The organism is Pseudomonas sp. PGPR40 (genome assembly GCF_022014505.1).
GTDB lineage: Bacteria > Pseudomonadota > Gammaproteobacteria > Pseudomonadales > Pseudomonadaceae > Aquipseudomonas.
In genome coordinates, this window is sequence record NZ_JAKLSP010000013.1 from 115,343 (window position 1) to 156,834 (window position 41,492).

At 58.8% G+C, this 41,492-nt stretch carries 35 protein-coding genes and 1 pseudogene (1 of these 36 cut by a window edge); 14 read left to right on the top strand and 22 right to left on the bottom strand.

What is annotated here, in order from left to right; all coding sequences use genetic code 11:
* On the top strand, positions 1-91 hold the final stretch of the coding sequence (locus MEB48_RS13370; RefSeq protein WP_237884685.1) for an acyltransferase. 797 nt of this gene lie to the left of the window's left edge; only the last 91 of its 888 coding nucleotides appear in the window; its start codon lies off the left edge, out of view; the stop codon is at positions 89-91.
* On the opposite strand, the gene MEB48_RS13375 is transcribed toward MEB48_RS13370, so the two are convergent.
* Complete coding sequence (locus MEB48_RS13375) at positions 92-661, bottom strand: DUF2780 domain-containing protein (protein WP_237884686.1); 570 nt, start codon at positions 659-661, stop codon at positions 92-94.
* Positions 662-864: 203 nt separating this feature from the next.
* On the opposite strand from MEB48_RS13375, the gene MEB48_RS13380 reads away from it, so the two are divergent.
* The gene (locus MEB48_RS13380) at positions 865-1,998 is read left to right on the top strand and encodes an RHS repeat-associated core domain-containing protein (protein WP_237884687.1); all 1,134 of its coding nucleotides are present in this window, start codon (positions 865-867) and stop codon (positions 1,996-1,998) included.
* A gap of 6 nt (positions 1,999-2,004) precedes the next feature.
* Here MEB48_RS13380 and MEB48_RS13385 read toward each other — a convergent pair.
* Positions 2,005-2,121: pseudogene (locus MEB48_RS13385) on the bottom strand (hypothetical protein); the annotation flags it as partial.
* Between the two features lie 124 nt (positions 2,122-2,245).
* On the opposite strand from MEB48_RS13385, the gene MEB48_RS13390 reads away from it, so the two are divergent.
* Positions 2,246-3,322 carry an RHS repeat-associated core domain-containing protein gene (locus tag MEB48_RS13390; protein ID WP_237884688.1) on the top strand — a complete coding sequence of 359 codons (1,077 nt, stop codon included), beginning with the start codon at positions 2,246-2,248 and terminating at the stop codon, positions 3,320-3,322.
* A 99-nt stretch (positions 3,323-3,421) separates the two neighbouring features.
* Here MEB48_RS13390 and fdhA read toward each other — a convergent pair whose 3' ends face one another.
* From fdhA to MEB48_RS13435, 8 genes are all read right to left on the bottom strand, one after another.
* Positions 3,422-4,621, bottom strand: a complete 1,200-nt coding sequence (gene fdhA / locus MEB48_RS13395) for a formaldehyde dehydrogenase, glutathione-independent (protein WP_237884689.1) — start codon at positions 4,619-4,621, stop codon at positions 3,422-3,424.
* A 210-nt stretch (positions 4,622-4,831) separates the two neighbouring features.
* On the bottom strand, positions 4,832-5,689 hold the full coding sequence (gene purU / locus MEB48_RS13400; protein ID WP_237884690.1) for a formyltetrahydrofolate deformylase: 858 nt from the start codon (positions 5,687-5,689) through the stop codon (positions 4,832-4,834).
* 151 nt (positions 5,690-5,840) lie between these two features.
* Entirely contained in the window at positions 5,841-6,473 is a 633-nt protein-coding gene (locus tag MEB48_RS13405) for a sarcosine oxidase subunit gamma (RefSeq protein ID WP_237884691.1), read from the bottom strand.
* A gap of 141 nt (positions 6,474-6,614) precedes the next feature.
* Entirely contained in the window at positions 6,615-9,632 is a 3,018-nt protein-coding gene (locus tag MEB48_RS13410) for a sarcosine oxidase subunit alpha (RefSeq protein WP_237884692.1), read from the bottom strand.
* A complete protein-coding gene (locus MEB48_RS13415; RefSeq protein WP_007907563.1) occupies positions 9,629-9,958 on the bottom strand; it encodes a sarcosine oxidase subunit delta in 330 nt (109 codons plus the stop codon). The genes MEB48_RS13410 and MEB48_RS13415 overlap by 4 nt, the downstream gene beginning before the upstream one ends.
* 14 nt (positions 9,959-9,972) lie before the next feature.
* Positions 9,973-11,223, bottom strand: coding sequence for a sarcosine oxidase subunit beta (locus MEB48_RS13420; protein ID WP_007947735.1), 1,251 nt, complete (start codon positions 11,221-11,223; stop codon positions 9,973-9,975).
* A 23-nt stretch (positions 11,224-11,246) separates the two neighbouring features.
* Entirely contained in the window at positions 11,247-12,500 is a 1,254-nt protein-coding gene (gene glyA / locus MEB48_RS13425; protein WP_237884693.1) for a serine hydroxymethyltransferase, read from the bottom strand.
* A gap of 261 nt (positions 12,501-12,761) precedes the next feature.
* Positions 12,762-13,478 carry a TraX family protein gene (locus MEB48_RS13435; protein WP_237884694.1) on the bottom strand — a complete coding sequence of 239 codons (717 nt, stop codon included), beginning with the start codon at positions 13,476-13,478 and terminating at the stop codon, positions 12,762-12,764.
* 127 nt (positions 13,479-13,605) lie between these two features.
* Here MEB48_RS13435 and MEB48_RS13440 point away from each other — a divergent pair, with 127 nt between their 5' ends.
* From MEB48_RS13440 to MEB48_RS13465, 6 genes are all read left to right on the top strand, one after another.
* Positions 13,606-14,646 carry a threonine aldolase family protein gene (locus MEB48_RS13440; protein WP_237884695.1) on the top strand — a complete coding sequence of 347 codons (1,041 nt, stop codon included), beginning with the start codon at positions 13,606-13,608 and terminating at the stop codon, positions 14,644-14,646.
* A 646-nt stretch (positions 14,647-15,292) separates the two neighbouring features.
* A complete protein-coding gene (locus MEB48_RS13445; protein WP_237884696.1) occupies positions 15,293-15,826 on the top strand; it encodes an REP-associated tyrosine transposase in 534 nt (177 codons plus the stop codon).
* Between the two features lie 229 nt (positions 15,827-16,055).
* Positions 16,056-16,880: an SDR family oxidoreductase gene (locus MEB48_RS13450; RefSeq protein ID WP_237884697.1), complete on the top strand. Its 825-nt coding sequence runs from the start codon at positions 16,056-16,058 to the stop codon at positions 16,878-16,880.
* A gap of 169 nt (positions 16,881-17,049) precedes the next feature.
* Positions 17,050-17,535, top strand: a complete 486-nt coding sequence (locus MEB48_RS13455; RefSeq protein ID WP_237884698.1) for an Hcp family type VI secretion system effector — start codon at positions 17,050-17,052, stop codon at positions 17,533-17,535.
* Entirely contained in the window at positions 17,532-18,995 is a 1,464-nt protein-coding gene (locus MEB48_RS13460; protein ID WP_237884699.1) for a hypothetical protein, read from the top strand. The genes MEB48_RS13455 and MEB48_RS13460 overlap by 4 nt, the downstream gene beginning before the upstream one ends.
* Positions 18,992-19,378, top strand: coding sequence for a hypothetical protein (locus MEB48_RS13465; protein WP_095052607.1), 387 nt, complete (start codon positions 18,992-18,994; stop codon positions 19,376-19,378). The genes MEB48_RS13460 and MEB48_RS13465 overlap by 4 nt, the downstream gene beginning before the upstream one ends.
* Positions 19,379-19,444: 66 nt before the next feature.
* Here the strand turns inward: MEB48_RS13465 and gbcB are convergent, their stop codons facing one another.
* Positions 19,445-20,545 carry a glycine-betaine demethylase subunit GbcB gene (gene gbcB, locus MEB48_RS13470; protein ID WP_237884700.1) on the bottom strand — a complete coding sequence of 367 codons (1,101 nt, stop codon included), beginning with the start codon at positions 20,543-20,545 and terminating at the stop codon, positions 19,445-19,447.
* Positions 20,546-20,827: 282 nt separating this feature from the next.
* Between gbcB and gbcA the strand changes: the two genes are divergently transcribed.
* Positions 20,828-22,123, top strand: a complete 1,296-nt coding sequence (gene gbcA, locus MEB48_RS13475; protein ID WP_237884701.1) for a glycine-betaine demethylase subunit GbcA — start codon at positions 20,828-20,830, stop codon at positions 22,121-22,123.
* A 130-nt stretch (positions 22,124-22,253) separates the two neighbouring features.
* Here the strand turns inward: gbcA and MEB48_RS13480 are convergent, their stop codons facing one another.
* The 11 genes from MEB48_RS13480 to MEB48_RS13530 all read right to left on the bottom strand — a co-directional run bounded on the left by MEB48_RS13480 (position 22,254) and on the right by MEB48_RS13530 (position 39,482).
* A complete protein-coding gene (locus MEB48_RS13480) occupies positions 22,254-23,501 on the bottom strand; it encodes a metallophosphoesterase (protein ID WP_237884702.1) in 1,248 nt (415 codons plus the stop codon).
* A 26-nt stretch (positions 23,502-23,527) separates the two neighbouring features.
* Positions 23,528-25,396 carry a hypothetical protein gene (locus MEB48_RS13485; protein ID WP_237884703.1) on the bottom strand — a complete coding sequence of 623 codons (1,869 nt, stop codon included), beginning with the start codon at positions 25,394-25,396 and terminating at the stop codon, positions 23,528-23,530.
* Positions 25,397-25,526: 130 nt separating this feature from the next.
* Positions 25,527-28,985: an alpha/beta fold hydrolase gene (locus MEB48_RS13490; RefSeq protein WP_237884704.1), complete on the bottom strand. Its 3,459-nt coding sequence runs from the start codon at positions 28,983-28,985 to the stop codon at positions 25,527-25,529.
* A gap of 1,003 nt (positions 28,986-29,988) precedes the next feature.
* Positions 29,989-30,852 carry an RHS repeat-associated core domain-containing protein gene (locus MEB48_RS13495; RefSeq protein ID WP_237884705.1) on the bottom strand — a complete coding sequence of 288 codons (864 nt, stop codon included), beginning with the start codon at positions 30,850-30,852 and terminating at the stop codon, positions 29,989-29,991.
* Between the two features lie 131 nt (positions 30,853-30,983).
* The gene (locus tag MEB48_RS13500) at positions 30,984-31,550 is read right to left on the bottom strand and encodes a GNAT family N-acetyltransferase (RefSeq protein WP_237884706.1); all 567 of its coding nucleotides are present in this window, start codon (positions 31,548-31,550) and stop codon (positions 30,984-30,986) included.
* A 163-nt stretch (positions 31,551-31,713) separates the two neighbouring features.
* A complete protein-coding gene (gene etfB / locus MEB48_RS13505) occupies positions 31,714-32,490 on the bottom strand; it encodes an electron transfer flavoprotein subunit beta (RefSeq protein ID WP_237884707.1) in 777 nt (258 codons plus the stop codon).
* 15 nt (positions 32,491-32,505) lie between these two features.
* Positions 32,506-33,726, bottom strand: coding sequence for an electron transfer flavoprotein subunit alpha (etfA, locus tag MEB48_RS13510; RefSeq protein WP_237884708.1), 1,221 nt, complete (start codon positions 33,724-33,726; stop codon positions 32,506-32,508).
* Complete coding sequence (dgcB, locus tag MEB48_RS13515; RefSeq protein ID WP_237884709.1) at positions 33,726-35,675, bottom strand: dimethylglycine demethylation protein DgcB; 1,950 nt, start codon at positions 35,673-35,675, stop codon at positions 33,726-33,728. Before dgcB ends, etfA begins: the two co-directional genes overlap by 1 nt.
* A 144-nt stretch (positions 35,676-35,819) precedes the next feature.
* Positions 35,820-37,880, bottom strand: coding sequence for a dimethylglycine demethylation protein DgcA (gene dgcA / locus MEB48_RS13520; RefSeq protein ID WP_095052597.1), 2,061 nt, complete (start codon positions 37,878-37,880; stop codon positions 35,820-35,822).
* 15 nt (positions 37,881-37,895) lie between these two features.
* The gene (locus tag MEB48_RS13525; RefSeq protein ID WP_237884710.1) at positions 37,896-38,426 is read right to left on the bottom strand and encodes a DUF5943 domain-containing protein; all 531 of its coding nucleotides are present in this window, start codon (positions 38,424-38,426) and stop codon (positions 37,896-37,898) included.
* Between the two features lie 78 nt (positions 38,427-38,504).
* Entirely contained in the window at positions 38,505-39,482 is a 978-nt protein-coding gene (locus MEB48_RS13530; RefSeq protein WP_007907542.1) for a dipeptidase, read from the bottom strand.
* 247 nt (positions 39,483-39,729) lie between these two features.
* On the opposite strand from MEB48_RS13530, the gene MEB48_RS13535 reads away from it, so the two are divergent.
* The 4 genes from MEB48_RS13535 (at position 39,730) to MEB48_RS13550 (ending at position 41,352) form a co-directional block, all read left to right on the top strand.
* The gene (locus MEB48_RS13535) at positions 39,730-40,131 is read left to right on the top strand and encodes a lysozyme inhibitor LprI family protein (RefSeq protein WP_052967364.1); all 402 of its coding nucleotides are present in this window, start codon (positions 39,730-39,732) and stop codon (positions 40,129-40,131) included.
* Positions 40,132-40,341: 210 nt separating this feature from the next.
* On the top strand, positions 40,342-40,596 hold the full coding sequence (locus MEB48_RS13540; protein ID WP_123497261.1) for a type II toxin-antitoxin system RelE family toxin: 255 nt from the start codon (positions 40,342-40,344) through the stop codon (positions 40,594-40,596).
* Positions 40,580-40,903: a helix-turn-helix domain-containing protein gene (locus tag MEB48_RS13545; protein WP_123719627.1), complete on the top strand. Its 324-nt coding sequence runs from the start codon at positions 40,580-40,582 to the stop codon at positions 40,901-40,903. The genes MEB48_RS13540 and MEB48_RS13545 overlap by 17 nt, the downstream gene beginning before the upstream one ends.
* Positions 40,904-40,935: 32 nt before the next feature.
* Positions 40,936-41,352, top strand: coding sequence for a DUF3010 family protein (locus MEB48_RS13550; protein WP_237884711.1), 417 nt, complete (start codon positions 40,936-40,938; stop codon positions 41,350-41,352).
* Positions 41,353-41,492: the final 140 nt, after the last annotated feature.

Sequence of the window (41,492 nt, forward strand, 5' to 3'; positions counted from 1 at the left end):
GCTGTTTCGGGAAAAGGTCCAGAACTGGGTCAACCAGCTCTGGATCGAAAAAGACCGGCGTATCGACGCGTTGCGCGCCGAAAGCCACTGATCAACTACCGGTGCCGGTGCCCCAGATCCCGCCGAGGTTTTGCAGCAGCGAACCGGCGACGCCTTGCTGACCGAGGTATTGCAGAATCACCGGGGCAAACACGCCGATCATGCCAGTGTCCATGCCCAGGGCGCTGAAGGCGTTGTTGAGGTCGTTGGTGTCCTTGACGTTACCCAGCAAACCATCGAGCAAAGCATTCTTGTCCGATCCCGCGCCGAGCAGCCCACCCAATCCGTTCAGGCCGCCGATGGCACTGTTACCGGCAATCTGACTGAGGCCCGGCACGTTTTTACTCAGCTCGGAAAAGTCCTCGCCACTGAGTTGGTTCCGGGCCAGCCCCAACATCGCACCGGCACCGCCCACGGCCTGCTCCGGGGTGATGTCGAGCTGCGAGCCTAGCGTATTGAGCAAACCGGCCGCCTTGGGTGCCGCCGCCACGGCGCCATCGCCCTCGTCGCCCTGCATCGCCGAAACCGCATTGACCGCATCGCTGAGGCTGAACTGTGCGAAGACCGGGCTGGCGAACAGGGCCAACAGCGAAGCCAATGCAAAACCGCGTGAAATCTTCATCCCGACATCCTCATGTGCCATGAAACCGCCCGGTTAACGGACGGAAAAGCTGCCGGTTTGACCGAGTATGCGTCGGCATGTTCCTCGTTGAGCCGTTCATTTTTCTCTGCGTTTTCTGACCCTATCAGTTCTGCCAGTAGGCACCCCGGGTCGATTGCGTCACAGTAAAACTGTGAATCGACGAATCGTTCAGGGAGCTTCCAATGTCGCCCAATCGCGAAACCCTGCTTTGCCGCTACTACTATGATCCGCTGGATCGACTGGTCGATAGCATGCCTTCTGCGCAGGCCAGTGTTCAACGCTTCTATCTGAAAGATCGCCTGGCCACCGAAATTCAGGGCGTAGTGCAGCGTTCGATCATGCAGAACGAAGATCAACTGCTAGCGCAGCAACAGCGCCAGAGCGGCGCCGTGGAAACGCGTTTACTCGTCACTGATCAACAGCGTTCGGTGTTGAACGTGCTCGACAGGGCTTCATCGCATCCTATTGCATACTCGCTGTACGGCCATCGTCCAGCGGAGAACGGCTTGCTCAGCCTGCTCGGGTTCAACGGCGAACGACCGGATCCGGTGACAGGGTATTATTTGCTGGGTAATGGTTATCGGGCATTTAACCCAGTGTTAATGCGATTTAACAGCCCGGACAGTTGGAGTCCGTTTGGGAAAGGGGGGTTGAATGCGTATGGATATTGCTCTGGGGACCCAATAAATCGAGACGACCCAACGGGACATAGCTGGAAAGTAATCTTGGCCAATTTAAAGAAAATATCGAAAATGGCAAAAAGCCCTGCTCAAAATGCAGCGCATCAACCATTAAAAGTTTTGAAAATAAACAACCTAAAAAACATAGCAAATGGTGTCGCGAGTTTCGAAGACACGTACAAGGGAGGCCGACGCATAAACTTCATCTCTCACGCAAACAAACCCACGAGCTACGGCTCAAGTCTAATTGTAGACAATACTGAATGGGGACCTATGAAACTGTTTATGAGCGCGCAAAAAAAAGGGATAAATTTCGAATCGTTCGATGATGCCAGAGTTATTTCTTGCTACTCTGGCAATGGGCATACCGATTCATTTGCAGCAAGTTTTGCGAGACTAATTAAAAAGCCTACCAAAGGTTACATGGGGAAAGTGCACACAACCCAAGACGTACTTGACTTATCAAAAGGGCTATCGACCACACCGAACAGCGCTAAACACACCTCGAAACAATCACTTAATGATATGTACCCTTCAAAAGACTTTTTCATTGACAAAGTAAATCCATACAACCACAAAACAGAAAAAGACAGCTATTACGATTTTACTTTTAGATCTGTAAGGTATCTACCATAGACGGATTATAAAGTTAATACCGAGAATAGTGGCGATCTTGATCCGGTCCCACATGATCGCCTGCATCAGCTGACGGTTGTACTTCACTAGCGTTTGACCGGTGCGGAAGCTGTGGAACTTGGCCTCCCAAGACTACAAGTGAACGAGCCTGCATCCGTTCGCCCTATCAGATCTGCCAGTAGGCAGCCCCGATCAATTGCGCCACAGTGAAACCCTGGATAAAAGAACTCATTCAGGAAATCCGGCCATGCTGCTCGACCGCGAAACGCTGCTCTGCCGCTACGACTACGACCCGTTGGACCGACTGGTCGATTGCACACCTTCGGCACAGGCCAATGTTCAACGGTTCTACCTGAAAGATCGCCTGGCCACCGAAATCCAGGACGCTGTGCAACGTTCGATCATGCAGCATGACGATCAACTGCTGGCGCAACAACAGCGCCAGAGCGGCGCCGTGGAAACGCGATTGCTCGCCATTGATCAACAGCGTTCGGTGTTGAACGTGCTCGACAGGGCTTCATCGTATCCCCTCGCCTACACGCCTTACGGCCATCGTCCAGCGGAGAACGGCTTGCTCAGCCTGCTCGGCTTCAATGGCGAACGGCCAGATCCGGTGACGGGGGCTTATTTGTTGGGCAATGGTTATCGGGCGTTTAACCCAGTGTTGATGCGGTTTAACAGCCCGGATAGTTTGAGCCCTTTTGCACAGGGCGGGTTGAATGCTTATGCGTATTGCATGGGGGATCCCATTAATCGAGTGGATGCATCCGGTCGCTCATGGACTAAAGTAATATCCCTTCTGTTTTCCGACCCACATTTAGCCAGTACAACAAAACTAAAAAACAAGGTGGACATTGCCTCTGACATCACAGCATTCGACGATCACACAAAGAGATCTTTTTTCAAGAAAGATAAAAGATTAAACGTTATCATTCACGGCAACGGAGTACAAAAAAACAATACTCACATGGGCGTTACCAATGGAAAAGAAATTTCACCACAAGACCTAACAAACAAGCTGGCGAGCAATACAGGATTAAGCGACAACAAGTACAGACAACTACACTTAATCATGTGCCACGGGGGAGCTGGCAGCAACCCATATGCCCAACAAGTCGCCAACCTGACAGGACTGCCCACCACATCCTACATCGGTCGTGTTTCTTACTCCACGATTCAAAACAAAACTTCACAAAGAATATACATTCACCAGTCAAACAAATTAATAAAATCTGATTCACCTCATTACTCAGACGTAACTTACAACCCAGTTCACTTTAACCCAATCCGGACAAAATCCGATAAATTGCGCTCCTCCCCGTAAGATTTGGATCATTAATTTTGTATGGGTGAAGCAAATAAAAAACATTAAAAATTCACACAACCGAGAAGGGCGACACTACGCCGCCCTTTTTAGTATCACTTACGCCGCACTAAACATCTTATGCGGATCAATCACAAACTTCTTCGGCACGCCCGCATCGAACTCGCCATACCCGCGTGGCGCGTCATCCAGGCTGATCACCTCAACCCCAACGATGTCAGCAATCTTGATGCGGTCCCACATGATCGCCTGCATCAGCTGGCGGTTGTACTTCATCACTGGCGTCTGGCCGGTGTGGAAGCTGTGGGATTTGGCCCAGCCCAGACCGAAACGAATGCTCAGGCTGCCCATTTTCGCGGCGGCATCCACCGCACCCGGATCTTCAGTCACGTACAGGCCAGGGATACCGATCTTGCCTGCCACGCGCACCACGCCCATCAGGGAGTTGAGTACGGTGGCCGGGGCTTCGTGTTTCACGCCGGCATGGCCGTGGCCGCGGGCTTCGAAACCTACGGCGTCGACGGCGCAATCCACTTCTGGTTCGCCCAGCAGCGCGGCGATTTGTTCGTGCAGTGGGGTGTCTGTCGACAGGTCGGCAATTTCGAAACCCTGAGCCTTGGCGTGGGCCAGGCGGATCGGGTTGACGTCACCGATGATCACCACTGCAGCGCCCAACAGGCGAGCGGAAGCGGCAGCGGCCAGACCGACCGGGCCGGCGCCCGCGATGTATACGGTGCTGCCTGGGCCAACGCCGGCGGTCACTGCGCCGTGGTAACCGGTCGGCAGGATGTCGGAGAGGCAGGTCAGGTCGCGGATTTTTTCCATCGCGCGATCGCGATCCGGCAGTTTCAGCAGGTTGAAGTCGGCGTACGGCACCATCGCGTATTCAGCCTGGCCACCGGTCCAGTCGCCCATGTCGACATAACCGTAAGCACCGCCCGGACGCGCCGGGTTGACGCTCAGGCAGACGCCGGTGTGCTGTTCTTTGCACGAACGGCAACGACCACATGCAACGTTGAAGGGTACCGATACCAGATCGCCGATCTGCAGGTTCTCGACGCCGCTGCCCTTCTCGATCACTTCACCGGTGATCTCGTGACCCAGCACCAGACCGGTCTGGGCGGTGGTACGACCGCGCACCATGTGCTGATCGGAACCACAGATGTTGGTGGAAACTACGCGCAGGATGACAGCGTGCTCGATCTTCCTGCCGCGCGGGTCCTGCATTTTGGGATAGTCGATTTTCTGTACTTCGACTTTGCCTGCGCCGAGATACACGACACCACGATTACCAGACATGCTTTCACCTCGCTGTTGTTTTTATGTAGCGGTCGCGTCGCCATGGATCGGCGGCGCGTTGATTGCTCGAGTTGTTGCTTGTGTGTTTTGCGTTGTTTGGAAGGGCCCCTTCGCGGGCAAGCCTCGCTCCTACAGGGATTGAAGCCGTTCCCATTTTTTTTTGCGGGCCACCTCTACCCTGTAGGAGCGAGGCTTGCCCGCGAAGGCGATCTAAAGAACGACGGTGCGATTGGCGTTCAGAAACACGCGTCGTTCGATGTGATAACCCACGGCCCGCGCCAGGGTCAGCCCTTCAATATCCCGCCCCTTGGCAATCAGGTCTTCGGGATAATGACTATGATCCACAGCCTCCACGCCCTGGGCGATGATCGGGCCTTCGTCCAGGTCGTTGTTAATGTAATGCGCCGTGGCGCCGACCAGTTTCACGCCCTTGTTGTAGGCCTGGTGATACGGCTTGGCGCCTTTGAAACCCGGCAGCAGGGAGTGGTGGATATTGATCGCCTTGCCATCGAGTTTGCGGCACAGCTCTGGCGACAGAACCTGCATGTAACGGGCAAGGATCACCAGCTCGGCGCCGGACTCTTCGACCACCTGCCAGACCTGACGCTCCTGCGCCGGCTTGTCGTTCGGGTCCAGCGGAAAGTGGTAGTACGGAATCTGGTGCCAGTCGGCCAACGGCTTGAGGTCCGGGTGGTTGGAGACTACGGCGACCACGTCCATCGACAACTGGCCGATGCGCTGGCGGTAGAGCAAGTCGTTGAGGCAGTGATCGGCCTTGGAGACCATGATCACTACTTTTGGCCGGTGGTGCGGCGGGGTCAGTTCGAAGATCATCCCGAAGGCTTCACCACGCTCTGCCAAACCTGCGCGAAAGGCTTGTTCGTCGAAGCCGTCGGGCTGGCGGAATTCCACGCGAATGAAGAAACGACCCGAGAGCCGGTCATCGAAGGAGTGGTGCTCGGTGACGTAGCAGCCCTGCTCGAACAGAAAGCGGGTCACCGCATCCACGGTGCCGAGGACGCTGGGGCAGTCGGCGGTCAGAATCCATGTGTCTGGGGCGCGGCTCATAGTGCGGTGACTCCTATCTGATCGTTCCCACGCTCTGCGTGGGAACGCCGCCATGGACGCTCTGCGTCCGGCTGTAAAAGGGACGCAGAGCGTCCCGGGATGCATTCCCACGCTGAGCGTGGGAACGATCAGCGGAGCGTGGGAACGATCATTACGCCTGGACGCTAAGCCCGTACTCAGCAGAGGCATCCTGCAACCACAACCACCAGTAATCCGAGAAGCTGCGGCGAATCAGCAGCTCCCAAGTGTCTTCGGCGGTATGGCGGATCATCAGCTGCGACTTGGCGAACACCGTGCCGACAGCCTTGCCCACCGGGAAGTTGTTGGGATGCACGTCGTAGCTGGTGGACTTCATCAGCACCTGACGCACGTTCGGGCCGCTCAGCTCGAGGATTTGCTGGCCACCGCTGACGTTGACGATCTGGATGTGCAGGTCGCCCAGCGCTTTGCGGAGTTTTTGCTCGGCGGCGAATTCTTCACCGGTCGGCACGATCAGCAGCCATTCATCCGGCCCCATCCATTGCAGGCTGGTTTCGCCTTTGACGATGACGGTCAACGCACCCGGCAATTCGATGCCAAGGGCTTTGTGCACGCCAGCGGCGAAAGCCGCATCGTGCCCATCGCCACGGATGGTCAGGTGACCGAGGAGTTTTTTCTCACGCACGATCACGCCGGCGTTCTTGCGACCCTTGCCCACCAGGCTGGCGAGGTCGGCATGATGCAGCGACGACTCGGCCTTGGCCCCGGTGGTTGGGCGTTGTTGGTAAACATTGGCTGCGGTCATAAAGCACCTTTCTTTTGTTGATCGTTCCCACGCTCTGCGTGGGAATGCCGCCATAGACGCTCTGCGTCCGGCTGTTAAAGGGACGCGGAGCGTCCCGGGATGCATTCCCACGCTGAGCGTGGGAACGATCGAGCTGTGGTGTTACACGTTCTGGCGATCGCCTTTCGGATCGAAGAACACCGAAGAAACGATTTCCGCCTCGATCACGCTGCCGTCGGCCAGCGGTGCGAACACACGTTCACCCATGCGCTTCAAACCGCCCTTGACCACACCCATGGCAAACGAATAGCCGAGGGAGTTGTGCAAGTAGCTGGAGGTCACGTGGCCGACCATGGTCATCGGGATGGTTTGCTTGGTGTTGAACACCAGTTGCGCACCTTCCGGCAGCCATTTGGTCGGATCGATCGGCTTCAGACCGACCAGCTGTTTGCGCTGATCACGCACGCAGTCTTCGCGGTTCATGCCACGCCAGCCGATCCACGAGAACGGTTTGGTGCGACCGACACACCAGCCCATGTTCAGGTCGTCCGGGGTCATCGAGCTGTCAGTGTCCTGACCGACGATGATGAAGCCCTTCTCTGCCCGCAGTACGTGCATGGTTTCGGTGCCGTACGGAGTCAGGTTGTACTTCTTCCCGGCCTCGACGATTTTCTCGAGTACGCCCATGGCGTAGTCGGCCTGCACGTTGACTTCGTACGACAGCTCGCCGGTAAACGAAATCCGGAATATCCGCGCCGGTACGCCGCCGACCAGCGCTTCTTTCCAGGTCATGAACGGGAAGGCTTCGTTGCTCAGGTCGGCGTCGGTGACTTCGCTGAGCAGCTTGCGGCTGTTCGGCCCCGACAGGGTCATGGTCGCCCAATGGTCAGTCACGGACGTGAAGTACACCTTCAGGTCTGGCCATTCGGTCTGATGGTAGATTTCCAGCCATTGCAGCACGCGTGCAGCGCCGCCGGTGGTGGTGGTCATCACGAAATGGTTGTCGGCCAGGCATGCGGTCACGCCGTCGTCGAACACCATGCCGTCTTCTTTACACATCAGGCCGTAACGCGCCTTGCCCACATCGAGCTTGGTCCAGGCGTTGGTGTAGATGCGGTTGAGGAACTCACGCGTGTCCGGGCCCTGGATGTCGATCTTGCCCAGGGTCGAAGCGTCCAGCAGGCCGACGCTGTCGCGCACGGCTTTGCATTCGCGTTTCACGGCGGTGTGCAGGTCTTCACCGTTTTTCGGGAAGTACCAAGGACGTTTCCACTGACCGACGTCTTCGAATTCGGCGCCGTTCTTCACGTGCCAATGATGCAGCGCGGTGAAACGAACCGGCTCGAAGATGTGCCCGCAGTGACGGCCGGCCACGGCGCCGAAGGTTACCGGCGTGTAGTTCGGACGGAACATGGTGGTGCCCATCTGCGGGATGGTCACGTTCAGCGAACGGGCGGCAATGGCCAGACCGTTGACGTTGCCGAGCTTGCCCTGATCGGTGCCGAAGCCCAGCGCGGTGTAGCGCTTGACGTGCTCGACCGACTCGAAGCCTTCGCGGGTCGCCAGTTCGATGGCGGCAGCTGTGACGTCGTTTTGCAGGTCGACGAATTGCTTCGGTGCCCGTGCGGTGGCTTTTTCGTGAGGCACCTGGAACAGCGCCAACGTCGGTTCTTCCAGACGGCTCAGGGCTTTCGGCAAGGTGCCTTCGACCCCGCTGAAACCGGCTTCGCTGGCGGCGCGAGCGCCTCCTTCAAAACCGTCTGCCAGCGAATCGCCGAGGCCGTAGACGCCGTTGATACCACCAACGCACACGCGTTTTTGCGGTGCTTCGCCCGGTACGAAACCGAGAATGTCTTCACGCCAGATCGGCTTGCCGCCCAAGTGCGAGGCCAGGTGAACAACAGGGCTGTAACCGCCGGAACTGGCGACCAAATCGCAATCAAGCCATTCACCAGGGCTGGTCACGGTGTGTGCTTTTACGTCAATCGCGGCAACGCGAGCGGCGGTGACGTGCTTGCTGCCACGGGCCTCAATCACGGCGCTGCCAGTCAGGATGCGAATGCCTTTCGCGCGCGCTTCTTCCACCAGCGCACCGCGAGGGTTGCTGCGGGCATCGGCGATCGCCACCACTTGCAGACTGGCGTCGAGCCAGTCCAGCGCAACGCGGTAGGCGTGGTCGTTGTTGGTCGACAGCACCAGTTTCTTGCCCGGTGCCACACCATAACGACGCACATAAGTCGACACAGCGCCGGCGAGCATGTTGCCCGGCACGTCGTTGTTGCCATAAACCAGTGGACGCTCATGAGTACCGGTCGCCAGCACGACACGCTTGGCGCGAACCCGGTGGATGCGCTGACGCACCTGGCCAATCGGGGCGCGGTCGCCGAGGTGATCGGTGAGGCGCTCGTGAATGGTCAGGAAGTTATGGTCGTGGTAACCGTTGACCGTGGCGCGCGGCAACAGCAGCACGTCCGGGGTGTTTTTCAGCTCGGCGATGACGCTGGCAACCCATTCGGTAGCGGGTTTGCCGTCGAGGCTTTCGCGGGAATCGAGCAGGCTGCCGCCGAACTCTTCCTGCTCATCGGCCAGGATCACACGCGCACCGCTACGGGCAGCCGCCAGTGCAGCCGCCAGACCCGCAGGGCCAGCGCCGACGATCAGCACGTCGCAGTGCTGGTTCATGTAGTCGTAGGTGTCCGGATCGTTCTCGGTCGGCGAGCGGCCAAGACCGGCAGCCTTACGAATGTACTTCTCGTAGGTCATCCAGAACGATTGCGGGTACATGAAGGTTTTGTAGTAGAAGCCCGGTGGCATCAGCTTGCCGCCGACCTTGCCGAGAATCCCCATCATGTCGTTGTTCACGCTTGGCCAGCCGTTGGTGCTGGTGGCGACCAGGCCTTGATACAGCGCTTGTTGCGTGGCGCGTACGTTCGGGATCTGCGTAGCTTCGGTCGCACCGATCTGCAGCACGGCGTTCGGCTCTTCGGCACCGGCAGCGAAGATGCCGCGTGGGCGCGAATACTTGAAGCTGCGGCCGATGATGTCGACACCGTTGGCCAGCAAGGCGGCGGCCAAGGAATCGCCTTCAAAGCCTTTGTAGATCTGGCCGTTGAAGGTGAAGCTCAGCACTTTGTTGCGGTCGATGCGTCCGCCGTTGGACAGGCGATTGATCTGGCTCATACCTTCTCTCCCAGAGCCGTGGCGGCCGCTTTCGGGCTGTCGGTCTTGTCGGTGAACTGCGGCTTGGTGCCGATCTTGTAGGTTTCGAGAATCTCGTAGGTCACGGTGTCACGGGTGACGTTGAAGTACTGACGGCAACCGGCAACGTGATCCCACAGCTCGTGGTGCAAACCGCGAGGGTTATCGCGGAAGAACATGTAGTCGCCCCACTCCTCGTCGGTGCAGCTGTTCGGATCCAGTGGGCGCGGGATGTGCGCCTGGCCGGATGCGTGGAATTCCTCTTCGGAGCGCAGTTCGCCACAGTGAGGACAGAAGATATGCAACATAGGGATTTCTCCTGTTAGTGGGCGACTGCTGCAGCGCCGTGTTCGTCGATCAACGCACCGTTGTGGAAACGGTCGATGGAGAAAGGTGCGGCCAATGGGTGCATCTCACCCTTGGCCAGGCTTGCGGCAAACACGTTGCCCGAGCCAGGTGTTGCCTTGAAACCACCGGTGCCCCAACCGCAGTTGAAGAACATGTTCGGGACCGGGGTTTTCGAAATGATCGGGCATGCATCCGGCGTGGTGTCGACGATGCCGCCCCACTGACGGTTCATGCGAACGCGCGACAGCACCGGGAACATCTCGACGATGGCCTGAATGGTGTGCTCGATCACCGGGTACGAACCACGCTGGCCGTAGCCGTTGTAGCCGTCGATACCGGCGCCGATCACCAGGTCGCCCTTGTCGGACTGGCTGATGTAACCGTGTACGGCGTTGGACATGATCACGCTGTCGATAATCGGCTTGATCGGCTCGGACACCAGGGCTTGCAGCGGGTGCGATTCGATCGGCAGACGGAAACCGGCGAGTTTGGCCATGTGCCCGGAGTTACCGGCGGTGACCACACCGACGCGCTTGGCGCCGATGAAACCCTTGTTGGTTTCAACACCGATGCACACACCGTTTTCCTTGCGGAAGCCGATCACTTCGGTCTGTTGAATCAGGTCCACGCCCAATGCGTCGGCGGCACGGGCAAAGCCCCACGCCACGGCATCGTGACGGGCCACGCCGCCGCGACGCTGGACGGTTGCGCCCATCACCGGGTAGCGAGTGTTCTTGGAGCAGTCGAGGTACGGAATCTCGTCTGCTACCTGTTTGGCATCGAGCAGCTCACCGTCCACGCCGTTGAGGCGGTTGGCGCTGACCCGACGCTCGGAATCACGAATGTCCTGCAGGGTGTGGCACAGGTTGTAAACGCCACGCTGGGAGAACATCACGTTGTAGTTCAGGTCCTGGGACAGGCCTTCCCACAATTTCATCGCGTGTTCGTACAGGTGCGCCGACTCGTCCCACAGGTAGTTGGAGCGAACGATGGTGGTGTTGCGCGCGGTGTTACCGCCGCCCAGCCAGCCTTTCTCGACCACGGCCACGTTGGTGATGCCGTGTTCCTTGGCCAGGTAGTAAGCGGTCGCCAGACCATGCCCGCCACCGCCGACGATGACCACGTCATAGACCTTTTTAGGGGTCGGCGTGCGCCACATCTTCTGCCAGTTTTCGTGATGGCTGAGGGAGTGTTTGAAGAGGCCGAAGCCCGAATAGCGTTGCATAGTCATTTACTCCAAAACCGCGCTCAGCGATAAACCGGGAAGTCCGCGCACAGGGCTGCCACTTGCTGCGCGACATTGGCCTCGACATCGGCGTCGCCGAGGTTGTCGAGAATGTCGCAGATCCAGCCGGCCAGCGTGACGCACTGGGTGACCTTGAAGCCGCGAGTGGTCACCGCCGGGGTGCCGATGCGCAGGCCGGAGGTCACGAACGGCGACTGTGGATCGTTCGGGACAGCGTTCTTGTTCACGGTGATGTGGGCGCGACCGAGTGCTGCATCCGCCTCTTTACCGGTGAGGCCCTGACGGATCAGGCTGACCAGGAACAGGTGGTTATCGGTACCGCCGGACACTACATCGTAGCCGCGTTTGATAAATACGCCGGCCATCGCCTGAGCGTTATCGATCACTTGCTGCTGGTAAGCCTTGAAGCCAGGCTCCAACGCTTCCTTGAAGCACACCGCCTTACCGGCGATCACGTGCATCAGCGGGCCGCCCTGGGCACCCGGAAAAACCGCGGCGTTGAGCTTTTTCTCGATTTCTTCGTTGGCCTTGCACAGGATCAGGCCGCCACGTGGACCGCGCAGGGTCTTGTGGGTGGTGGTGGTGACCACGTCGGCGTAAGGCAGCGGGTTCGGGTACAGGCCAGCAGCGACCAGACCGGCAACGTGGGCCATGTCGACGAACAGCAGCGCACCGACCTTATCGGCGATCTGGCGGAAGCGTGGGAAATCCAGAGTCTTGGAGTAAGCCGAGAAGCCGGCAACGATCATTTTTGGCTTGCATTCGACGGCCAGGCGCTCGACTTCGTCGTAATCGATCAGCCCGGTCTTGGTGTCGATGCCATACTGCACGGCGTTGTACAGCTTGCCCGAGGACGACACTTTGGCGCCGTGGGTCAAGTGGCCGCCATGGGCCAGGCTCATGCCGAGGATGGTGTCGCCGGCTTGCAGCAGGGCCAGGTACACGGCGCCGTTAGCCGAGGAACCGGAGTGCGGCTGAACGTTGGCGTAATCGGCGCCGAACAATTGCTTGGCGCGTTCGATGGCCAGGGCTTCAACCTTGTCGACGTGCTCGCAGCCACCGTAGTAGCGCTTGCCCGGATAACCTTCGGCGTATTTGTTGGTCAGGCCGCTGCCTTGCGCTTCCATCACGCGCTTGCTGGTGTAGTTCTCCGACGCGATCAGCTCGATGTGATCTTCCTGACGTTGCTCCTCGGCATTCATCGCCGCCAGCAGTGCATCGTCGTAACCCTGGATCTGGTCTTGCTTGCTGAACATCGCGTCTCTCCCAGCGGCATCTATGCGCCATTCGTCTCGGTAAGGCACTGGCGTTACGGCAGTGCCCTTTGAATGCGATGGTATGACCGGCGCAGACAGGTCAAATGCCTATGGACGCCACGCAAAGGTGCGTTTACGACATGGACCGAAAAGGCTGCGCGTAACCCCTGTGGGAGCGGGCTTGCTCGCGAATGCGGTTTGTCATCCAACACTGATGTTGACTGACCTGACGCATTCGCGAGCAAGCCCGCTCCCACAGGGTTATGCGAGAGCTTCGCGCAGGGCAAGTAATACAAGGAAGTGCGCAGGGTAGAGGGCATATGCCCAGCGCCGCATAGGCGGTGGTTTTACGCCACGGGCGTGTCGCAACAAGACCAGCCCCAGCCATGGCGCAATCAGACAAGTGGCAATAGCCGCCATCGCCACGTGATTACCCAATCGAACGGCGTAATACAGCACCTGCCATTGATTAGCTGCCAGACAGACCAGCCCCGGCAGAAGGCTGAAATACCAGGGTCGGTGGATGACCAGCAATATCGCCAGCGGCAACAGCACGCCGAAGAAACCAAACATCAGTCGTTCCGGGAACAAAGCCGCCAGCAACAAGGCACCGGCCGCCAATAGTCGCGACTCAAGCATCCCGTGCTGCCAGCCACGGACCACCAACAGACCCAAGACCAACGTGGGCAGCACGTTTAAGGTGTCGTGATCAGGAATGTACAGCCGATAAGGAATTTCGCTCAGGGCGCTAAAAAGCAACAACCAACCGAGGTAACGCCACTGGCCATCGGTCGTTGCTGCACGGGCTCGCGACAGGTTCGCCGCCATCGCCAAACAGAACCACGGGAATGCCAATCTACCCGGCACATACAGAAAATCGATGGAATAACCGACATATCGCAGGTGATCGATCACCATGCTCAGCAGCGCCAGCCACTTGAGCAGATCCAGTGCACCATCCCGTTGAGTCATGTGCATAATTGCCCGTCAACCGTGTATTTTTCTGACAGCAACATCCCGTGTGCTCCCCGGACGATCTTCGGTAAAGTGCGCACCATCATTGACCAACGAAGCGCCACAAGCGCCTCGATCACGGAAGCAGGCCATGACCGACAAGAGCCAACAATTCGCCAGCGACAACTATTCCGGTATCTGCCCTGAAGCCTGGGCGGCCATGGAACAGGCCAACCACGGCCACCAGCGCGCTTACGGCGACGATGAGTGGACCGCACGCGCCGCGGATCAATTCCGCAAACTGTTCGAAACCGACTGCGAGGTGTTCTTCGCCTTCAACGGCACCGCGGCCAACTCGCTGGCCCTGTCGTCGCTGTGCCAGAGTTACCACAGCGTGATCTGCTCGGAAACCGCCCACGTCGAAACCGACGAATGCGGCGCACCGGAATTCTTCTCCAACGGTTCCAAGCTGCTCATCGCCCGCACCGAAAACGGCAAGCTGACCCCGGAATCGATCCGCGAAATTGCCCTCAAGCGCCAGGATATCCATTACCCCAAACCCCGCGTCGTGACCCTGACCCAGGCCACCGAAGTCGGCAGCGTGTATACACCGGATGAAATCCGCGCCATCAGCGTCACCTGTAAAGAACTGGGCCTGAACCTGCACATGGACGGCGCACGTTTCTCCAATGCTTGCGCGTACCTGGGTTGCTCACCAGCGGACCTGACCTGGAAGGCCGGCGTCGACGTGTTGTGCTTCGGCGGCACGAAAAACGGCATGGCGGTGGGCGAAGCGATTCTGTTCTTCAATCACACACTGGCCGAAGACTTCGATTACCGCTGCAAGCAGGCCGGTCAACTGGCGTCGAAGATGCGCTTCCTCTCGGCGCCGTGGGTCGGGATTCTGGAAAACGACGCCTGGCTCAAATACGCCCGCCACGCCAACCACTGTGCGCAGTTGCTGGCCGAACTGGTGAGTGACATTCCGGGCGTTGAACTGATGTTCCCGGTACAGGCCAACGGCGTGTTCCTGCAACTGTCGGAACCGGCCATCGCCGCACTGACCGCCAAGGGCTGGCGCTTCTACACCTTCATCGGCAACGGCGGCGCGCGGTTCATGTGCTCGTGGGACACCGAAGAAGAACGCGTACAGGAATTGGCGGCGGATATTCGGGAAGTAATGGCGGCCTGACACCCACCAGGCTGATCGTTCCCACGCTCTGCGTGGGAATGCCTCTCGGGACGCTCCGCGTTCCCGCCTCACCGCTGACGCAATGCCGAGCACCGTTGTGACGTAGAGCGTCACGGGCTGCATTCCCACGCGGAGCGTGGGAATGATCAAACTGGCCGCGCTGACCGCCAAGGGTTGGCGAGTCATGACAGCGAGCCCCCCCACCGAGCTGATCGTTCCCACGCTCTGCGTGGGAATGCCTCTCGGGACGCTCCGCGTTCCTGCCTCACCGCTGACGCAATGCCGAGCACCGTTGTGACGCAGAGCGTCACGGGCTGCATTCCCACGCGGAGCGTGGGAATGATCAAACTGGCCGCGCTGACCGCCAAGGGTTGGCGAGTCATGACAGCGAGCCCCCCCACCGAGCTGATCGTTCCCACGCTCTGCGTGGGAATGCCTCTCGGGACGCTCCGCGTTCCTGCCTCACCGCTGACGCAATGCCGAGCACCGTTGTGACGCAGAGCGTCACGGGCTGCATTCCCACGCGGAGCGTGGGAACGATCATTGGAGGCGCATCGCAATTTCCCACTCTCTCTGCGGCACTGTCCTCTAGCGCCATCACATAACCCCGCTCACCCTAGGCATTCCCTCGCAAAGGAATGCATCCATGGGCCGAAGCCGCTACACCATTACCGAACCCGACAAACCCCATTTCCTGACCTGCACCCTCATGGAATGGCTTCCGCTGTTTATTCGCCCCTACATTGTCGATCACCTGCTCAATTGCTGGCGCTATCAACAAATCCACCAAGATCTAAAGCTGTATGGTTACGTCGTCCTGGAAAATCATCTGCATTTCGTTGCCGAGGCTCCAGACCTGAGCAAATGCCTCCGCCAGTTCAAATCCTTCACCGCACGTCAAATCATCGACGATCTGCAAAACAAAGGCGCAGAACGCGCGTTGCAACGACTGCGCTTCAGCAAACGAGCACATAAGCAGGATCGGGTTTATCAGCTGTGGCAGGAAGGTTCGCATGCGGAAATGGTGTACAGCGAAACGGTGATGCGCCAGAAGCTGGATTACATCCATTACAACCCGGTGAAGCGTGGGTACGTGGATTTACCTGAGCACTGGCGCTATTCCAGTGCGAGGAATTATGCAGGGATGGAGGGGCTGATCGAAGTTCAGCGCTGGTACTGAGGGGTCACCCACCTGATCGTTCCCACGCTCTGCGTGGGAATGCAGCCCGTGACGCTCTGCGTCATTACGGTGCTGGCCGTTGCGTCAGCGGTGAGGCAGGAACGCGGAGCGTCCCGAGAGGCATTCCCACGCGGAGCGTGGGAACGATCAGTGGCGGCTGGAGAGTTGGTCTACATTGACTGGCGAGCCCTTTCGATCCGCTCGGATCACACCCCTCAGGAGCGTACGCATGTCACTACAAGGCAAAACCCTGTTCATCACCGGCGCCAGCCGTGGCATCGGGCGTGAGATTGCGCTGCGGGCAGCAAAGGATGGGGCCAACATTGTGATTGCTGCCAAAAGCGCCGCGCCCCACCCCAAACTGCCCGGCACTATCTTCAGCGTGGCGGCGGAAGTCGAAGCCGCCGGCGGCAAGGCGCTGGCCTTGCAGGTGGATGTGCGGGATGAAATCGTCGTGCAGCAGGCCATGGCCGATGCCTGCGAGCATTTCGGCGGCATCGATGCGCTGATCAACAATGCAGGGGCGATCAAGCTGACCGGCGTGCAACACATCGAACTCAAGCGCTTTGACCTGATGCATCAAATCAACACCCGCGCCGTGCTGCTGTGCAGCCAGGCGGCCCTGCCCTATCTGAAGAAGTCCGGCGGACACATCCTCAACCTGTCCCCGCCGCTGAACCTGGCCACCAAGTGGTTCGCCCAGTACAGCCCTTACACAGTGACCAAGTACGGGATGAGCATGCTCACCCTGGGCATGAGCGAGGAATTCGCCTCCTACGGCATCAGCGTCAATTCCCTGTGGCCGCAGACCATGATCGCCACTGCCGCCATCGAGTTTCAGCTGGGGTCACGCGAGTCGTTCAAGCATGCGCGTTCGCCGGCGATTATGGCGGATGCGGCTTACGCGATTCTGAGCAGCAGCGGTCGCAGCATGACCGGTCGGCTGCTGATTGATGAAGAGGTACTGAAAGAACACGGGGTAACGGAATTTGAGCACTATCGGTTCGCGCCTGACTCAACCGAGACGCTGATGCCGGATCTGTTTATTGACTGACACTGTCCCCGCGAAGACGTCGATCCTGTCCTACAGGCGGGATCGGCGCAGACGCTCTCAAATTGTTTCAATCGCCGTTTTTCAGAAACGGACTACTCCAGGGACTACATAACCCGGGAAGCCCTCGTCCTAGACTGCCGAATCCTATTTCAAGCAAGGAATGGCAGCGATGGCGAATCCCGGCTACATGACGATCACCGGCAAGATTCAAGGCCTGATTTCAGCGGGCTGCTCGACCCCGGAGTCGGTTGGCAACAGGTATCAGGCGGCGCACACCGATGAAATCATGGTGCTAGCTTACAGCCACTACCTGACCAACGAGGGCAACCTCGGCAAGCCCACCCATTTTCCGGTTATCGTCACCAAAAATCTCGACAAATCCTCGCCGCTGCTGACCCAGGCTCTGGCAAACAGAGAAGAGCTCGATTGCACGATCAGTTTCTATCGCACATCCGCCATGGGGCTGCAGGAAAAGTACTTCACCGTCTCCCTCGACGGGGCCGTTGTCGCCAACCTGACGCAGGATGTACCCCATGCGATTCTGCAAAACGACGCCGAGCCTCAAGAGTTGCTGGCGTTGCGATACCGTGACGTCAGCTGGGTTCACCACGCGGCCGGCACCACCGGGTACGCCTCATGGGGCGAAGAGGGGTGACGCTCGAGCGACATGACCTCTGGGATGTCCAAAGCGCGGCCGCCAAGCTGATCGTGCATGCCCACTCGATCAGCGCCCGCCACCTGGCGTTCGGCACGGCCCGTGTGCGTTTCAACCAGCAGGCCGCCAATTACGCCAAGCGCATCGCCGATGAAGTCGCCTCAGGCCGCAAGACTTCGGAACAAGGGATACGGGCGCTAGTTCAGGAACAGCACAACCTCTTGAACCAGTCACGACTCTTGATGTTGAAGAAGCACGGCGCGATCCCCGAATCGGTCAAACGGACGCCGCTGTCGATGCTCAGGCAAGTGGCGCCACAACCCGACCCGGAGCGCCTGTTGCGGGCCGTGCATGCGCAGAATCTCAAAGCCCCGAACACGAGTATCAAAAATACCAATCACGCCCCTCGTCCAGCGTCCCGCGCTCCCGGTTTTTTCCCTCAGGAACGCTGGCCGGTGGAGGTTCCAGCATCAGAGGAGCCGGGGTTTTACATCGTACCCGAAAGCATTTCATCCGAGAAACTTGAGGCCCAACTGTTCCCGTCTCCCAACCCGAGCGTCCTCACCAAATTCAGAACTTTGAATCCGAATCTGGATCTGGTGAAAGCCGGATCGATGATTGTCCTGAGTGACCCGAACAATCAGCAATGTACTTATGAAGAATCGCTGCTGATGCAAACCGCTCAAATCGTCAGCACTGCGCTGGAGCCGTTGACGGTGGAGGAAGCGGATTTTATGGCGCTGCACTATGAGGTCATCAAGAAAACACTTGAACGTGGCTCTAAAGTGATTGGTGTCAGCACCGCCATGGCATCCAATCATCTGGACGGCGTTAAATCCATTCTGCGTGACATAGAGGCCCTGCACACCCGCACTTTCAATGGGGGACTGAGCACGCAATCATTCCTCAGTGAACGTAAAAAGTTGCTGGCCGATCTTGATGTGCAACTCAATGTACTGACGAAGAAGACCATCGGTTTCCCCGATCACCCAAACCTGAAAACGGCGCTGGGCATCGATATGCGTCATCTGGTGCACCGCTGGAGAAAAGCCGGGGTGATTGGCCAGATTCCCGGCTATGCCACCCACTTCAAAGGCATCACCAAAGCATCGCAATACGTCAAATATGGAGGCTGGATCGGCACTGCTGTGGGAGGTGGCGCATCTGCCATGAAGGTTCAGGATGTTTGCAGGAATGGAAGTTCCGAGGCATGTGAAAAGGTGAAGTACACCGAAACCGGAAGCTTCTTCGGTGGGGTTGCCGGCGGAGCATTTGCTGGCTCTGCCTTGGGTGCAGGCACTGCCACCACAATTTGCGTAGCAATTGGTGTATCGACCGCTGGAATCGGTACTTTGCTATGCGGTGCCCTTGTTGCGGGAGCAGGGTCTTTCGCGGGTGGATATATTGGTGAAAAAAGTGGCGAGCACGCCGCAGAGTGGATCTACGAGAGAATCAAATGAGCCTTAGCATTGCAAAAGATATATTGATGATTACTGTCACCATTAGCTTCGCGGGACTCATAATAGTTAATGCAGTTTCGCTATACATCGCAAAAACAAAAATAGAAATTATATTAAACAGTCTTCAAAACAGCTCCATCGCCTCATCCCTGCTAATGCTATGGCACGGAGGTTTTTGGGGGCGAATATATATGATGGGAGAAGTTTTCGGCATTCTCAAAAGTCCCGCAATCTACATTTATCAAGGAAAGTTAAGTGCAAAAGATATCAAGAATTTCCCTCCCAACCTAAAACGCACACTACTTACACTGCATAAATATCAGAAGATTTTCGGCTTTATATTCATGGGCTTTGGCTTACTCGTCACATTTGAACTAATTTAAAAAGCAACTATTAACCCCCATTCGATCTCCCCTGTGGGGAGATCGGCCCATGCCCGCAAACTGTACTCAGAATTCGATCCGCACATCCCCCTTCGGCACGCTGCAGCACGACAGGATGTAACCCTCGGCTTCGTCTTCTTCTGTGATCCCGCCGTTGTGGTCCATCTCGACCTCACCGCCCAGCTTCATCACCTTGCACGTTCCGCAGATCCCCATCCCGCAGGCTTTCGGAATCAGCAGGCCAAGCTTGGCCGCCGCCGCATGCACAGTCTCGCCCGGCGCCACGCGAATGCTCTTGCCGGATGCGGTGAATTCCACCTGATGCAGATCCGCCGCGTCGACTTCCGGAGCCTCCGCCGCTTGTTCGGCTTGCTCCACCGCATCGGCACGGGCTTCCGCTGGTGTCGCACCGAAGGATTCTTCGTGATAACGCGTCATGTCGAAGCCAGCCGCCTCGAGCATGCGCTTGACCGCATTCATGTACGGTGTCGGGCCGCAGCAGAAGACTTCACGCTCAAGGAAGTCCGGCGCCATCAGCTCGAGCATCTTGTGATTCAGGTAACCGCGATAACCGGCCCAAGGCTCGCCCAGACCGTGCTTCTCACAGATCAGGTGCAAGCTGAAGTTGTCGATCCGCGACGCCATGTGTTCCAGCTCGCGGTGATAAATGATGTCTTTGGGCGAACGAGCACTGTGGATAAACGTCATGTCGACGTTGCCGTTGGTGTCGTAGAACCAGCGCGCCATGGACATGCACGGCGTGATGCCGACGCCGCCGCTGAGGTAGAGCACTTTCGGCGCCGGGAAGTCCATGGCGTTGAACAGCCCGACGGGCCCGTGTACCGCCAATTCCTGGCCTTCATGTAAAGTGTCGTGAAGCCAGTTGGACACCTTGCCACCCGGCACGCGCTTGATGGTCACCGAAAAGCTGTATGGCACCGACGGTGAGCTGGAAATGGTGTAGGAGCGCATGATCGGCACGCCGTCGATTTCCAGCTCCAGGGTGACGAATTGCCCGGGCTTGAAAAAGAACAGAATCGGCTGGTCGGCCATGAAGCAGAAGGTACGCACATCCCAGGTTTCCTGGATGACTTTGACGCAACGGACAATGTGTCGACCATTGGCCCAGGTCTGGGTGGTTACCGGGTTCAGGAAGCTGTTGGACATGCTGATCTCCACGGCCGACTGTCGGCCTTCATGTTGGCGATTCTGCGTATAGCGCGAACCTTCCATTTACCTATCTGCGACATTCACATACTTATCGCGACCAGCCCCCAATTACCGGGGGTTGCGCGTCGGGAACAGATTGGGCCATGTCGCCCATGGATAAGGTTCCGGGCAGCGCCGGCCCCACACTCGCCTCAACAGATAACTGCTGTTTTTTGTCTTGCGTCGCACAACCGTAGCCACTATTCGCCGGCCACACAGAATGGCCTTGAGGATTAAATGATGGACGTCACCACTACCCTGAGCCTGGGCGATCCGCTGGAACCCGCACGCAAGGCCACCGCCCAGATGCTGCAAGAGCGCGAGCGCACGTTCTCGCTGCCGCAACCGTTTTACTCTGACGAGCGGCTGTTTGATATCGACATGCAGGAAATCTTCCAGAAAGAGTGGTTGATCGCCGGGATGACTTGCGAAATCCCGACCAAGGGCAATTACCTGACCCTGCAAGTCGGCAAGAACCCGATCATCGTGATTCGCGGCGCCGACGGCGTGGTCCATGCGTTCCACAACGTCTGCCGTCACCGTGGTTCGCGGCTGTGCACCAGTGAAAAAGGCAAAGTCGCCAAACTGGTCTGCCACTACCACCAGTGGACGTATGAGCTGGACGGTCGCCTGCTGTTCGCCGGCACAGAAATGGGTGCCGACTTCGACATGAAGCAGTACGGCCTCAAGCCGGTGAACGTGAAAACCGCTGGCGGTTACATCTTCATCAGTCTGTCGGAGAACCCGCCGGCCATCGATGACTTCCTGTCGACACTGAACCATTACATGGAACCGTACGACATGGAGAACACCAAGGTGGCAATTACCACCACCTTGATGGAGAAAGCCAACTGGAAACTGGTGCTGGAAAACAACCGCGAGTGCTACCACTGCAACGCGTCGCACCCGGAACTGCTGAAAACCCTGCTGGAATGGGACGACGTCACCGACCCGCGCGCCGACCAGGCGTTCAAGGACCACGTCGCTGATTCGGCCGCTGCCTGGGAAGCCGAGAAGATCCCTTACGCCCACGCCAGTTTCGGCTTGCGTAACCGCATCGTGCGCATGCCGCTGCTCAAGGGCACCGTATCGATGACCCTGGACGGCAAACAGGGCTGCGCCAAACTCATGGGCCGCATCAAGAACCCGGACCTGGGTTCGATGCGCATCCTGCACCTGCCGCACTCGTGGAACCACTGCATGGGCGACCACATCATCGTGTTCACCGTGTGGCCGATCAGCGCTCAGGAAACCATGGTCACCACCAAGTGGATCGTCCACAAGGACGCGGTCGAAGGCGTGGACTACGACGTGGAGCGCATGCGCCAGGTCTGGGATGCGACCAACGACCAGGACCGTCGCCTGGCCGAAGAAAACCAGCGCGGGATCAACTCCACCGCGTACCAGCCAGGGCCTTACTCCAAGACCTATGAGTTTGGCGTGGTGAACTTCGTGGATTGGTACAGCGAGCGGTTGCTGAACAACCTGGGGGCCGAGCCTGCGCCGTACCTCAAAGGTGTGCCGGTACAAGGCTAAAAGAATCGCGAACAGGCTTTGATAGATCGTTCCCACGCGCAGCAAAGGAATGCCTCAACGGACGCTCTGCGTTCGGCTCTTGGGACGCAGAGCGTCCCGGGCTGCATTCCCACGCAGAGCGTGGGAACGATCATTGGGCTGAAGACCACCGCATCGATCCATCCTCCGCAATAAACTCCTCGACGATGTTCTCCCCCACCAGCCGCACTTTCACATAACCGTTCAACACCCGATCCGGGTACGCCGCATCCCGTGCATTTTGGGTTTCCGACCACAGCACCCGCGCATGCCCGTTCAACTCGCTGGCATTGCCATAGGGAATCGCCCCGTGCCCGGCGCAACGCGCGTGCAACCCGCCTTGAGCGGCGTAGCAGATGCCGTTGTGCAAATGCCCCCAATACCAGTAATCCGGCTCGCGGCCCAAGGCATCACAGACGGGTTGATACAGCGCGGTCTTGTTGTGCCCGGAAATGTCGAAGCCCTGGTGATGACTGAGCACCATGATCTTCTTGCGTTGGGGCAGGCTTTTCATCCAGTCGATCTGCGGTTGGTTCAGGGTGCCATCCATGTACAGGTTCATGGCGTCCGAGGCATACGCCGTGTCGAGGCCGATCACCAGCCAATCGTCGTTGTACAGCGCGAAGTAACTGGTGCCCTGCTGCGCCGGAAAACGCTTGGCCAGTTCCTTGAAATAGCCATGAGCGCCGCTGTACATCTCGTGGTTGGAATTGAGCGTGAAGGAGCCCTGCGTGCCCATCGGCCAACCGGCCATGTCCACGTCTTCCTGGGAATGGGTGCCGGCGTAATACACATCCCCCAGATGAATGGTGAAATTGGCCCGGGCCAGTTGCATCTGATTCGCCACCGCCACCGCCGGGGCATGGCTGTCGAACGGTCCTGTGCCCCAATCGCCGGCGATCGCCAGGGTCACGTCGCGCTCCATTTTCACCAGTGCCGGGTCAGTGGCGAATGGCGCGTGATGCCGCAGGTTTTCGATCCATTTCAGCAGGGCCTCACTCCATAACAGGTCGAGCAGTTCCCATTTGCGGCAACCGAGCAGACTGCCGTCCTTCAGCACTCGGGTTTGTAACTCATCCACCGTTTGCGGCAACGGGCTGGCATTGCCGATGCGCAGGATCGACAAGCCATGGGCCAACTCCCACGGCACGCCCGGCTGATCGTCCGGCAACTCGCCGTGCTTGAGCACGTACTGCGCCTGATCGTGGCCGCGTTTGAGCAGCGCAATGATGGCTTCGAATTCCTGGGGTTCGAGCTCACTGACGAGCTTCATCCAGGCCATTTCCACGCGCGTGAGCAATCCATGCAACCGCACTTTGACCTTGTCGTATTCGTGTTCCCAATGACTGACCAATGACATGTCGCCTTCCTCCATCCGTAGTGGAATCACAGGGTTTTCATGAACTCGATGAGCGCCCGCTTATCGAGTTCCGACAGCTGCGTGCCGTACAGGTGGCCGCCGTTGTGGTTGCCCTCCAGACGGGTGTCGTATTTGAAGTCCGCCGAAGCTTTCATCTGCGCGCCACTGGTGACGAAGCCGACCTTGTCCTGGTCGTACACATCGGAGCCGGTGAAGAACACCAGCGGCCGCTTTTCCGGTGGCTGCAACAAATCCCAAAGAGTCGGTACCGAACCGTTGTGCAAGTACGGAGCACGCAACCAGACGCCGTCGGTGGGCGTGTTGCTGTAGCTCTGGGTCTTGCGATAGGCGCCAAAGTCGAACGGCGATTGCTTGAAGCCATGGAAAGCCGTCACTAAACCGCTGGTGAACGAGTTCAGCCGATGGGGATCGGTGCCCAGCTCATCAATGCTGGTGGTGACCTGACCGGTGTCGGTGCGGCCGAAATCGTGGCAACCGGCGCAGTTGTTTTCCCAGACCGGTTTGCCCCGGGCGACCTTGGCAGGATCCAGCGCGAACGGCCATGCCGGTGCTTTGTGGCCCAGCAACCAGTTGGTCACTCGGTTGAAGCTGGCCGGCAATACCGACTCCGGCGTCGCGCCCACGGCCATGGCGGCCGCGTAGTTGCGCTCATGGATGTCGTTGTTGTTGCCATCCCAGTGCAGGTACAGCGACTCCCGAGGCTTCTGGTTCCAGACTTGCGGCAAGTCGACGGTGCCGATGGTCGAGTCATCTGGGAAACCGAACACCACCATTTTCGTCGGGTTGAAGGTGTCGGTGCGCCCCGGCCCTTGCGGTGCGCGCAGTCGTTGCCAGGCGTAGGCCTGTTTCTGCTTGACCAGTGCGCTGGTGGCCATCGGAATGATCACGTAGCGGTTGTACAAGCGCTCGAAAAAGCCGAGCTGGAACTTGCTGTTGATCGCCGTCATCACCGCGTCAGGGGTGAAGTTCGGGTCGCTGGCGCAATTGTAGGCGAACCACTGGAAGGCCTGCAGTTGCAGGGTATTGGCCGGCGCGGTGGCCACCGGGATGGCGACGTCGCTGGTATTGGCGCGGTAGGAACCGGTGTGACACAGGGCGCAGTTGGGCTCCACGGTCGGGTAGCCGATCTGCCGCTTGGCCATGCCGATCGGCAGGTCCTTGCCGTTCTCGTAGAGGAAACCGAAGACTTCATAGCCGCCGGGTTTGGGCAGTTTATCCGGGCACATTTGCGGCAACACGGCGAACAGGTAATAGGGAATCCGCGCCTCGATGCCTAGGCCGATGGCGCCGTATTTGTAGTGATCCTCATCGGAGGCGTATTGCTCTGCCGGCACCACCCGCAGCATCTGGTACCAGGTTTCGTAGCCGATAAACCCCAGCGCCAGTACCACGACCAGCGTGGCGACCTTGAAGCTGTGCCGCTGCCAGCGTCGCGCCCACGCTGCACGCCACTCAAGCCACCCGTCGCGAAGCAACGCCAAGGGCCGATTGGCCGGTGCGCTGCCCAGGTACAGCAGAATTCCGAGAATCAGGAACATGCCCAGATCGCCCAGCAACATCGGCACGAATACCTGAGCCTGGTTGCTGGTGTTGATCAGATAGATCCAGAACGCCACGGCGACCAATCGCGACAACACGCACAGCCACGAATGCACGACATATTTGGGCGCGTTGAAGCCTGACGGCATGTAGAACAGGCTGATGCCCACCAGCAGCATGCCGGCGTTTTCCAGCCACGGATCGGAGAGCTGCGGCGGCATCCCGAGCATCGAGGTCAGCAATGCCGGCGCGAGCAGCGCCGGGATCGCGAAGACCATGTTCATCACAATGCCTAGCCAGACGAAGCGTTGAAACCAGCGGATGTAATTGTCCATATTTGTTCCCCGGATCGTCCAGATCGTTCCCACGCTCCGCGTGGGAATGCATCCCGTGACGCTCTGCGTCACACAAGCGGACGCAGAGCGTCCATGGCGGCATTCCCACGCGGAGCGTGGGAACGATCACCTAGCCGAGAGCCGTTTTCTCCAGGTGTTGCAGGATGATCGGGTACACATCGAGCACCGCGTTCTTGCCGAACATGCAGTCGATATGCCCGTAACCCGGCACCACATGCCGGCTGTAGCGCTCCGGTCCATGGACTTTGCACACACGCTCATAGGTCTTGAGCGTGCTTTCGGGCAGGTAGCATTGGTTGTCTTCGCCGCTGATGAAGCAGATCGGCATGGTCAGCCGATCGAAGTGCGGCATGTAGACGTCCTGGCCCTTGAAGTCCACCAGATGACCTTTGCGCAGAATCAACGCCAGGTGCTCGAAGGTCTGCATGTTCGACTCGCCGAACAGCTCGTGCAGGTTGTCATGCAGGGTTTCATTGAGGGTGTCGTGGCGGTACAGCGACGCATACATGAAGGTGATGCGATGGCACACCGGATTAGTGCAGTAGCCTTGAGCCTCGATGCGCGCGTAGCCATTGAGGGCCTTGTCGTAGAGTTTGTTGAACCAGCTCTCCTTGTTGTCGGCATACGCGGTGAGGGATTTGATGCCGATGGCGTCAAGCACTCCCGGCAGGTGCAGACCGGCCTTGAGTCCCGTGGCCGTAGCGACCACCGTGTCCGCGGCAATCTGCGAACACACCACCGAACGCACGCCCTGCAACCCGGCCAGCAGCGACATGAAGAAAGTCGTCGCGCCGTAGCAATGCACCACGCATTGCACGTCCGCCGCCTTGGTTGCCTGGCGGATCTGCTCGATGGCAGCCTTGAAGTCGTACTGCGCAATCTGGTCGCCGTTCCATTCCTTCTTGCTCGCGGGCAACAGAATGCTCACACGCAAATCCAGGAGCCAGACGTCGTACTCGTGCTTGCACAGGTACTCCAGCAGGTTGGTCTGGATGGTGTCGGTGGAGAATATATTCGAGCCCACCCCCAAGCCATGCACCAGCATCACCGGTCCTTTGCTGCCACCCTGATAGCGGGTCAGGCGTAGCTGTACGTTGTCTTCGGTCTGGAAGAACTGCACGCTCGGAATCGGCGCATCCAGCGGCCGTTTCTGCCGCGGCGGTGCATCGGGGTTGAAGTAGATGTCGCCGGCGAACACTCCGCCGTAGCTCTCCCACAAGATGCCGGCGAAGAACTTGCCGAACCGCGCCAGCCCATCGATACGCTCGCGCTCGTTGCGCGCGTTGAGCACCTTCATGGTGGTCATTTGCTTGGCAAAATCGGCCGGATGAATGTGCATCACCCCAGAGCCAATCACCTCGCCGGTCTTGTCCGACCCACGATACAGCGTCACATAAAGAGTGCTGGTGTCGTGCCAGACATTAAGCACGCCATTGTCTTCGGGCACGGTCTTGAACGCGCTGAAGTAATAATCGCTGCCGTCCTCGGCGGTCAGTTTCATGTCGTAATTCATGTGCCGCACGCCAACCTGTTCCTGATACTCCTCGAACAGGTTGAACACGCCATTGCTGGCAGTCAGCGGCTCCGGCGACAGGCCCGGCGCATCGAGCGTGCCGACCAGCGTCGCGGCGTGTTGCGGCTCTTTGATCATGCGGTTGAGATCATTAGCGGTGATGGTCAGGGTGAACTCGATCGGCGAGTTATCCGACTCGCCACGTTTAGCCGCCGCCTCATAGAGTTTGAGATCGGTGCCCTGGGGCTGGGTGAAGTCTTTGGAGAAATAGCCCTTCATGGTTTCGGTGAACTGCACCCCGAGGGTCGGCGGCGTCACCTGTTTGCGTGGTGCCGAGGGCAGCGTGTAGTCGATGTGCCAACCGCGATCGGCGGCCAGCAGGCCCATGTTGCGCTCGCTCACGGCGGAGATGGTCAGCAGCGGATTGACCGCCAGGGAGGTCGGAATCACTGCGCCGTCGGTCACGTACAACCCGGCATAGACATGGGTGCCACTGGTGCTGCTGAATACCTGCCCCTTGTGGTTGACCACGCCCTGCTCCGCGTCCTCGCCCATCACGCAGCCGCCCAATGGGTGAACGGACACGATGCTGTGTTTGAGCAGCTCGGTCCAGATCGGGTTCTCGACCCAGATCCCGCCCAAGGCCTTGGTGCTCTGGTGCAGCCGTTCGTTACCGAGTTTGACGTTTTCCTGCTCGCCAACACCCGGCCAGTCGATGCGCAACTGATCCTTGCTGTCGAGCACCATGCGCCCCTTGCCGTCATCGTGGCTCATGATCAGGTAGGTCTGCATGTTGTGCAGGGCGCCGTGATACGGGCCGCGCAGGAAGCTTTCGGTTTCGCGCGCCGCGTACTTGAGCTTGCCGCTGAAACTGTCATCGGTAGGCTTGCCGATCAATCCGGCGAACGCGGCCATGCTCGGCACCATGGGCCGGCCGAGCGCGCCGGGGATCGAGCCCTCTTCGATGACCATGCGGCTGCGCCAGTCGCCTTCGGTGCGCATGTCGATGATCGAGGTGATGCACGGGCCGACCGGTTTCATTTCACTGGCCGGGTGCGCGCCGAAACCGATGCCGTTGATCGGCTGGTCGCAGTTGTGGCCAAAACCGAGGATGTCGCCGTTGCCGCTCATGTTCTCGCCGAGCTGATCGGACGTTGCCAGACCTTTGTCACGAGAACGCAGGAGGATTTCGGTGGAACCCAGGGTCCCCGCCGACACCACGACGACGTCAGCCTTGACGAACAGTGTCGGTGCCGAAAACTTCTCGCGGCCGCTGTCCAGGTATTGAAAATGCACGATCCAGCCGTCGCCGTCGGCGTCGCGCTCCAGATGCCGAACCTCGGCCTGGCAGAAGATCTCCGCGCCGTGGTTCCAGGCATCCGGCAGGTAATTCATCAGCGTGGTGTTCTTGGCCTTGTTGTTACAGCCCGACACGCAGTCGCCGCAGTGGTTGCACGGCAATTGCTCGACGCCGACGTGGTTGAGATTGTTCGGCAGCTTGTCGAAGGTCACGTTGATCGGTGGTTTGTAGAAGTGCATGTCTTGCTTGAGGTAGTCCGCGGACTTTTTGTTGGCGTCCAGTTTCGGCAGGTTGGGTGCGGTGTTCGGGTACGGATTGGGTTTGAGCATCTCCCGAGCCCGGGCGTAACCCTCCTTGAGCAGCGTGTCGCGGTGTTCACGCACCGCCAGTGGCCAGCGCGGATCGTCGAATACGCCGGGTTCCGGCTCCAGCGCGACGTTGGCGTTGATCAGCGAGGTGCCGCCCAGGCCGCAGCCGACCACCACGTTTTGCTGGGCGTTGACGTGCAGGTCGAACAACCCGGTGCGCGAACCGATGTGGCCGTCCGGGTCATGGACTTGCAGCTCTTCAGTGGCCGCCAGCATCGTATTGGGGTATTCGCCGGGCTGGATTTCCCGGCCTCGCTCCAGCAGGCATACGCGCTTGCCGGCCCGGGACAGGCGCGACGCCGCGATCCCGCCACCGTAGCCAGAGCCGATGACGATCACGTCGTAATGTTCCTTGATGTCGCTGATGGGCGTGGCGATCCGTGTCATGGGTCATTTCCTCTCAGGCAGATGGGCAACTCTGTGGTTGCCTGCAATCGATAGATGAGCGAACGCCTGGTCATCGGGCACGGTCGGACCTCGATGGCAGCTGCGTCATGGCATGGGAAAAGGGTTCAGGCGCTATAAGCGAGCGCGCTGATTGGCGGCGCGACGATGAATCCGTTTACGCAGCGAGGTGGCGGGTGTCGGTACACAGGTCACGCAGGGGCTTGGGTGTGAGCGATGTAGCTGGCTATCCATCCGCGTTCTCCCTGAACCAGATGTGGATAAGTGACGGCTGTCCTTTGTGCCTGAGAGTGAAGACAGGTGACAGATCGAAGTCAAGGTAGCGACTTAGATCTGTATGAAATCTGATCTATCGCGTTGTGGCCTATATGGGCCGTGGCTCGCAGGGTTTAGCGAACAAGTTATCCACATCTCCACCCACAGCTACTGGGGACAACTATGGCTGCAAGGCTAATTTTCTTTCGAAAAACCGAAGAAAAACCGTGACTTATCCAAAAGAAGGGTTTCATGCAGGCATTGATTGTTTTTTGATCAAAACTCTACAGAGCACGTTTTATATGGCGTGTAGAGGATGGCAAACACCTTATCCACAGAAGCGCCAACAGACTTTGGGGGCAACTTGGGATAAAACACTCTTCGCTGTGGAAAACCGCTACAAACCTCGAAATATCAGGGCTTCAGCGGTGCTTTTAATATAAAAAGACTTAATTGATCGTTTTATGATCAAATCTCTGAGAGCATCTATTTACGTGGGCTACAGCGGATAGCAAACATCTTATCCACAGAACCGCCAACAGACTTTGGGGGCAAGTATTCACTGGAGGAGGAATTGGGGATTTCCTTATCCACAGAAAAAAGCTCGAAAAAACGAGAGGTTAGGCTGGTTGATTTTCGTACAGATAGCGGAGAGCGTTGATTTGTATGGCGTACAGCGAGGGGCGAACATGTTATCCACAGAAGAGCTAACAGGGATTGTGGGTAACAATCACCGACTGTTCCTCCTGATAGCGTTAGCTGAGCCCGGTTTGGGTACTGAAGAAAGTCCAGAGGGTGCTTCAACCCCTCCGACAGACTCCATTGGAATGCTGACATGAGCGGGAGTCGGAGTTGTCATGATGGGCGCGGGAGGACGATTACCACTCCATATATGCCTGACACCCTCTCGAAAGTATTGCCAAGGCGTAGCGTGTCTCAAGATGTCTTGGGCACCAATAAAGGTTCTTGTTGCGACACCTGCAACCGAAAGGGCAGTCCCGACGTTCGACACAATTGCACCCACCGGATAACCCGCAAGCTGCATACCCGCCCCGGCAATAGAAATAGGCGACCCTACAAGACTGATCCGAGCAGCATGCAGGGCCAATCCAACCGGGCGAGTCTTGACTACGGTGGTAACGGTCGCAGTGATAATTCCAAGATGAAGTGCGATGGTTTCCAAGCGTTGGATCAATAGCGAAATAATCGCAAACTGCCCTGATGGATCTGCAAAGTTGATAGGGTCGCCACCGCAGTATGCATAAGCATTTACCCCGCCCTTACCAAACGGACTCAACCGATCCGGGCTATGAAACTGCATCAGCGCCGGGTTGTAGACCCGATGACCATTGCCCAAGTGATACCAGCCGGAAGGACGCTCTCTAAGCTGCCCGTTGAAACCCAAGTGGGTGCCCGCCGTACGCTGGCTGCTTTGCGAACCATAGGCGGTATAAGCGAGACGATTCGGGCCGCTGCGGTCCAGTTCGGCGAGGACGCTTTGCTGCAGATCGGTAGCCAGCAACAGAGTTCGCGAGAACGCGATATCCGCAACTGGAGGGTGGGCAGAATCTTGAGGTTGGCGGGAAGCAGGCATCAGTAGCGTCCTTGCACAGACTTGATTGACCCTACTCACGACAAGCGGGCATCAGCTGTTCAGTACCCTAACAAACACCTGCGAGAACCGACACTAGCAGTTCTGCTAGGTCGCCTCAGCCATTCGCCAGCCTACGGCCATTGCATCAGATAGGCTTCGCCCGTCACCCGGATCATCGGATGTGGGGTGACCTGGCATTGGCCGACGATGCGGAAACCATGCCGCTCATAAAAACGACGTGCCCCGGTATTAGCCGCATAGTCGATCAAACTTAAACCGCTGAGTTCGAGATCACTCGAGCGCTGCCGGGCATGCGCAAGGAATTGAGCGCCGAGCCCCTGGTTTCGCCACTCTTCATGCAGAGCCAGGCTCGAAATATAAAGGGTGTCGGGGACTTCCATATCGGCGTAAGGCGCCAGGACAGGGTCGGTGACGGGAGCGGCCTGAGGATCGTGGCGCATCACATAGCTGTGCATCATTCCAACAACGCGTCCCTCGGACTCTGCGATGAGGCAGTTCTGATAAGAGAAATCAACATCTTCACGTGCGTAACGAGTGGCGCCCACTTCCAGCAGATCCTGCCCAGGCTCCGCCAGCTGGCTCCAGATGTAATCTGCAGCGCCCTCCGAGGAAACCTGGAACAAACGAGCAATCTCACGCGCATCAGAGCGCAGAGCCGAACGAAATTTAACGGCCATTACCTAACCCCACAGGACATTAACGAGATCGTTCCCACGCGCAGCAAAGGAATGCAGTCCGTGACGCTCCGCGTCACAGCCGAAGCGGACGCAGAGCGTCCAGTGAGGCATTCCCACGCGGGAGCGTGGGAACGATCATTACTTGGCCCCCCAAGGCCATCACTCAACCCTGACGAACCACGCCTTCTTCAATCAGCAACTTGAGAATGGCTTCTGCGCCCGCCTGCGCGGTGACGCCCTTGAGCACCTGCCCGCCTCCGCCACTGGCCTTGGCCGTTGCCGCCTTCATGCGGTCTGCACCGCTCTTGGCCTTGATCACTTTCAAGCGTTTGGGCCGTGGCTTGGCCGGTTGCAGCGTGGCCACCGCCAGCAGTTCATCGTCGATCACTTCGACTTCATCCGCCTGCAATACCCCGCGTCGTGCCGGGCCATAGGCACTCTGCCGAGGCTTGGGCGCTGCGTTATCCACAGTCGCCAGAAACGGCAGGCGCACTTTCAAGCGCCGACGCTGCCCACGAGGCAAGGCCTGCAGCACCAGCGCCGAACCACCGTCGATGGATTCGACCTGCGCCAACCCCACCACCAGCGGCCAGCCAAGGCTTTCCGCCAGCAGGAACGGCAACATGCCCGAGCCTTCACCGGTTTCCGCCTGACTGCCGGTCAGCACCACCTGAGCTCCGGCATCGCGCAAATAAGCAGTCAACGCCGGCAGCGCATCAGCGCCTTCCGGTTGCTCCAGCACATGCAGCTGTTCCAGGCCCATGCCCAGATAAGCGCGCAGTGCCGGTTCCGCGACGTCGCCGGCATGCAGCACTTGCAGGTTATCCCCAGCCAGTTGCAAACCCAGTTCAACCGCCCGCGCATCCTGTTCGGCACGGCGTGGCCGACCGGAGGTCGGGTGGGCGCCGATGGACACCAGGCTGATGATTTTCGTGCTCATAACCCTTTCCTTCCCTTAAGCCGCATCGCGCTTGGCGTCGTTGCGGTAAGCCGCTACCGCATCGATCAAGGCTTGAAGAATCTCGGCGCTCTCGCCGATCACCGACAGGTCGGCCCGTTTGATCATGTCGCAACCCGGATCGAGGTTGATCGCCACGACCTTGTCGCAGGCACCGATGCCTTGCAGGTGCTGGATCGCCCCGGAGATACCCACTGCCACGTAAACCCGTGCCGTGACCCAGGTGCCGGACGCACCGACCTGACGGTCGCGGGCCATGAAACCATCGTCCACCGCGACTCGCGACGCACCTTCGGTTGCGCCCAACGCCTCGGCCGTCCTGTGGAAAAGTCCCCAGTCCTTGACCCCGTTACCGCCGGAGAAGATGAATTCTGCCTCGGCCATCGGAATCGATGCCGGGTCCACCGCCACCGCGCCCAGGTCTTCGATCCGCGACAGGCTGCGTGCGACGGTTGTGGATAACTCCACCGGCAACGCTTCGTGACGGGTTTCGCTGACCGGCTCGGCGCATTCGGCGGCGGCCAGAATCAAGCGTGCCACGGGCCGTGCAAGATCCTGCAAACCAGCACCGGCACGGCCGATGCATTCCTGATCCTTGACCTGCCAGACCCGCGTGGCCGGGCGTTCGCCCAGGGCGGCGGCAAAACGCCGACCGAGTTCGCCACCACCGCTGCGGCTGTCCGGCAGCAACCAGTGACGCGGGCTGAACTGGTTATCCACAGCCCGCAGGCCCTGGACTCTTTGTTCCGGTGCATAACCGCCGAATTCGTCGCCCTCCAGCACCAGCAAGCGATCCACGCCGGCCGTGGCGAAGGCGTTTTCCTTGTGCTCACCGAAGACCACGGCCAATACCGCGCCGTCCTTGCCGGCCAACTGATGAGCCAGGCCAAGCAAGTCGCGGTCGTGGCTGCTCAAGCGACCGCCGACCATGTCCGGCACCACACTGATGTAGAACGCCGGTGCAGGCACTTGATGCAGCGGCAATTGCACTTCAACCGCGGCCGAGCGTTTAGTCGCCCCGCCCTGCTGAGCGCCGCTGCGGTCGATTCGCTTGATGCCGTTGGGGCCGATAAAACCGATCCCGTGAGGATTCTTGCGGATGAGACCGTTAGGCCCCATCCAGCTGTGTTGCGCCGGCTGCATGGCTGCATGCAGCGGGTGCAGACGGTTACGGGCGATCCATTCGGCGCGTGGGTCGCGGCGGATAATGTCGCTCATTAATGCACCTCCGCAGGTTCACGTTTGGCCGGTGCCGATGGCTTTCCCGGCGCTGCGTCTTCGAGCAACGCATCGGCGACCAGTTCGGCGATGTCCTTGATCAGCGGACGCGGTTCGACCACGCCTTCGAGCATCGCAGTGCACTGTGGACAACCCACGGCCACCAGTTCGGCGCCGGTTTCGCGGATGTCCTCCATGCGCATGTCAGGAATCCGCTGCTTGCCCGGAATGTCGGTGATGGGTGCACCGCCACCGCCGCCGCAGCAGCGAGAACGGAAACCGGAACGTTGCATCTCTTTCACTTCAATCCCGAGTGCGCGCAGCACTTCACGCGGCGCCTCGTATTCGCCGTTGTAGCGGCCGAGGTAGCACGGGTCGTGATAGGTCACGCTGCTGCCTTTGTGCTGGCCGAGGTTCAGCGCGCCTTCGCCAATGATCTCCGCCATGTAGGTGCTGTGGTGTTGCACGAGATAGTTGCCGTCGAAAGCGCCGTACTCGTTTTTCAGCACGTGGAAGCTGTGCGGGTCGCAGGTGACGATGCGATTGAAGCTGTATTTGGCCAGGGTCTGGATGTTGCGTTTTGCCAACAACTGGAAGGTTGCTTCGTCGCCCAAGCGTCGTGCCACGTCACCGCTGTCACGTTCCTCAAGACCCAGCACCGCGAAGTCGACCTTGGCCGCTTTCAACACTTTGACGAAGGCACGCAGGGTGCGCTGGTTGCGCATGTCGAAGGCACCGTCGCCGACCCAGAACAGTACGTCGGTGGATTTCTTCTCGCTGAGCAGGTTCAGGTTCAAATCCGCCGCCCAGTTCATCCGCCCGCCCGGCGCGAAGCCGCCCGGGTTGTCGGTGGCGATCAGGTTCTCCAGAACTTCGGCGCCCTTGTTCGGGGTCGCGCCTTTTTCCAGAGTCAGATGGCGACGCATGTCGACGATGGCGTCGACGTGCTCGATCATCATCGGGCATTCCTCGACGCAGGCACGGCAAGTGGTGCAGGACCACAGGGTTTCAGCGTCCACCAGACCGTTGACGATCGGTTGATGCGGATTGCCACCGTGTTCGCCGATGGCTTTGCCCGGATAGGGGCTGCCGGCGAACTTGGCATCAGTGCCACCGGCCAGGCCAACGACCATGTCCTGAATCAGTTTTTTCGGGTTCAGCGGCTGGCCGGCGGCGAATGCCGGGCACGCGGCTTCACATTTACCGCACTGCACGCAGGCGTCGAAGCCGAGCAGTTGGTTCCAGGTGAAATCCTTGGGTTTTTCCACGCCCAGCGGCGCATTCGCATCGTTCAAGTCCAGCGGTTTCAAACCGGTGGAACGACCGCCACCAAAACGTTCGGCGCGACGGTGCCAGGCCAGGTGCAAGGCACCGGCGAAGGCGTGCTTCATCGGCCCGCCCCAGGTCATGCCGAAGAACAGTTCCGACACGCCCCAGAGCACGCCGACGCCGAGGATCGCAGCCACCACCCAACCACCGAAGTTTTCCGGAAGGATGCCGGCGACCGGCAAGGTCAGCAGGAAGAACGACGCCGAGAACGCCATCAGGCTTTTCGGCAAGCGCATCCACGGGCCTTTGGACAAACGGGCCGGTGGGTTGCGACGGCGCAGGAACATAAAGATCGCGCCGACAAACATCACCGCCGACATCAGCAGCAGTGCATAACCGAGGATGCGGTTATGCAGGCCGAAGCCATGCACCAGAATCGCCAGCACAATGGACGCCACCGCACCACCGGCCGTGGCGACGTGGGTGTTGGCAATGTATTTGTCCCGCGCGACGACGTGGTGCAAATCGACCATGTAGCGTTTGGGCATGGCGAACAGGCCGCCGATCAGGTCGACTTTCGAAGCCCGGCCCTGACGCCACATAGCCACCCGCCGCAACGCGCCCAGGACAGCCAGGCCCAAGGCAGCGAACAACAGGATTGGAAGAAGGGTGTTCAACATGTGGAGCTCCCACGGGACTCGTTGATCGTTCCCACGCTCTGCGTGGGAATGCCTCACCGGACGCTCTGCGTCCGCTTTTGAATGTGACGCGGAGCGTCACGGCTGCATTCCCACGCAGAGCGTGGGAACGATCAGCTCACCGGCTTAGAAATCCTTGCACAACCGCAACGCGTCATAAATCGCCGCGTGGGTGTTGCGCTGGGCCACGCAGTCGCCAATGCGGAACAGCAAGTAGCCGTCGCCCGCCTGGCTCAACGAAGGTTGTGGCTTGATCGCGAACAAAGCTTCGATGTCCATCTGGCCTTTGTTGCGCGAGCCTTCCTTTAGCGCGTAGTAGATTTCTTCGTCTGGACGCACGCCGTTTTCGACGACAACCTGGTCCACCACCCGCTCCTCTTTGGCGCCGGTGTATTCGTTTTCCAGCACCGCCACCAGCTTGTCGCCTTCGCGGTATACCTTCTCCAGCATCATGTCGCCGGTCATGATCACTTCTTTCGGGTACATGCTGCGGTAGTAAGTCGGGAACGACGTACCGCCGATGGCCACGCCCGGTTTGATGTCGTCGGTGACGATCTCGACCTGGCTGCCCTTGTCGGCAAGGAAGTCGGCGGCCGACATCCCGGTGAACTCGCAAATAGTGTCGTAGACCAGCACGTTCTTACCCGGCGCAACCTTGCCGTCGAGGATGTCCCAGCTGCTGACCACCAGGCCTTCAGCCGCACCCCAGTGTTCGTTCTGCTCCAGGAACGGATGACCGCCGACGGCGAGTACCACCACGTCCGGACGCAGGTCGAGAATGGTCGCCGCATCGGCTGCCACGCCCAGGCGCAGGTCGACTTTCAAGCGCGCCAGTTCCAGCTGGAACCAGCGAGTGATGCCGGCGATCTGGTCCCGTTGTGGAGCTTTCGACGCGGTAGTGATCTGCCCGCCGATGAATTCCTTCTTCTCGAACAGGGTCACGTCGTGGCCACGTTCGGCCGACACGCGAGCCGCTTCCATCCCGGCAGGACCGGCACCGACCACCACGACTTTGCGCTTCACACCGGTCGATTTCTCGATGATGTGCGGCACGCCCATGTATTCACGGGAGGTCGCGGCGTTCTGGATGCACAAGACGTCCAGACCCTGGTACTGACGGTCGATGCAGTAGTTGGCGCCGACACATTGTTTGATCTGGTCGACCTGGCCCATTTTGATCTTGGCGATCAAATGCGGGTCGGCGATGTGGGCGCGGGTCATACCGACCATGTCGACGTAACCGCCTTCCAGAATACGGGTCGCCTGGTTCGGGTCCTTGATGTTCTGCGCGTGCAGAACCGGGGCCTTCACCACTTCTTTGATACCGGCGGCCAAATGCAGGAATGGCTCCGGTGGATAACTCATGTTCGGAATAACGTTGGCCAGGGTGTTGTGGGTGTCGCAACCCGAGCCCACGACGCCGATGAAGTCGATCATGCCGGTGTCGTCGTAGTACTTGGCGATCTGCTTCATGTCCTCGTGGGACAAGCCGTCCGGGTGGAATTCGTCACCGCACAGACGGATGCCGACGCAGAAGTCCGGACCGACTTCCTTGCGCACAGCCTTGATCACTTCCAGGCCGAAACGCATGCGGTTTTCGAAGCTGCCGCCCCATTCATCGGTACGCTTGTTGACGCGCGGGCTCCAGAACTGGTCGATCATGTGCTGGTGCACGGCGGACAATTCGACGCCATCCAGGCCACCGGCCTTGGCCCGTGCGGCTGCGCTTGCGTAGTTGCCGATCACCCGCCAGATTTCTTCCGGCTCGATGGTTTTGCAGGTCGCGCGGTGCACCGGTTCACGGATGCCCGACGGCGACAGCAGGGTTGGCCAATGTTCGCCGTCCCAACGGGAACGACGGCCCATGTGGGTAATCTGGATCATGATCTTGGCGCCATGCTTGTGCATGGCGTCGGCCAGATTCTGGAAGTGCGGAATGATCCGGTCGTCGGCCAGGTTGACCGACTTCCACCAGCCTTGCGGGCTGTCGATGGCCACGCTGGAGGAACCGCCGCAAATCGCCAGGCCGATCCCGCCCTTGGCTTTCTCTTCGTAATACTTGACGTACCGGTCGGTGGTCATGCCGCCGTCGGTGGCGTAGACCTCGGCGTGCGCGGTGCTGAGCACGCGGTTGCGGATGGTCAGTTTGCCGATCTGGATCGGCTGGAACATTGCTTCGAAAGCCATGGCGGGGTCCTCGACTTACAACGGCTTGACAGTGAACAAACCGTCGTCGTGGCCTTCTTCAGAGCCACCATAGACTTGTTCGGCGACAGTACGGATCTTGCTGCCGCGAGCGGCCAGGATCTGGTCCATGGCGCCGGCGAACCAGCCAGTGAACATGTAGTCGACCTTGCGCCCGACCTTGCCGTACACATAGACAAATGCGGAGTGTTCGAGCTTGACGCTGGCGGTGCCTTTGTCGAGGTCGATGTCCTGAATCTTGAACAGGCCCCAGCCGCGTTGCGACAGACGCTTCATGTAATGCTCGAACACTGCAACGCCTTCCAGGCCGTGGCATTCAGCTTCTTTTTCACACCAGTGCCAGGCGGACTTGTAGCCGGCCTTGTAAAGGATTTCGGCATAAGCGTCAGCGCCCAGCACTTCCTCGATACCGATGTGATTGTTGACGAAGAAATGACGCGGCACATACAGCATCGGCAGGGCGTCGGAGGTCCAGATACCGGTTTCGCTGTCGACTTCGATTGGCAATTGCGGGGCGATTTTGGCCATGGAAACTTAACTCCAGAAAATTCGTTGTGTTGCCCCCGGCACGGACGGCCGGAGGAAAGGATTCAGAGGTACAGCGGCTTACTCGCCCCAAACGTCTTTCAGGACATTCACCCAGTTCTCGCCCATGATTTTGCGCACCACCCGCTCGGAATGGCCGCGCTTGAGCAGAGTTTCGGTCAGGTTCGGGAACTCGCCCACGGTGCGGATGCCCAGCGGGTTGATGATCTTGCCGAAGCTGGTCAGACGGCGGGCGTAGCCCTTGTCATGGGTCAGGTATTCGAAGAAGTCCTGGCCGTGCCCTTGGGTGAAATCGGTGCCGATGCCGATGGCGTCTTCGCCGACGATGTTCATGGTGTATTCGATCGCTTCGGCGTAGTCGTCGATGGTCGAATCGATGCCCTTGGCCAGGAACGGCGCGAACATGGTCACACCGACGAAACCGCCGTGATCGGCGATGAACTTCAGTTCTTCATCGGATTTGTTGCGCGGATGCACTTTCAGACCCGACGGCAGGCAATGGGAGTAGCAAACCGGCTTCTTCGATTCGAGGATGACTTCTTCGGAAGTCTTCGAGCCGACGTGGGACAGGTCGCACATAACCCCGACACGGTTCATTTCGGCAACGATTTCACGACCGAAACCCGACAGGCCGCCATCGCGCTCGTAGCAACCGGTACCGACCAGGTTTTGGGTGTTGTAGCACATCTGCACGATACCGACGCCCAGCTGTTTGAAGACCTCGACGTAGCCGATCTGGTCTTCAAACGCGTGAGCATTCTGGAAGCCGAAGAGGATGCCGGTCTTGCCCTGCTCTTTGGCTTTACGGATGTCGGCGGTGGTGCGCACCGGAATCACCAGGTCGCTGTTCTCGCGAATCAGCTTCTGACTGGCGGCGATGTTGTTGACAGTGGCCTGGAAGCCCTCCCACACCGACACGGTGCAGTTGGCCGCGGTCAGACCGCCCTTGCGCATGTCTTCAAACAACTCGCGGTTCCACTTGGCAATAATCAGCCCGTCGATAACGATGCTGTCGGCGTGCAATTCGGCTGGGCTCATCAGGCTGTCCCCTATTAGCGATTCATGCGCCGAATCGTGTGCCGGCGCTTTGGGGCCAGCATATGCCTCGGTGCCTTGGTAGCCGGGTGCAAAAACGACAGAGGGTTTGCCGAAAGCGTCAATCCGCGACAAAGGGTCGTCAACAGGCCTCATTACCTACCTATCCAACGTCGCCCGCTTGGGCCAGAATTCGCCGCATCACTGATGTTTTACTGACTGCATTACTGGATTAAGGGGCAGCGGCGCAATGAAATCGATCTTCCTGGCTTTGGCACTGATAGCGACTGGCGTACAAGCAGCTGAAGAAGCCGACGACAACCCCTGCGACGCTGTCGAAAACGAAATCCAGACCCTGGAATGCTCGGCCTACAGCAGAACCGCCGCCGAACAGCTGCTGAGCGACAACTACCAAAGCCTGACCGAGCGCATGCAAACGCTTTACGGCAACAACAAGGCGCAACTGACCGACATCACCGCCAAAATCAAAACCGCGCAACAGCAATGGCTGAAAACCCGGGATGCCGATTGCGCAGTGGACGCATTTCCGGCGACCAGCGGTAGCAAAGCGTTCACCATTGCGCAGAACGATTGCGTGGCGCGCATGAGTGACGAGCGGTCGGAGTTTTTGGAGTCGATTGGGCAGGAGTGATCCTGAATCGTCCGTCGAAAGCTGGTAGCCCTACCAGCTTTTACCTTCAATTAAGACCTTTCCCACAGGCTTCACCGAGCAAGCCTACAACTCCCGCTGGGTAAGGGTTAAAGCAGTTTTTCGAGCAACATCCCGACAAATTCCGTTGGTTGGCCACCTGAAAAATATAAGCAAAGATTAGCAAATCTTATAAAAGACTTATATTCTTCCATGAACAGCATTCACTGGACTCGAAAGGCCGTTAAGCAGCTCTTGAAATTGCATTCCGTTCATCAGATCCAGGTTCGTGATGCCATCACGGCGCTAGCTGGCATGCCTGATGTAGGCAACGTCAAAGCACTGGTTGGTCATGACTATGCCTATCGACTGCGAGTCGGTAGTTATCGGGTCATGTTCGACTGGGATGGCGCGATCAAAGTGGTCAGTATTCAAGAGGTCAAAAAACGCGATGAACGCACCTACTGAGATTCAAATCATCAACGACGCGGAGGGAAAACCGGCGTTCGTGGTCATTCCGTACGCGCAGTATGTGGCGCAGAAGATCGAGCCCGATCTGATCCCCCACGAAGTGGTGAGTCGCATCGTCGATGGCGCGACGCCCATTCGCGCCTGGCGCGAACACCTGAACCTTACGCAGGATGAAGTTGCCAAACGTATGGGCATCTCTCAACCGGCCTTTGCCCAGCAAGAGACCGTTGCCAAACCCCGCAAGGCGACACGTGAAAAAATTGCCGCAGCCTTTGGCATCACCGCCAACCAACTAGAGTTGTAAGCTGAACGCCAGCATCAGGAAAAGGGATTGAAATGAAAATCTGCGGCATCGAAATCAAAGGCAGCGAAGCAATCATCGCCGTGGCCTCCCTCGACGGTTCGAGCCTGAACCACATTGCCCTGAACACCAAGAAAATAGCCTTGGACGAGGACGACGAAGCCGCCAACGTCAAACTCTTCGCCGCTCAGGTGGCATCGTTTGTTCGCGAGAACTCCATCGACCGGATCGCGATCAAGAAGCGCAGCAAGAAAGGCGAGTTCGCTGGTGGGCCGACCACGTTCAAGATCGAGGGGATTTTCCAGCTGCTGGAAAACTGTGAGGTGACGCTGCTGTCGCCGCAGACGATCACGGCGCAGTGCAAGAAATTCAATGTCGAGCTGCCGGATACGCTGAACAAGTATCAGCATGAGGCTTACAAAGCGGCCTGCTCGGCGCTGATGAAGACGTAAAAACAACACATCTCCTGTAGGAGCGAGGCTGTTGTGGCTCAATGTTTTTGGACCATGATGTAGGAGTGTCGATCTAAGGAAGCATCATGGGATATCGGGTTGTTAACGCCGAGGAAAAAGCGGAAGCCATTCGCTTGGTT

Bases quoted from the DNA above. Each gene is read 5' to 3' on its own strand.
- fdhA (WP_237884689.1), bottom strand. From the start codon at position 4,621: ATGTCTGGTAATCGTGGTGTCGTGTATCTCGGCGCAGGCAAAGTCGAA.
- MEB48_RS13550 (WP_237884711.1), top strand. From the start codon at position 40,936: ATGAAAATCTGCGGCATCGAAATCAAAGGCAGCGAAGCAATCATCGCC.
- MEB48_RS13495 (WP_237884705.1), bottom strand. From the start codon at position 30,852: ATGCCTGCTTCCCGCCAACCTCAAGATTCTGCCCACCCTCCAGTTGCG.
- MEB48_RS13450 (WP_237884697.1), top strand. From the start codon at position 16,056: ATGTCACTACAAGGCAAAACCCTGTTCATCACCGGCGCCAGCCGTGGC.
- dgcA (WP_095052597.1), bottom strand. From the start codon at position 37,880: ATGGCTTTCGAAGCAATGTTCCAGCCGATCCAGATCGGCAAACTGACC.
- MEB48_RS13420 (WP_007947735.1), bottom strand. From the start codon at position 11,223: ATGCAACGCTATTCGGGCTTCGGCCTCTTCAAACACTCCCTCAGCCAT.
- etfA (WP_237884708.1), bottom strand. From the start codon at position 33,726: ATGAGCGACATTATCCGCCGCGACCCACGCGCCGAATGGATCGCCCGT.
- MEB48_RS13500 (WP_237884706.1), bottom strand. From the start codon at position 31,550: ATGGCCGTTAAATTTCGTTCGGCTCTGCGCTCTGATGCGCGTGAGATT.
- MEB48_RS13455 (WP_237884698.1), top strand. From the start codon at position 17,050: ATGGCGAATCCCGGCTACATGACGATCACCGGCAAGATTCAAGGCCTG.
- MEB48_RS13465 (WP_095052607.1), top strand. From the start codon at position 18,992: ATGAGCCTTAGCATTGCAAAAGATATATTGATGATTACTGTCACCATT.
- MEB48_RS13380 (WP_237884687.1), top strand. From the start codon at position 865: ATGTCGCCCAATCGCGAAACCCTGCTTTGCCGCTACTACTATGATCCG.
- MEB48_RS13415 (WP_007907563.1), bottom strand. From the start codon at position 9,958: ATGTTGCATATCTTCTGTCCTCACTGTGGCGAACTGCGCTCCGAAGAG.
- purU (WP_237884690.1), bottom strand. From the start codon at position 5,689: ATGAGCCGCGCCCCAGACACATGGATTCTGACCGCCGACTGCCCCAGC.
- MEB48_RS13485 (WP_237884703.1), bottom strand. From the start codon at position 25,396: ATGGACAATTACATCCGCTGGTTTCAACGCTTCGTCTGGCTAGGCATT.
- MEB48_RS13440 (WP_237884695.1), top strand. From the start codon at position 13,606: ATGACCGACAAGAGCCAACAATTCGCCAGCGACAACTATTCCGGTATC.
- MEB48_RS13390 (WP_237884688.1), top strand. From the start codon at position 2,246: ATGCTGCTCGACCGCGAAACGCTGCTCTGCCGCTACGACTACGACCCG.
- MEB48_RS13545 (WP_123719627.1), top strand. From the start codon at position 40,580: ATGAACGCACCTACTGAGATTCAAATCATCAACGACGCGGAGGGAAAA.
- MEB48_RS13435 (WP_237884694.1), bottom strand. From the start codon at position 13,478: ATGCACATGACTCAACGGGATGGTGCACTGGATCTGCTCAAGTGGCTG.
- dgcB (WP_237884709.1), bottom strand. From the start codon at position 35,675: ATGTTGAACACCCTTCTTCCAATCCTGTTGTTCGCTGCCTTGGGCCTG.
- etfB (WP_237884707.1), bottom strand. From the start codon at position 32,490: ATGAGCACGAAAATCATCAGCCTGGTGTCCATCGGCGCCCACCCGACC.
- MEB48_RS13490 (WP_237884704.1), bottom strand. From the start codon at position 28,985: ATGACACGGATCGCCACGCCCATCAGCGACATCAAGGAACATTACGAC.
- MEB48_RS13445 (WP_237884696.1), top strand. From the start codon at position 15,293: ATGGGCCGAAGCCGCTACACCATTACCGAACCCGACAAACCCCATTTC.
- MEB48_RS13480 (WP_237884702.1), bottom strand. From the start codon at position 23,501: ATGTCATTGGTCAGTCATTGGGAACACGAATACGACAAGGTCAAAGTG.
- MEB48_RS13405 (WP_237884691.1), bottom strand. From the start codon at position 6,473: ATGACCGCAGCCAATGTTTACCAACAACGCCCAACCACCGGGGCCAAG.
- MEB48_RS13535 (WP_052967364.1), top strand. From the start codon at position 39,730: ATGAAATCGATCTTCCTGGCTTTGGCACTGATAGCGACTGGCGTACAA.
- MEB48_RS13530 (WP_007907542.1), bottom strand. From the start codon at position 39,482: ATGAGCCCAGCCGAATTGCACGCCGACAGCATCGTTATCGACGGGCTG.
- MEB48_RS13540 (WP_123497261.1), top strand. From the start codon at position 40,342: ATGAACAGCATTCACTGGACTCGAAAGGCCGTTAAGCAGCTCTTGAAA.
- MEB48_RS13525 (WP_237884710.1), bottom strand. From the start codon at position 38,426: ATGGCCAAAATCGCCCCGCAATTGCCAATCGAAGTCGACAGCGAAACC.
- glyA (WP_237884693.1), bottom strand. From the start codon at position 12,500: ATGTTCAGCAAGCAAGACCAGATCCAGGGTTACGACGATGCACTGCTG.
- gbcB (WP_237884700.1), bottom strand. From the start codon at position 20,545: ATGTCCAACAGCTTCCTGAACCCGGTAACCACCCAGACCTGGGCCAAT.
- MEB48_RS13410 (WP_237884692.1), bottom strand. From the start codon at position 9,632: ATGAGCCAGATCAATCGCCTGTCCAACGGCGGACGCATCGACCGCAAC.
- gbcA (WP_237884701.1), top strand. From the start codon at position 20,828: ATGGACGTCACCACTACCCTGAGCCTGGGCGATCCGCTGGAACCCGCA.
- MEB48_RS13375 (WP_237884686.1), bottom strand. From the start codon at position 661: ATGAAGATTTCACGCGGTTTTGCATTGGCTTCGCTGTTGGCCCTGTTC.